The 56028-nt window shown below is 71.6% G+C and carries 54 protein-coding genes (2 of these 54 running past the window's edge); 26 read left to right on the forward strand and 28 right to left on the reverse strand.

Annotated features, from left to right (window positions below; genetic code table 11):
• Positions 1 to 823: the final stretch of a patatin-like phospholipase family protein gene (locus EV684_RS00530; protein ID WP_242478434.1), read on the forward strand. The gene continues 1370 nt to the left of window position 1, outside the view; only the last 823 of its 2193 coding nucleotides appear in the window; the start codon falls outside the window, past its left edge; the stop codon is at positions 821 to 823.
• Here the strand turns inward: EV684_RS00530 and ydiK are convergent.
• Genes ydiK through EV684_RS00555 form a run of 5 tightly spaced genes read right to left on the reverse strand, consistent with a single transcriptional unit; the run spans position 820 to position 4990 of the window.
• A complete protein-coding gene (gene ydiK / locus EV684_RS00535) occupies positions 820 to 1899 on the reverse strand; it encodes an AI-2E family transporter YdiK (RefSeq protein ID WP_132644256.1) in 1080 nt (359 codons plus the stop codon). The two genes, EV684_RS00530 and ydiK, sit on opposite strands and share 4 nt — an antisense overlap.
• Positions 1896 to 2483: a DUF3299 domain-containing protein gene (locus tag EV684_RS00540; RefSeq protein ID WP_132644257.1), complete on the reverse strand. Its 588-nt coding sequence runs from the start codon at positions 2481 to 2483 to the stop codon at positions 1896 to 1898. Before EV684_RS00540 ends, ydiK begins: the two co-directional genes overlap by 4 nt.
• Before the next feature lie 16 nt (positions 2484 to 2499).
• Entirely contained in the window at positions 2500 to 3771 is a 1272-nt protein-coding gene (locus EV684_RS00545; RefSeq protein WP_132644258.1) for an ABC transporter permease, read from the reverse strand.
• A complete protein-coding gene (locus EV684_RS00550) occupies positions 3768 to 4445 on the reverse strand; it encodes an ABC transporter ATP-binding protein (protein WP_132644259.1) in 678 nt (225 codons plus the stop codon). Before EV684_RS00550 ends, EV684_RS00545 begins: the two co-directional genes overlap by 4 nt.
• Positions 4442 to 4990, reverse strand: coding sequence for a ZrgA family zinc uptake protein (locus EV684_RS00555; RefSeq protein WP_132644260.1), 549 nt, complete (start codon positions 4988 to 4990; stop codon positions 4442 to 4444). The genes EV684_RS00550 and EV684_RS00555 overlap by 4 nt, the downstream gene beginning before the upstream one ends.
• A gap of 85 nt (positions 4991 to 5075) precedes the next feature.
• Between EV684_RS00555 and EV684_RS00560 the strand changes: the two genes are divergently transcribed.
• Together EV684_RS00560 and EV684_RS00565 are read left to right on the forward strand one after the other, a co-directional pair.
• Positions 5076 to 6002 carry a 5'-nucleotidase gene (locus tag EV684_RS00560; protein WP_132644261.1) on the forward strand — a complete coding sequence of 309 codons (927 nt, stop codon included), beginning with the start codon at positions 5076 to 5078 and terminating at the stop codon, positions 6000 to 6002.
• A gap of 29 nt (positions 6003 to 6031) precedes the next feature.
• Positions 6032 to 6880: an alpha/beta fold hydrolase gene (locus EV684_RS00565; RefSeq protein WP_132644262.1), complete on the forward strand. Its 849-nt coding sequence runs from the start codon at positions 6032 to 6034 to the stop codon at positions 6878 to 6880.
• Between the two features lie 67 nt (positions 6881 to 6947).
• Here the strand turns inward: EV684_RS00565 and EV684_RS00570 are convergent, their stop codons facing one another.
• Both EV684_RS00570 and EV684_RS00575 read right to left on the reverse strand, forming a co-directional pair.
• On the reverse strand, positions 6948 to 9704 hold the full coding sequence (locus EV684_RS00570) for a M16 family metallopeptidase (protein WP_242478433.1): 2757 nt from the start codon (positions 9702 to 9704) through the stop codon (positions 6948 to 6950).
• Positions 9705 to 9776: 72 nt separating this feature from the next.
• On the reverse strand, positions 9777 to 10508 hold the full coding sequence (locus tag EV684_RS00575; protein WP_132644263.1) for a Crp/Fnr family transcriptional regulator: 732 nt from the start codon (positions 10506 to 10508) through the stop codon (positions 9777 to 9779).
• A 110-nt stretch (positions 10509 to 10618) separates the two neighbouring features.
• Between EV684_RS00575 and EV684_RS00580 the strand changes: the two genes are divergently transcribed.
• The 8 genes from EV684_RS00580 to EV684_RS00615 all read left to right on the forward strand — a co-directional run bounded on the left by EV684_RS00580 (position 10619) and on the right by EV684_RS00615 (position 19627).
• A complete protein-coding gene (locus EV684_RS00580; protein ID WP_132644264.1) occupies positions 10619 to 12565 on the forward strand; it encodes an AMP-dependent synthetase/ligase in 1947 nt (648 codons plus the stop codon).
• 25 nt (positions 12566 to 12590) lie between these two features.
• Complete coding sequence (locus tag EV684_RS00585) at positions 12591 to 13409, forward strand: ABC transporter ATP-binding protein (RefSeq protein WP_132644746.1); 819 nt, start codon at positions 12591 to 12593, stop codon at positions 13407 to 13409.
• 160 nt (positions 13410 to 13569) lie between these two features.
• Positions 13570 to 14499: a branched-chain amino acid ABC transporter permease gene (locus EV684_RS00590; protein WP_132644265.1), complete on the forward strand. Its 930-nt coding sequence runs from the start codon at positions 13570 to 13572 to the stop codon at positions 14497 to 14499.
• A 13-nt stretch (positions 14500 to 14512) separates the two neighbouring features.
• Complete coding sequence (locus tag EV684_RS00595; protein WP_132644266.1) at positions 14513 to 15577, forward strand: branched-chain amino acid ABC transporter permease; 1065 nt, start codon at positions 14513 to 14515, stop codon at positions 15575 to 15577.
• Positions 15578 to 15617: 40 nt separating this feature from the next.
• Complete coding sequence (locus EV684_RS00600; protein WP_132644267.1) at positions 15618 to 16928, forward strand: ABC transporter substrate-binding protein; 1311 nt, start codon at positions 15618 to 15620, stop codon at positions 16926 to 16928.
• A gap of 133 nt (positions 16929 to 17061) precedes the next feature.
• Entirely contained in the window at positions 17062 to 17868 is an 807-nt protein-coding gene (locus tag EV684_RS00605) for an ABC transporter ATP-binding protein (RefSeq protein WP_132644268.1), read from the forward strand.
• A 172-nt stretch (positions 17869 to 18040) separates the two neighbouring features.
• Entirely contained in the window at positions 18041 to 18346 is a 306-nt protein-coding gene (locus EV684_RS00610; RefSeq protein WP_132644269.1) for a hypothetical protein, read from the forward strand.
• A gap of 12 nt (positions 18347 to 18358) precedes the next feature.
• The gene (locus EV684_RS00615) at positions 18359 to 19627 is read left to right on the forward strand and encodes a phenylacetate--CoA ligase family protein (RefSeq protein ID WP_132644270.1); all 1269 of its coding nucleotides are present in this window, start codon (positions 18359 to 18361) and stop codon (positions 19625 to 19627) included.
• A 10-nt stretch (positions 19628 to 19637) separates the two neighbouring features.
• Here the strand turns inward: EV684_RS00615 and EV684_RS00620 are convergent, their stop codons facing one another.
• Positions 19638 to 20600 carry a Bug family tripartite tricarboxylate transporter substrate binding protein gene (locus EV684_RS00620; protein WP_243651000.1) on the reverse strand — a complete coding sequence of 321 codons (963 nt, stop codon included), beginning with the start codon at positions 20598 to 20600 and terminating at the stop codon, positions 19638 to 19640.
• Positions 20601 to 20846: 246 nt separating this feature from the next.
• Between EV684_RS00620 and EV684_RS00625 the strand changes: the two genes are divergently transcribed.
• Positions 20847 to 21818: a tripartite tricarboxylate transporter substrate-binding protein gene (locus tag EV684_RS00625; RefSeq protein WP_132644271.1), complete on the forward strand. Its 972-nt coding sequence runs from the start codon at positions 20847 to 20849 to the stop codon at positions 21816 to 21818.
• Positions 21819 to 22113: 295 nt separating this feature from the next.
• Here the strand turns inward: EV684_RS00625 and dtd are convergent, their stop codons facing one another.
• The 3 genes from dtd to tyrS are packed head-to-tail and all read right to left on the reverse strand — an operon-like array spanning position 22114 to position 24714.
• A complete protein-coding gene (gene dtd / locus EV684_RS00630) occupies positions 22114 to 22554 on the reverse strand; it encodes a D-aminoacyl-tRNA deacylase (RefSeq protein ID WP_132644272.1) in 441 nt (146 codons plus the stop codon).
• Complete coding sequence (locus EV684_RS00635; protein ID WP_132644273.1) at positions 22551 to 23447, reverse strand: cation diffusion facilitator family transporter; 897 nt, start codon at positions 23445 to 23447, stop codon at positions 22551 to 22553. Before EV684_RS00635 ends, dtd begins: the two co-directional genes overlap by 4 nt.
• A gap of 28 nt (positions 23448 to 23475) precedes the next feature.
• On the reverse strand, positions 23476 to 24714 hold the full coding sequence (gene tyrS, locus EV684_RS00640; RefSeq protein ID WP_132644274.1) for a tyrosine--tRNA ligase: 1239 nt from the start codon (positions 24712 to 24714) through the stop codon (positions 23476 to 23478).
• Positions 24715 to 24861: 147 nt separating this feature from the next.
• On the opposite strand from tyrS, the gene EV684_RS00645 reads away from it, so the two are divergent.
• Entirely contained in the window at positions 24862 to 26232 is a 1371-nt protein-coding gene (locus EV684_RS00645; RefSeq protein WP_132644275.1) for a M23 family metallopeptidase, read from the forward strand.
• A gap of 19 nt (positions 26233 to 26251) precedes the next feature.
• Complete coding sequence (locus EV684_RS00650; protein WP_200222297.1) at positions 26252 to 27355, forward strand: anhydro-N-acetylmuramic acid kinase; 1104 nt, start codon at positions 26252 to 26254, stop codon at positions 27353 to 27355.
• 69 nt (positions 27356 to 27424) lie between these two features.
• On the opposite strand, the gene erpA is transcribed toward EV684_RS00650, so the two are convergent.
• From erpA to rplM, 3 genes are all read right to left on the reverse strand, one after another.
• Positions 27425 to 27799 (reverse strand): iron-sulfur cluster insertion protein ErpA, encoded by a 375-nt coding sequence (erpA, locus tag EV684_RS00655; RefSeq protein ID WP_132644276.1) that lies wholly within the window; start codon positions 27797 to 27799, stop codon positions 27425 to 27427.
• A gap of 214 nt (positions 27800 to 28013) precedes the next feature.
• A complete protein-coding gene (rpsI, locus tag EV684_RS00660) occupies positions 28014 to 28406 on the reverse strand; it encodes a 30S ribosomal protein S9 (RefSeq protein WP_132644277.1) in 393 nt (130 codons plus the stop codon).
• A gap of 8 nt (positions 28407 to 28414) precedes the next feature.
• On the reverse strand, positions 28415 to 28843 hold the full coding sequence (gene rplM / locus EV684_RS00665; protein ID WP_132644278.1) for a 50S ribosomal protein L13: 429 nt from the start codon (positions 28841 to 28843) through the stop codon (positions 28415 to 28417).
• 296 nt (positions 28844 to 29139) lie between these two features.
• On the opposite strand from rplM, the gene EV684_RS00670 reads away from it, so the two are divergent.
• The 3 genes from EV684_RS00670 to EV684_RS00680 are packed head-to-tail and all read left to right on the forward strand — an operon-like array spanning position 29140 to position 31630.
• Complete coding sequence (locus EV684_RS00670; protein WP_132644279.1) at positions 29140 to 29877, forward strand: GNAT family N-acetyltransferase; 738 nt, start codon at positions 29140 to 29142, stop codon at positions 29875 to 29877.
• A gap of 40 nt (positions 29878 to 29917) precedes the next feature.
• A complete protein-coding gene (locus EV684_RS00675; protein WP_132644280.1) occupies positions 29918 to 30628 on the forward strand; it encodes a DUF2726 domain-containing protein in 711 nt (236 codons plus the stop codon).
• A gap of 6 nt (positions 30629 to 30634) precedes the next feature.
• Positions 30635 to 31630 carry a serine/threonine protein kinase gene (locus EV684_RS00680; RefSeq protein ID WP_132644281.1) on the forward strand — a complete coding sequence of 332 codons (996 nt, stop codon included), beginning with the start codon at positions 30635 to 30637 and terminating at the stop codon, positions 31628 to 31630.
• A 42-nt stretch (positions 31631 to 31672) separates the two neighbouring features.
• Here the strand turns inward: EV684_RS00680 and htpG are convergent, their stop codons facing one another.
• The 6 genes from htpG to EV684_RS00710 form a co-directional block, all read right to left on the reverse strand.
• Positions 31673 to 33541 carry a molecular chaperone HtpG gene (gene htpG, locus EV684_RS00685; protein WP_132644282.1) on the reverse strand — a complete coding sequence of 623 codons (1869 nt, stop codon included), beginning with the start codon at positions 33539 to 33541 and terminating at the stop codon, positions 31673 to 31675.
• A gap of 130 nt (positions 33542 to 33671) precedes the next feature.
• Positions 33672 to 34376 carry an alpha/beta fold hydrolase gene (locus EV684_RS00690; protein ID WP_132644283.1) on the reverse strand — a complete coding sequence of 235 codons (705 nt, stop codon included), beginning with the start codon at positions 34374 to 34376 and terminating at the stop codon, positions 33672 to 33674.
• 83 nt (positions 34377 to 34459) lie between these two features.
• Complete coding sequence (locus EV684_RS00695) at positions 34460 to 35437, reverse strand: hypothetical protein (RefSeq protein WP_132644284.1); 978 nt, start codon at positions 35435 to 35437, stop codon at positions 34460 to 34462.
• A 76-nt stretch (positions 35438 to 35513) separates the two neighbouring features.
• Complete coding sequence (locus EV684_RS00700; protein ID WP_132644285.1) at positions 35514 to 35720, reverse strand: (2Fe-2S)-binding protein; 207 nt, start codon at positions 35718 to 35720, stop codon at positions 35514 to 35516.
• A gap of 103 nt (positions 35721 to 35823) precedes the next feature.
• Positions 35824 to 36300, reverse strand: coding sequence for a bacterioferritin (gene bfr, locus EV684_RS00705; RefSeq protein ID WP_132644286.1), 477 nt, complete (start codon positions 36298 to 36300; stop codon positions 35824 to 35826).
• 57 nt (positions 36301 to 36357) lie between these two features.
• On the reverse strand, positions 36358 to 36957 hold the full coding sequence (locus tag EV684_RS00710) for a LysE/ArgO family amino acid transporter (RefSeq protein ID WP_132644287.1): 600 nt from the start codon (positions 36955 to 36957) through the stop codon (positions 36358 to 36360).
• Positions 36958 to 37029: 72 nt separating this feature from the next.
• Between EV684_RS00710 and EV684_RS00715 the strand changes: the two genes are divergently transcribed.
• Positions 37030 to 37923: a LysR family transcriptional regulator ArgP gene (locus tag EV684_RS00715; RefSeq protein WP_132644288.1), complete on the forward strand. Its 894-nt coding sequence runs from the start codon at positions 37030 to 37032 to the stop codon at positions 37921 to 37923.
• Between the two features lie 123 nt (positions 37924 to 38046).
• A complete protein-coding gene (locus EV684_RS00720) occupies positions 38047 to 40671 on the forward strand; it encodes a bifunctional acetate--CoA ligase family protein/GNAT family N-acetyltransferase (protein WP_132644289.1) in 2625 nt (874 codons plus the stop codon).
• Positions 40672 to 40706: 35 nt separating this feature from the next.
• On the opposite strand, the gene EV684_RS00725 is transcribed toward EV684_RS00720, so the two are convergent.
• The 7 genes from EV684_RS00725 to fahA all read right to left on the reverse strand — a co-directional run bounded on the left by EV684_RS00725 (position 40707) and on the right by fahA (position 47840).
• Positions 40707 to 41612: an alpha/beta fold hydrolase gene (locus EV684_RS00725; RefSeq protein ID WP_132644290.1), complete on the reverse strand. Its 906-nt coding sequence runs from the start codon at positions 41610 to 41612 to the stop codon at positions 40707 to 40709.
• On the reverse strand, positions 41609 to 42826 hold the full coding sequence (locus tag EV684_RS00730) for a 6-phosphofructokinase (RefSeq protein WP_132644291.1): 1218 nt from the start codon (positions 42824 to 42826) through the stop codon (positions 41609 to 41611). Before EV684_RS00730 ends, EV684_RS00725 begins: the two co-directional genes overlap by 4 nt.
• Before the next feature lie 97 nt (positions 42827 to 42923).
• Positions 42924 to 43448 carry a hemerythrin domain-containing protein gene (locus tag EV684_RS00735; RefSeq protein ID WP_132644292.1) on the reverse strand — a complete coding sequence of 175 codons (525 nt, stop codon included), beginning with the start codon at positions 43446 to 43448 and terminating at the stop codon, positions 42924 to 42926.
• Positions 43449 to 43462: 14 nt separating this feature from the next.
• Entirely contained in the window at positions 43463 to 43870 is a 408-nt protein-coding gene (locus EV684_RS00740; protein ID WP_132644293.1) for a SirB2 family protein, read from the reverse strand.
• Between the two features lie 44 nt (positions 43871 to 43914).
• Complete coding sequence (locus EV684_RS00745) at positions 43915 to 45144, reverse strand: NAD(P)H-dependent flavin oxidoreductase (protein WP_165908382.1); 1230 nt, start codon at positions 45142 to 45144, stop codon at positions 43915 to 43917.
• A gap of 165 nt (positions 45145 to 45309) precedes the next feature.
• Complete coding sequence (locus EV684_RS00750) at positions 45310 to 46464, reverse strand: hypothetical protein (protein ID WP_132644295.1); 1155 nt, start codon at positions 46462 to 46464, stop codon at positions 45310 to 45312.
• An 80-nt stretch (positions 46465 to 46544) separates the two neighbouring features.
• Positions 46545 to 47840, reverse strand: a complete 1296-nt coding sequence (fahA, locus tag EV684_RS00755; RefSeq protein WP_132644296.1) for a fumarylacetoacetase — start codon at positions 47838 to 47840, stop codon at positions 46545 to 46547.
• Between the two features lie 208 nt (positions 47841 to 48048).
• Here fahA and EV684_RS24510 point away from each other — a divergent pair, with 208 nt between their 5' ends.
• The 5 genes from EV684_RS24510 to EV684_RS00775 all read left to right on the forward strand — a co-directional run bounded on the left by EV684_RS24510 (position 48049) and on the right by EV684_RS00775 (position 53729).
• Positions 48049 to 48183: a hypothetical protein gene (locus EV684_RS24510; RefSeq protein WP_259375497.1), complete on the forward strand. Its 135-nt coding sequence runs from the start codon at positions 48049 to 48051 to the stop codon at positions 48181 to 48183.
• A gap of 31 nt (positions 48184 to 48214) precedes the next feature.
• Positions 48215 to 48889, forward strand: a complete 675-nt coding sequence (locus EV684_RS00760) for a response regulator transcription factor (protein WP_132644297.1) — start codon at positions 48215 to 48217, stop codon at positions 48887 to 48889.
• Complete coding sequence (locus EV684_RS00765; protein ID WP_132644298.1) at positions 48886 to 50187, forward strand: ATP-binding protein; 1302 nt, start codon at positions 48886 to 48888, stop codon at positions 50185 to 50187. The genes EV684_RS00760 and EV684_RS00765 overlap by 4 nt, the downstream gene beginning before the upstream one ends.
• 105 nt (positions 50188 to 50292) lie before the next feature.
• Entirely contained in the window at positions 50293 to 51798 is a 1506-nt protein-coding gene (locus EV684_RS00770; protein WP_200222301.1) for a Do family serine endopeptidase, read from the forward strand.
• A gap of 137 nt (positions 51799 to 51935) precedes the next feature.
• Positions 51936 to 53729, forward strand: a complete 1794-nt coding sequence (locus EV684_RS00775; RefSeq protein WP_132644300.1) for a sensor histidine kinase — start codon at positions 51936 to 51938, stop codon at positions 53727 to 53729.
• Here EV684_RS00775 and EV684_RS00780 read toward each other — a convergent pair.
• Positions 53719 to 53994, reverse strand: a complete 276-nt coding sequence (locus tag EV684_RS00780) for a hypothetical protein (protein ID WP_207184345.1) — start codon at positions 53992 to 53994, stop codon at positions 53719 to 53721. The genes EV684_RS00775 and EV684_RS00780 overlap by 11 nt on opposite strands.
• A 191-nt stretch (positions 53995 to 54185) precedes the next feature.
• Here EV684_RS00780 and EV684_RS00785 point away from each other — a divergent pair, with 191 nt between their 5' ends.
• Both EV684_RS00785 and EV684_RS00790 read left to right on the forward strand, forming a co-directional pair.
• Positions 54186 to 55628 (forward strand): wax ester/triacylglycerol synthase family O-acyltransferase, encoded by a 1443-nt coding sequence (locus EV684_RS00785; protein WP_207184344.1) that lies wholly within the window; start codon positions 54186 to 54188, stop codon positions 55626 to 55628.
• A gap of 12 nt (positions 55629 to 55640) precedes the next feature.
• Positions 55641 to 56028 carry the 5' end (the start) of a wax ester/triacylglycerol synthase family O-acyltransferase gene (locus EV684_RS00790; protein ID WP_132644301.1) on the forward strand. The gene runs 1136 nt beyond the window's last position, so only the first 388 of its 1524 coding nucleotides appear in the window; it begins with the start codon at positions 55641 to 55643; the stop codon falls past the right edge of the window.

Raw genomic sequence — 56028 nt, forward strand, 5'->3', positions numbered from 1 at the left:
CGAGATCGGCAACGTCAGCGCCGCGGCGCTGTCGCTGTACCAGCCGCTGGAATCGACGCAGTTCTGGTTCGCCCAGTTCGACGCCGGCTACCGCCGCGAGCGCGCCGACGTCTTCGAGGACGACCAGCGCATCGCCGAGTACCAGGTCTCGCGCGACAGCGTCGAGCTGCAGCTGGGTGCCAACCTCGGGCTCTTCGGCCAGGCCCGCATCGGCTGGCGCCAAGGCGAGCTGCGCCCGCGCGTGGACACCGGCGACGCCTCGCTGCCCAGCTTCCGCCAGCCGCTGGACGGCTGGACCGCGGCGCTGGACCTGGACCAGCTTGACCGGCTGCACTTCCCGACCGCCGGCTGGGCCGCACGCGTGGCCTGGTTCTCGTCGAGCAAGCGCGACTACAACCGCCTGGAAGCCGACGCCCGCATGGCCTGGAGCTACGGCGACTGGGTGCTGGGCTCGCGTGCGACCTGGACCGGCTCGACCCGCGGCGCGCTGCCGGTCTGGGACGCGGCGACGCTGGGCGGCTTCCTGAACATGTCGGCCTACGCCTCGGGCCAGCTGCGCGGCGACGACATGCGCTACGCCCAGCTGCGCGCCGAGCGCATCGTCGGCCGCCTGCCGCTGGGGCTGCGCGGGGACATGCGCTTCGGCATCGCCTGGGAGCGTGCGCGCCTGGGCCTGCTCTACACCGAGACCCAGCGCAGCGGCTGGCTGGACTCGGCCACCGCCTACCTCGGCGGCGAGACGCCGATCGGCGCGGTCTACATCGGGGCCGGCCGCAGCCGCGACGGCGCGTCCAACGCCTACCTGTTCATCGGCACGCCTTAAGGTGCCGCGGGCGGCAGGCCGTCGGCCGGCGGGCCGCCTTCCTCGATCCAGCTCTCCAGCAGCGTGAAGGCCACGGCCAGCACCACCGGACCGACGAAGATGCCGACCAGGCCGAAGGCCAGCAGCCCGCCGATGACGCCGGCGAAGATCAGCAGCAGCGGCAGGTCGGCGCCCAGGCGGATCAGCACCGGGCGCAGGAAGTTGTCCAGCGTGCCGACGATCACCGACCAGACGAGCAGGAACACGCCCCAGCCGATCTCGCCGCCGTAGAGCACCCAGCCGGCGGCCGGCAGCAGCACCGGCAGCGCGCCGATCTGGGCGATGCAGAGCATGAACATCAGCGCCGTCAGCAGCCCGGCCAGCGGCACGCCGGCCAGCGCCAGGCCGACACCGCCGAGCACCGCCTGCACCACCGCCGTGACGCCGACGCCCAGCGCGACGCCGCGGATCGCGTCGGCGGCCAGCGTCACCGCGCCGACACCGCGCTCGCCGGCCAGCCGGCCGGCGAAGGCGCGCACCTGGGTGCCGAAGACCTCGCCTTGGGCGTACATCACCGCAGCGATGACCACCGTCAGCGCGAACTGCAGCGCGACGCTGCCGAAGTCGCCGATCTCGCCGACGAACCAGCGCGTGAAGCCGCCGGCATAAGGCTGCATGCGCGCGATCAGGCCTTCGATGCCGGCGGCCACCGCCTGCTCCCAGGCCAGGGCCAGCTTGCCGCCGACGACCGGCAGCGCCAGCAGCCAGGCGGGCGCCTCGCGCGAGGGCCGCCAGGTGGCCAGGTCGCGTGCGGTCTGCACGATGCGGTCGGCGTTCTCGACCAGGGTCGCGATCGACAGCGCCAGCGGCACCGCGAACAGCAGCACCAGCAGCAGCGTCATCACCGCCACCGCCGCGCCGCGCCGGCCACCCAGCGCGGCCTGCACGCGCAGCATCACCGGCCAGGTGGCGACGACGACCATCGTCGCCCAGATCGCCGGGCCGACGAAGGGCTTGAGGATCCACAGCGAGCCGCAGATCAGCGCGGCCAGGAACAGCACCGCGAAGCTGGTGCGGGTGACGTCGGCGGTCTTCAACGTGCCTTCTCCGTGTAGCGCTCGACGGCAGCGCCGTCGATGCGGTAGCTGCTGGCGCCCATGTACGTGTCGCCGCGCACGGTGGCCAGCGTGCCGCTGACCCAGACCGTGTCCATCGACTTGAACGCCACCGGGCGCGCCGCCAGCACGTGAACGATCTGGTTGGCCGGCGGCGGCGGGCTGTGGATGCAGGCGCCGAAGTACGGCACCAGCAGGAACTCCTTCAGGCCCTGCTTCGTCTCCTCCAGCGGCACGACGAAGCCCGGCAGGCGCACCGCCTGGCCGACGATCGCCGGGTTGGCCGGCGCGGCGTCCCAGACCTCGCGCATGCGCTCGAGCAGCTTGTTGGCGCGCGGGTCACCGTCGGCCAGGCCGGCGAGGTTCAGGTCCTTGAACTCCTTCATTGGGTCCCAGTCCCGGGGCACCAGCTCGTCCCAGCGGATGGTGCGCGGCGCGCCGGGCGTGGCCTTGGCCGGCGCGGCACCGGCCAGCGCCGGCTGCGAGGCCGGCACGCCGGCCGCCGGCTGGGCGCCGGCCGTGCCGATCAGGGCCGCGGCCGCCGCGGCGGCCAGGAGTCTGTGCATGTCGTGTCCTTCGAGGTCAGCGCGGGCTCAGCCCGTCGGCCAGCGACAGCCGGTAGGCGCGCCAGCCCGGCACCAGGCCGGCGAGCATACCGGCGACCAGCACCGCACCCAGCCAGGCCCATTGCGTCAGGGTGGGCGCGCCATGCGACAGCGCCACGCCCAGCTGCTGCTGCGCCCAGGGCCCCGCAAGCAGGATGCAGGCCGCCGCCGCCAGCACGCCGGCGGCGGCGCCGGCCAGCGTCACCAGCGCGGCTTCGGCGGCCAGCAGCGCGAGCACGTGGCGTGGCCCGGCGCCGACGGCGCGCAGCACCGCCAGCTCGCGCCGGCGTTCGGCCAGCCCGGCCAGCACCACCGCCACCAGCCCGGCCAGGCTGACGACGGCGACCAGCGCCGACACCGCCAGCAGCGAACGTTCGCCAACGCCGACGACCTCCCAGAGTTCGTCGAGCGCCACGCCCGGCAGCACCGCCAGCAGCGGCTCGGCCTCGTAGCCGGCGACCCAGCGCTGCACGCGAAACACCGCGACGCGGTTCTTCAGCCCGACGAAGGCCGCCGTCGCGCGTTGGGGCGTGAGGTCGAACTTGCGCGCCTGCTCGGCGGCGATCGTCACGCCCGGCATCGGCGCGCCCCCGGCCCAGTCGAGGTGGAGGGCCTCGATGGCGGGCAGGCCGACGTGCACGCTGCGGTCCACCGGCGTGCCGGTGGACGCCAGGATGCCGACGACGGTGAAGGGTTTGTCGGCGTGTTCGGCGCCGAGCTCGCCGCCGGCGCCGTGCGCCAGCACGATGCGCTGGCCGACGCGGTAGCCCAGGCGCTCGGCGACCTCGGCGCCGAGCACCGCTTCGTAGAGCCCGTCGAGCGTGCCGCTGAAGGCGCGGCCTTCGGCCAGCACCAGCGCGCGGCCGTCGCCGTGGCGGAAGTGCTCGAAGTAGCCGGTGCTGGTGCCGACCACCGGGAAGCCGCGGTGCGAGTCGCCGAGCGCGATCGGCACGACCCAGGCCACCGCCGGGTGGCGCGCGAGCGCGTCGACGCTGGCCATCGAGATGTCGTTCGTCGCGCCGCCGAGGCGGAACACGGCGTAGAGCATCAGCTGCACCGGCCCGGTGCGCGCGCCGACGACGAGGTCGGTGCCGCTGACGGCCTGCGAGAAGCTGGCACGCACGTCCTCGCGCAGCCGCTCCAGCGTGAGCAGCAGCGCCGTCGACAGCGCGATCGACAAGGCGACGAGCACCAGCGTGCCACGCCGTGCCCAGGCGCTGCGTGCGGCCAGGCCGACGAGCGGCGTCATCGTGCGCCTCCGTTCAGCTCGGCCAGCGCGACGCGGCGGTCGAAACGCCCGGCCAGGCGTTCGTCGTGGCTGACGAAGACCAGCGTGCTGCCGGCCTCGTGCACCGCGGCCAGCAGCAGGTCGAGGAAGGCGTCGCGCAAGGGCGCGTCCAGCGCCGAGGTCGGCTCGTCGCAGATGACGAGCTCCGGGCGGCCGATCAGCGCACGCGCCGCGGCCACACGCTGCTGCTGGCCGACCGAGAGTTCGGCCGCCGGCCGCGCCCAGGCCTCGTGCGGCAGGCCGACACGGTCGAGCAGCGCCTCGGCGTCGCCAGCAGCCGTGCGGCCGCGGCGCCGCGCCGAGAAGCGGCCCGGCAGACGCACGTTGTCCAGCACGCTCAGGTAGGGCAGCAGGTTGAACTGCTGGAAGACGTAGCCGACGTGGTCGGCGCGGAAAGCGTCGCGGCGGCCGGCGGCGAGCGCCGCCCAGTCCTGGCCCAGCACCTCGACGCGGCCCTCGCCTGCCAGCAGCACGCCGGCCAGCAGGCCGAGCAGCGTGCTCTTGCCGCCGCCGCTGGGGCCGTGCAGGAAGACCGCCTCGCCGGCTTCGACGTCCCAGGCCTCGATCGCCAGCGTCGGCACGGTGGCACGCGGCCAGCGGTAACGCAGGCCGCGGATCGAGATCGCCGCGTTCACCGCACCAGCTTCAGCTGCGTCGCCGGCCGGCTCAGCATCGCCTTCCACTGGCCCTTGGGCGTCGCGACCTGCACGTGCACGATGCGCAGCCGCGGGAAGCTCTCCAGCAGCCCGGTGTCGACGAAGCCGGCGCGTTCGGCGGCGGCGCACTCCAGCGTGTAGCTGGCGTCGGCGTCGGCGTGGCCTTCCTCGCCGTGGGCGTGGTCGTGGTCGTTGCCGTGCTGATGGCCGGGCTCCAGCGGGCCGCCCTCGATGTCGACCTGGGCCGGGCCGCAGCCGGCGGCCGGGTCGGGGCGCCACAGCTTCGCGGCGTCGGCCAGCCTGGCGAGCGCGGTGCGCGCCGCGGCGCGTTCGGCGTCGTTGCGCGGCGCACGCTCGAAACCGACCAGCGTGTCCAGCGGCATCTCCAGCATCAGCGTCACGCGGCCGGGCTCGACGGCGACGTCGAGCCGGGCGACGCCGTGTTCATGCGGCGGGGCCGCCATCGCGGCCGAAGCGACCAGGGTCGACACGAGGATCGCGCCACGTTGCAGCAGGAGCTTCATCTCGGGAACGGCAGGCGCCGCAGTCAGGCAGACGCGGCCGATTGTGCCGTCGCCGCGTGACAGCCTCCCCGTATCATCGACCGCGATGGACGAAACCGCCGCCCTCGCGCCGGCCGCGCCCGACGCCCGCCTCGTCGTCGCGATCTCCTCGCGCGCGCTGTTCGACTTCGAGGAAGAGAACCAGGTCTTCGAGGCCGGCGGCGACGACCGCGACTACATGCAGCTGCAGCTCGAGCGCCTGGACGTGCCGGCGCGCCCCGGCGTCGCGTTCTCGCTGGTGCGCAAGCTGCTCGCCTTCAACGCCGGCGCGCCGCGCGTCGACGTCGTCGTGCTCTCGCGCAACGACCCGGTCTCGGGCATGCGCGTCTTCCGCTCGGCCCAGCACTACGGCCTGCCGATCGAACGCGGCATGTTCTCGCGCGGCCGGCCGCCCTGGCGCTACCTCGGGCCGCTGAAGGCCAACCTGTTCCTGTCGACCAACGAGGACGACGTGCGCGCGGCGCTGGACGCCGGCGTCGCCGCGGCGCGTGTGGCCACGCACAGCCGGCACGCCGCCGAGACCCACCCCGACGAGCTGCGCATCGCCTTCGACGGCGACGCCGTGCTGTTCTCCGACGAGGCCGAACGCGTCTACCAGCAGGAAGGCGGCCTGGCCGCGTTCCATGCCCATGAAGTGGCGCGCAGCACGACGCCGCTGCCGCCGGGGCCGTTCAAGCCGCTGCTCGAAGCGCTGCACCGGCTGCAGCGTGCCGCGGCCAGCGGCATGCACGTGCGCACCGCGCTGGTCACCGCGCGCAGCGCGCCGGCGCACGAGCGTGCGATCCGCACGCTGATGGCCTGGCAGCTGGAGGTCGACGAGGCGATGTTCCTCGGCGGCCTGCCCAAGGGCGAGTTCCTGCGCCAGTTCGAACCCGACTTCTTCTTCGACGACCAGACCCGGCACGTCGAACACGCGGCCGGCCACGTGCCCGCGGGCCACGTCGCCGCCGGCATCACGAACGCGGCGCGCTGACGCCGCCCTGCCCCTTCTTCCCCACCGAGATGCGAATCGAGATCCAGCCCGGCGTGCGCCTGTTCGTCGACGTCGAAGGCCCGGGCTTCGTGCCCGACGGCCCCACGCTGCGCGAGAAGCCGACGCTGCTGCTGCTGCACGGCGGCCCCGGCTTCGACCACGCGAGCTTCAAGCCGCTGTTCTCGCGCCTGGCGGACCTGGTGCAGATCGTCTACGTCGACCACCGCGGCCACGGCCGCAGCGACCCGCGCCCGGCCGAGGAATGGACGCTGGACACCTTCGCCGACGACGTCGTGCGGCTGTGCGACGCGCTCGGCGTCGAACGCCCGATCGTGCTCGGCCAGTCCTTCGGCGGCTTCGTCGCCCAGCGCTACATCGCGCGCCACCCGGGCCATGCGGCCAAGGTCATCCTGTCGAGCACCGCGCCGCGGTTCGAGCTGGCGCGCAAGCTGGCGATGTTCGAGCGCCTGGGCGGCGCCGCGGCGCGCGACGCCGCCGAAGCCTTCTGGACGCGCCCCGACGCCGCCACCTGGGCGGCCTACGAGGTGCACTGCCGCCACCTCTACAACACGACGCGCCCGGCCGACCCGGACGCCGGCCAACGCGGCCTCTTCCGCCCGGAGATCCTGTTCGGCTGGAACGAGGCCGAACACGCGGCGATGGACCTGCGCGCCGGCCTCGCCGCCGCGCGCTGCCCGGTGCTGGTGCTCGCCGGCTCGCACGACCCGGTGTGCCCGGTCGCCGACGCCGAGGACATCGCCGCCGCGCTGCCGCCGGCGCTGGTCGAGTACACGGTCATCGACGGCGCCGGCCACGGCACCTGGCGCGACCGGCCCGACGAGGCGCTGGCGCGGCTGCGCGCCTTCATCGCGGGCTGAAACGAAAAACGGCCCGTCGTCGACGGGCCGTTCGCGATGAGCAGCCGGGCACGCGGCCCGGCGGTACTCAGTTGCCTTCCTTGAAGTCACCGCCCCAGGCGATGCTCCAGCGCGAGGGATCGAGGTACTTGCGCATTGCGGCGTTCACCTGCTCGAGCGTCAACGCCGAGATCTTGTCGTCGACCTGCTGCGAGAACGCGAACGTGCGGCCCAGGTAGAGGTTGGACGTCAGCTGGCCGGCGACCACCGGGTCCTGCGCGCGCTGCAGGCGCAGCGTGTTCAGCAGGCCCTTGCGGCCGGCTTCAAACTCGGCCTGGCTGAAGCCTTCGCGGCGCGCCTTGTCGAGCTCGGCCATCACCGCGGCCTCGACCTTGGCGCGGTTCTGCGGCGCGAAGATCGCGCTCACCGCCCAGTTCGAGTTCTGCTCGATGCGGTTCCAGTCGATCGAGGAACGCACGTCGTAGCTCAGGCCTTCGGTCTCGCGCACACGCGTCCACAGCCGCGACGAGGTGCTGCCGCCGAACAGGTAGTTGGCCACCAGCAGCGCCGGGTAGTCGGCGTCGCGGTCGGACAGCGGCAGCGCCAGCGCGGTGCGCAGGTTGGCGTTCTGCTTGTCCGGCGTCTGCAGCTTGAAGGCCGCCGGCGCGACCTCGTAACGCGGGTTGGGCAGGCGCTCGTAGGCCTGCGCCCCGCCGGCCGGCGCACGCCAGTCGGCGAAGGCGACGACCAGCGCACGCTGCACGGCCTCGGCGTCGAAGTCGCCGACGGCGCTGAACTCGCCGGCCGCGGCGCTGTAGAAGCGGCGGTGGAAGGCGGCCAGCTGGGCGGCGTCGACCGCGGCGATGTCCTCGGCGATCTCGTCGAAGGTCAGCGCGTAGCGCAGGTCGCCGCGCGGGTACGGGTTGCCGTGGCGCATCAGCGCGTTGGCGACCAGCGCCTCGGGCTCGTGCTTCTGGTTCTCGATCGCCGTCGCCCACTGGCGCTTGATCTCGTCGAGTGCGTCGGCCGGGAAGGCCGGTTCGCGCAGCAGCCGGCCGATCAGCGCGAGGGTGGCCGGCAGGTGCTCGCGCACCGTGACGACGAAGACGTCGAGGTCCTGGCCGTTGGCGTTGAAACCGACCTGGGCGCGCAGCGCGTCGAAACGGTCGGCGATCTGCTGGCGCGTCAGACCGGCGCCGCCCTTGTCGAGCATCTCGGCGACGACGCTGGCCACCGTCTCCTGGCCCTCGAGCGCCTGGCCGGTGCCGAAGTGCAGCCGCAGCCGCGCCTGCACCGCGTTGCCGCGCGTGCTCTTGGGCAGCAGCGCGACCTTCAGCCCGCTCTGCAGCGCCGAGACCTGGGTGCGGCGGTCGAGGTTGGCCGGCGTCGCCTCGAAGGCCTCGGCCTGGGCGAGCTGCTGGCGGCCGCGGTAGTCCTTGACCAGCGCGGCGACGTCGACACGCGCCGGTGCCGGCGCACGCTGCGGGGCCTCGGTCGGCAGGTAGGTGCCGACGGTGCGGTTGTCACGCAGCAGCACCTGGCGCGCGACGCGGTTCAGGTCCTCGACGGTCAGCTTCTCGATCTGGTCGCGTTCGACGAAGAACAGGCGCCAGTCGCCGCGTGCGATCGCGTCCGACAGCTCGACACCGACGGCCTGCGGATCGCTGAAACCCTTCTCCCAGCCGTTGAGCCACTTCACGCGGGCGCGGTCCAGCTCCTCGGCGGTGACCGGCTCGGTGGCGACGGCGTCGATCGCGGCGAGCATCGCGCTGCGCGCGGCCTCGACGTCCTGGCCCGGGGCCAGCTCGATGCCGGCGAACAGCACGCCGGGCTCGGCCAGGCCGAAGGCGACGCCGAAGCTCGACGCGGCGAGCTTGCCCTCGACCAGACGCTTGTGCAGCCGGCCGGCAGGCGCGTCGGCGAGGATGTTGGCCAGCAGCGAGGCGGCGGCGAAGTCGGCGCTGGCGCCGGGCGCGACGTGGTAGCCGGCGAAGACCAGCGGCGCGCCGCCGCTGCGGCGCAGCGTCACGGTGCGTTCGCCGTCCTGCGCCGGGTCCAGCGTGTAGGTCGGTTCGATGACACGCTTGGGACGCGGGATCTTGCCGAAGCTCTGCACGACCCAGCCCAGCGTCCTGGCGACGTCGAAGCGGCCGCTGACGATCAGCGTCGCGTTGTCGGGCTGGTAGTAGCGGCGGTAGAAGGCCTGCAGGCGCGGGATGTCGACGTTCTCGACGTCGGCACGCGCGCCGATCGTGTCCTTGCCGTAGGCGTGCCAGTCGTACATGACGGCCATCGTCTTCTGCAGCAGGACGCCGCCGGGGCTGTTCTCGCCCATCTCCATCTCGTTGCGCACGACGGTCATCTCGCTGTCCAGGTCGCGGCGCGCGATCAGGCTGTTGACCATCGCATCGGCCTGCCAGGACAGGTACCAGCGCAGGTTGTCGTCGTTGGCGGCGAAGCTGGCGAAGTAGTTGGTGCGGTCGAACCAGGTCGTGCCGTTGGCGCGCAGGCCGCGGCGGCTGAACTCGGCCATCACGTTGCGCGTCGTCGGCGTGCCCTTGAACAGCAGGTGCTCCAGCAGGTGCGCCATGCCGGTCTCGCCGTAGCTCTCGTGGCGCGAGCCGACGCGGTAGGTGACGTTGACCGTCGTCGTCGGCTTGGACTCGTCGGGCACCAGCAGGATCTGCAGGCCGTTGGCGAGCCGGTACTCGGCGATGCCCTCGACGGTGGTGACGGCGGCGACGCCGGCGGGAAGCGCGGCCTTGGGAGGCGGCGCGGCGTGCACGAAGGATGCCGACAGCACGAAGGCCGCGGCACTGAACCAGGCTCTGATCATCTTCAGCATTGACAGGCTAGGACGAAGCCGGCGAGTGTAGGCCCGCACCCCGCTCGACATCACCGGCCTCAGGGCCGCGGCTCAGCCGCCGGCACGAAAGCCGCGCAGCCCGTCGAGCGCCAGCACGCGCACGCCGCCGTACTCGACGCGGATCAGCCCGCGTGCCTGCAGCGCACGCAGCGCCTCGTTCACGCGCTGGCGCGACAGGCCGACGAGGTAGCCCAGCTCCTGCTGCGTGATGTGCAGCACCTCGCCGACGCCCGGGTACAGCGTCGGGTGGAACAGCGAGGCCAGGCTGCGCGCCACACGCTCGTCGGGGTCGGTCAGGCGGTCGATCTCGCGTGCGCCGATGAACTGCCCGAGGCGTTCGTTCAACTGCAGCATCACGAAGCGGTTGAAGCCGATGCTGCGGTCCAGCAGCCAGTGGAAGGTGTCGGCGCCGATGCCGGCGACGTGGCTGCGCCGCAGCGCCTCGATGTTGTAGCGGTAGGGCTCGCGCTTGATCACCGTGCCTTCGCCGAACCAGCCGCCCGGCGGCACGCCGGTGAAGGTGATCGGCATGCCCAGCGCCGAGTCGTTGCTCATCTTCAGCAGGCCGTCGATGAGCCCGAACCAGTAGCTCACCGGCCGGCCGATGCGGCAGACGTACTCGCCGGCCTCGACCTGCACCACACGCAGGTCGGCGAGCACACGCTCGCGTTCGACGGCGTCGAGCCGGCCCAGCCAGGGGATGCCGGCGAGTTCATCGGCGGTGGCGGCGCGCGAACGCGACGCGAGCGCGGCAGAACCCGACGAGGACGTGGCGGACGTCATGGCACGTGCGGGAAAGACCCGGTGGGACGTTCCCGAAGATTGTCGTCAGAACGACAACCCGACGTCAAAGCACTTCGCACAATGGTTTCAACCCGTGCCAGGAGCCCGCCGTGCCGACGACTTTTCCGCGTCTGTTGCTGGAGCATGCGAAGCGCCGCCCGCAGGCCCCCGCCTTGCGCGAGAAGGTCTACGGCATCTGGCAGACCTTGTCCTGGAGCGAACTGCTGGCGCTGGTGCGGGCGCTGGCCGGCGGCTTCGCGGCGGCGGGCATCGCCCGCGGCGAGCACGTCGTCGTCGTCGGCGAGAACCGGCCGCGGCTGTATGCCTCGATGCTGGCGCTGCAGTCCATCGGCGCGGTGCCGGTGCCGCTGTACCAGGACGCGGCCTCGCCCGAATACGCCTTCCCGATCACCAACGCCGACGTGCGCTGCGCTGTCGTCGAGGACCAGGAGCAGGTCGACAAGCTGCTCGAGCTGCGCGAGACCTGCCCGCGGCTGGAGCGCCTCTGGTATGACGACCCGCGTGGCCTGCGCAAGTACGCCGAACGCGGCCTCGCGTCGCTGGACACGCTGATCGAGGCCGGCCGCGCGCACGACGCCGCGAACCCCGGCGTCTTCGACGCCGCCGTCGAGGCCGGCTCGCCCGAGGACGTCGCGGCGATGTTCTTCACCTCGGGCACGACCGGCAACCCGAAGGGCGTGGTGCACACCCACCGTTCGCTGCTCGACCGCGCCGCGGCCGGCCGCGACTTCGACCGCCTCAGCGAGCGCGAGGAGGTGCTGGCCTACCTGCCGCCGGCCTGGATCGGCCAGAACATCTTCAGCTACGCGCAGTGGCTGGCCTGCGGCTACGTCGTCAACTGCCCCGAGTCGCAGGCGACGGTGACCATCGACCTGAAGGAGATCGGCCCGACCTACTACTTCGCGCCGCCGCGCATCTTCGAGGCGCTCTTGACCAGCGTGACGATCCGCATGGAGGACGCCTCGGCGATCAAGCGCTGGATGTACCGGCGCGCGATGGCGGTGGCGCGCCGTGTCGGCCCGCAGCGGATGGACGGCAAGGCGATCGGCCTGGGTGACCGCATCGCCTACGCGCTGGGCCAGTTCTTCGTCTACGGCCCGCTGCGCAACACGCTGGGCTTCTCGCGCGTGCGCGTCGCCTACACCGCCGGCGAGGCGATCGGCCCGGACCTGTTCAGCTTCTACCGCTCGATCGGCATCAACCTGAAGCAGCTCTACGGCTCGACCGAGACCGCGGTCTTCGTCTGCCTGCAGCCCGACCACGAGGTGCGCGCCGACACGGTGGGCGTGCCGATCGCCGGCGTCGAGATCCGCGTCGCCGACAGCGGCGAGATCCTCGTGAAGAGCCCGGGGCTGCTGAAGGAGTACTACAAGAACCCGGCCGCCACCGCCGAGGTGCTGACCGCCGACGGCTGGTACCACACCGGCGACGCCGGCTTCCTGGACGGGCACGGCCACCTGAAGATCATCGACCGCGCCAAGGACGTCGGGCGCCTGGCCGGCGGCGCCAACGACGGCGCGATGTTCGCGCCCAAGTACGTCGAGAACAAGCTGAAGTTCTTCCCCTTCGTCAAGGAGGCGGTGGCCTTCGGCGACGGCCGCGAGAAGGTCTGCGCCTTCGTCAACATCGACTTCGAGGCGGTGGGCAACTGGGCCGAGCGCCGCAACCTGCCCTATGCCGGCTACACCGACCTGGCGGCCAAGCCGCCCGTGCTGGAGCTGGTGCGCGAGTGCGTCGAGCAGGTCAACGCCGACCTCGCCAGCGACGAGCGGCTGGCCGGCAGCCAGATCCACCGCTTCCTCGTGCTGCACAAGGAGCTCGACGCCGACGACGGCGAGCTCACGCGCACGCGCAAGGTGCGGCGCGGCTTCATCGCCGAGAAGTACGCGGCGCTGGTCGACGCGCTCTACGAGGGCCGCAGCGAGCAGTTCATCGAGACCGCGGTGAAGTTCGAGGACGGGCGCAGCGGCAGCGTCTCGGCGACGCTGGCGATCCTCGACACCAAGGTCTTCCCCGCGCAGCGAAAGGCAGCTTGAGGTGGCAGCAGTGCTCGATCGACCCCTGAACGCGGACGCCGCCGAGGCGCCGCCCGCGGCCACCGGCCGCCGCGGCGGCGAGGTGATCCTCGACGTGCGCAACATCTCGCTGCGGTTCGGCGGCGTGAAGGCGCTGACCGACATCAGCTTCGACGTGCGCGAGCACGAGGTGCGCTCGATCATCGGCCCCAACGGCGCGGGCAAGAGCTCGATGCTGAACTGCATCAACGGCGTCTACTCGCCGCAGGAGGGTTCGATCAGCTTTCGCGGCAAGACCTTCGCGCACATGAACAGCCGCCAGGTCGCCGAGATGGGCATCGCGCGCACCTTCCAGAACCTGGCGCTGTTCAAGGGCATGAGCGTGCTCGACAACATCATGTCGGGCCGCAACCTGAAGATGAAGACCAACCTCTTCCAGCAGGCCATCCGCTGGGGCGCGGCCGAACGCGAGGAGAGCGAGCACCGCGAGGCGGTCGAGAAGATCATCGACTTCCTCGAGATCCAGGCCTGGCGCAAGACGCCGGTCGGGCGCCTGCCCTACGGCCTGCAGAAACGTGTCGACCTCGGCCGCGCGCTGGCGATGGAGCCGCAGGTGCTGCTGCTCGACGAGCCGATGGCCGGCATGAACGTCGAGGAGAAGCAGGACATGAGCCGCTTCATCCTCGACGTCAACGACGAGTACGGCACGACCATCGTGCTGATCGAGCACGACATGGGCGTGGTGATGGACATCAGCGACCGCGTCGTCGTGCTCGACTACGGCAAGAAGATCGGCGACGGCACGCCCGAGGAGGTGCGCAGCAATCCCGACGTCATCGCCGCGTATCTGGGCACGTCTCACTGAGCTTCTTCCGAGTGATGACCCGCGACGCGCACCGCCGGCCTGCCCCCCTCTCCCGCCCGCGGGAGAGGGCTGGGGTGAGGGCTCGTGGCACGCGTCTCCCCTCACCCCCCGCCCTCTCCCGCTTCGCGGGAGAGGGAGCCTACGGCGGCGCACCCTGACCATGGCCTTCTTCCTCGAAACCCTGATCGGCGGCCTGATGACCGGCATGCTGTACGCGCTGGTCGCGCTCGGCTTCGTGCTGATCTTCAAGGCCAGCGGCGTCTTCAACTTCGCCCAGGGCGCGATGGTGCTGTTCGCGGCGCTGGCGATGGCGCGCTTCTCGGCCTGGTTTCCGGCCTGGTTCGGCTTCGAGAGCCAGCTGCTGGCCAACCTGCTGGCGATCATCGCCGCGATGGGCGTGATGATCGTCGTCGCCTGGGCCATCGAGCGCCTGGTGCTGGGCAAGCTGGTCAACCAGGAAGGCGTGACGCTGCTGATGGCGACGCTGGGCATCGCCTACTTCCTCGAAGGCCTGGGCCAGACGATCTTCGGCAACGACATCTATCCCATCGACGTCGGCCTGCCCAAGGACCCGGTGTTCATGCTGCAGGACACTTTCGAAGGCGGCATCCTGGTCAACAAGGAAGACCTGTACGCGGCGCTGATCGCCGCCGCGCTGGTCGCCGCGCTGAGCCTGTTCTTCCAGAAGACCGCCACCGGCCGCGCGCTGCGCGCCGTGGCCGACGACCACCAGGCGGCGCAGTCGATCGGCATCCCGCTGAACCGCATCTGGGTCATCGTCTGGAGCGTCGCCGGCTTCGTCGCGCTGGTCGCCGGGATCATCTGGGGCAGCAAGCTGGGCGTGCAGTTCTCGCTGTCGCTGGTGGCGCTGAAGGCGCTGCCGGTGGTCATCCTCGGCGGGCTGACCTCGGTGCCCGGCGCCATCGTCGGCGGTCTCGTGATCGGCGTCGGCGAGAAGCTCTCCGAGGTCTACATCGGGCCGATGCTCGGCGGCGGCATCGAGATCTGGTTCGCCTACGTGCTGGCGCTGGTCTTCCTCTTCGTGCGGCCGCAAGGGCTGTTCGGGGAAAAGATCATCGACCGCGTCTGAACGGAGCCGCAGCATGCTCTACCGCGAAAACGGCCAGTTCAAGACGTCCTACCGCGCCGACCTGCAGGTCTTCCCGATCCGCCAGGACCGCGTCGCGATCGCGCTGCTGCTGGCGCTGGCGATCGTCGTCGTGCCGCTGGTGGCACCCGAGTACCTGTTCCGCGCGATCCTGATCCCGTTCCTGATCCTGTCACTGGCCGCGCTGGGCCTGAACATCCTCGTCGGCTACTGCGGCCAGATCTCGCTGGGCACCGGGGCCTTCATGGCAGTCGGCGCCTACGCGGCCTACAACTTCCAGGTGCGTCTGGACGGCATGCCGGTCGTCGCGTCGATCCTGCTCGGCGGGCTGTGCTCGACCGCGGTCGGCGTGCTGTTCGGCCTGCCTTCGCTGCGCATCAAGGGCCTGTACCTGGCGGTGGCGACGCTGGCGGCGCAGTTCTTCGTCGACTGGGCGGCGCTGCGGCTGAAGTTCGTGACCAACGGCTCGTCATCGGGTTCGGTCAGCGTCGCCGAGCTGCAGTTCCTCGGCATCACGATCGAGTCGCCGGTGCAGAAGTACCTGTTCTGCCTGGCCTTCGTGCTGGTGTTCGCGACGCTGGCCAAGAACCTGGTGCGCGGCCACATCGGCCGCGAGTGGATGGCGATCCGCGACATGGACGTCGCCGCGGCGGTGATCGGCATCCGCCCGGTCTACGCCAAGCTCAGCGCCTTCGCGGTCAGCTCGTTCATCGTCGGCGTCGCCGGCGCACTCTGGGGCTTCGTGCACCTGGGCTCGTGGGAGCCGGCGGCCTTCGGCGTCAACCGCTCGTTCGACCTGCTGTTCATGATCATCATCGGCGGCCTGGGCTCGATCATGGGCAGCTTCTTCGGCGCCGCGTTCATCGTCGTGCTGCCGATCGTGCTCGACAGCCTGCCCTACTGGTTCGGCATCCCCATCGACACGGCGCTGGCCGCGCACCTGACCTACATGATCTTCGGCGCGCTGATCGTCTTCTTCCTGATCGTCGAGCCGCACGGGATCGCGCGGCTTTGGTCCACGGCCAAGGAAAAGCTGCGCCTCTGGCCATTTCCTCACTAGCCCCCGCAGCCCTCACGACAACAGCACATACGGAGACACGATGAAGCTTGCCTCGTACACCCTGGCCGCCGCGGCGCTGGTCGCCGCCACGGGCGCCTTCGCCCAGGCCAAGGAGCAGTTCTTCCCGCTGCTGGTCTACCGCACCGGCCCGTATGCGCCCAACGGCACGCCGTGGGCCAACGGCAAGCAGGACTACCTGAAGATGATCAACGCACGCGACGGCGGCGTGAACGGCGTCAAGCTGAGCTTCGAGGAATGCGAGACCGGCTACGCCACCGACAAGGGCGTCGAGTGCTACGAACGGCTCAAGGGCAAGGGCGCTTCGCTGTTCGACCCGCAGGCCACCGGCATCACGTTCGCGCTGACCGACAAGGCGCCGGCCGACAAGGTGCCGCTGCTGACGCTGGGCTACGGCCTGTCGTCCTCGGCCGACGGCGGCGTCTTCAAGTGGAACTTCCCGCTGATGGGCAGCTACTGGACCGCCGCCGACATCCTGATCCAGCACCTGGGCAAGAAGGAAGGCGGGCTGGACAAGTTGAAGGGCAAGAAGATCGCGCTCGTCTACCACGACAGCCCCTTCGGCAAGGAGCCGATCCCGCTGCTCGACGAGCGCCAGAAGATGCACGGCTTCGATCTCGTGAAGATCCCGGTGACGGCGCCGGGCGTGGAGCAGAAGTCGGCCTGGCTGCAGGTGCGCCAGCAGCGCCCCGACTACGTGCTGCTGTGGGGCTGGGGGGTGATGAACTCCACCGCGCTGAAGGAGGCCCAGGCCACCGGCTTCCCGCGCGAGAAGATGTACGGCGTCTGGTGGGCCGGCGCCGAACCCGACGTCAAGGACGTCGGCATGGGCGCCAAGGGCTACAACGCGCTGGCGCTGAACACCTCGGGCACGACGCCGCAGGTCATCCAGGACATCCTCAAGCACGTGCACGACAAGGGCCAGGGCACCGGGCCGAAGGACGAGGTGGGCTCGGTGCTGTACACGCGCGGCGTGATCATCCAGGCGCTGGGCGTGGAGGCCGTGCGCCGCGCGCAGGAGCGTTTCGGCAAGGGCAAGGTGATGACCGGCGAGCAGGTGCGCTGGGGCCTGGAGAACCTGGCGCTGGACGACAAGAAGCTCGCGCAGCTCGGCCTGACCGGCGTGATCCGCCCGATCAGCACCTCGTGCATGGACCACCAGGGCTCGACCTGGGCGCGTGTGCAGACCTGGGACGGCGCCAAGTGGGGCTTCAGTTCCGACTGGTACCAGGCCGACGAGCAGATCCTCAAGCCGATGATCAAGAGCGCGGCGGACCGTTACGCGGGCGAGAAGAAGCTGACGCGGCGCTCGCCTGCCGATTGTCAGAGTTGACCCCCCCCCGTAGCGGCTTCGCCGCTCCCCCCCAGGGGGGCACCGCGAGCGGCCCGGCAGAGCCGGTTCCGCCGCGGTTGCTTGAGGGGCGGGGCGCGCTGCGCGCGGCCCCTATCTTTCTGCGGAGGACGGCATGGGTGATGTGCTGCTGAACGTCAACGGCATCGAGGTCATCTACAACCACGTGATCCTGGTGCTGAAGGGGGTGTCGCTGCGTGTGCCGGAGGGTGGCGTGGTGGCGCTGCTGGGGGGCAACGGGGCGGGCAAGACGACCACGCTGCGCGCGGTGAGCAACCTGCTGGCCGGCGAGCGCGGCGAGGTGACCAAGGGCGCGATCGAGCTGCGCGGCGAGCGCATCGAGCGGCTGTCGACTTCGCAGATGGTCGAACGCGGGGTCGTCCAGGTGATGGAAGGCCGGCACTGCTTCGCCCACCTGACGATCGAGGAGAACCTGATGACCGGCGCCTACACGCGCCGCGACGGGCGCGCCGCGGTCGCCCAGACGCTGGACAAGGTCTACACCTACTTCCCCCGCCTGAAGACGCGGCGCACCAGCCAGGCGGCCTACACCTCGGGCGGCGAACAGCAGATGTGCGCGATCGGCCGCGCGCTGATGGCGAACCCGAAGATGGTGCTGCTAGACGAACCGTCGATGGGCCTGGCGCCGCAGATCGTCGAGGAGGTGTTCGAGATCGTGAAGGACCTGAACACGCGCGAAGGCGTGACCTTCCTGCTCGCCGAACAGAACACCAGCATCGCGCTGAAGTACGCCGACTACGGCTACATCCTCGAGAACGGCCGCGTGGTGATGGACGGCAGCGCCGAGGCGCTGCGCGAGAACGAGGACGTCAAGGAGTTCTACCTCGGCATGGGCGGCGGCGACCGCAAGAGCTTCCGCGATGCCAAGAGCTACAAGCGGCGCAAGCGCTGGTTGAGTTGATGGTGCCCCCAAGCTCGCGTTCGCTCGCTACCCCCCAAGGGGGCCGCTCGCCGGCGGACCGGCGGAGCCGGATCCGCGGCGAGGGCTTGATGGCGAATGCCGTGCTGGCCTCGCGAGCCCGCTGACCGCGACGATGAAGAATGGCGGTTCTTCGACTGCATCGGGATCCGCCATGAACGACGACGATTTCCTGGGGTTCGCCCCGCCGGCCTTCAACCCGGCCGAGGCGCTGCAGCGGCTGCGGCGCGACTTGCGCGAGCTGGGGCTCGCCGAGCGTGCCGGGGTGTTCGAGCGCCGCGGCTGCGCGATCGTTCGGGTGGAGATGGACGACACGGCGCTGAAGGCGCAGGCGGTGAAGCGGCCGTCGCGCCAGAGCCCGGATTGGCAGACGAAGACACTGCGCTCAAGCGCGGACGTGCGCGACTTCGTTGCCGACTTGAAGAAGCGGCTCGCCGGCTGGAGCGACCGCGATGACTAGGAGCCCACGACGATGAACGATCCCGCCCTGGACCCGCTGGAAACACGCGACCCCGCCACCCGCGAGGCGGCGCTGCTGGCGGCGCTGCCGGCCCAGGTGGCCGCGGCGCTGTGCACGCCGGCGTTCGCTGAGCGCCTGCAAGGCGTCGAGCCGGCGGCCGTGACGAGCCGCGCCGCGCTGGCCGCGCTGCCGGTGACACGCAAGCACGAGCTGCTCGAACGCCAGGCCGCCGAACGTGCCGCCGGCGGCGACCCCTTCGGCGGTTTCGCGGCCATCGGCTGGCGCGGCATCGGCGCGGTGCGCATCGCGCGCCGCGTCTTCCAGTCGCCCGGGCCGATCTACGAACCCGAGGGCTCGGCCGCCGACTACTGGCGCTTCGGGCGTGCGCTGCGCGCCGCCGGCTTCAAGGCCGGCGACCTGGTGCACAACAGCTTCAGCTACCACCTGACGCCGGCCGGCTCGATGATGGAAGGCGGCGCGCTGGCGCTGGGCTGCGCGGTCTTCCCCGGCGGCGTTGGCAACACCGAGCTGCAGCTGCAGGCGCTGGCCGAGCTGCGTGCCGACGCCTACGCCGGCACGCCCAGCTTCCTGCGCATCCTGCTGGAGAAGGCCGACATCGCCGGCCTGCGCCTGCCGGCGCTGCGCAAGGCGGCGCTCAGCGGCGAGGCCTTTCCGCCGGCGCTGCGCGACGCCTTCCGCGCGCGCGGCATCGAGGCCTTCCAGAGTTACGCCACCGCCGACCTCGGCCTCGTCGCCTACGAGACCGAGGCCCGCGAAGGCCTGGTGCTCGACGAGTCGGTCGTCGTCGAGATCGTGCGCCCCGGCACCGGCGAGCCGCTGCCCGACGGCGAGGTCGGCGAGGTCGTCGTCACGGTGCTGAACCCCGACTACCCGCTGATCCGTTTCGGCACCGGCGACCTGTCGGCGATCCTGCCGGGCGCCTGCCCGAGCGGCCGCACGAACGCGCGCATCCGCGGCTGGCTGGGCCGCGCCGACCAGACGGCCAAGGTGCGCGGCATGTTCGTGCACCCGGCGCAGGTCGCCGAGGTGCTGCGCCGGCACCCGGAACTGGGCCGTGCGCGCCTGATCGTCGAAGGCGAGATGGCCGACGACCGCATGACGCTGATGGTCGAGTGCACGCGCCGGCCCGAAGGCCTGGCCGCGTCGATCGTGCAGACGGTGCGCGACGTGACCAAGCTGCGCGCCGAGGTCGAGCTCTGCGACCCGGGCCAGCTGCCCAACGACGGCAAGGTCATCGACGACCTGCGCCGCGTCGGCTGAACGCGGCCGCTCAGGCCACCAGGTTGGCCTGGCGCGCCAGGCGCTCCCAGCGTTTCAGGTCCACGCGGATCGCGCCGGCCCATTCGATCGGCGACATCGTCACCGGCGTGGCACCCATCTGCAGCAGCTGGGCCTTGAACTCGCCGCCGTCGAGCAGGCGGTTGATCGTCTCGTTGAGCCGCTCGACGGTCGCGCGCGGGGTGCCCGCGGGCGCCACCGCGCCGTACCACACCGGGGCATCGAAACTCGACAGCCCGGCCTCGGCCAGCGTCGGCACGTCGGGCAGTGCGAACGACCGTTTGGCTGTCGACACGGCCAGCGCCCGGACCTTGCCCGACTGGATCTGCGCCAGCGCCGACGGGATGGTCTCGAAGGCCAGGTCGATCTCGCCGCTGCCCAGCCCGGCCATCATCGCGTTGCCGCCCGCGAAGCTGACACCGTCGAGCTTGATGCCGGTGCGGATGCGGAAGAGTTCGGCCGTCGCCTGCTGCGTCGAACCCGCACCGACCGAACCGTAGCGCAGCCGCGTCTGCCCGGCGGCGGCCACCACGTCCTTGACGCCGGAGAACTTGGAACGCGCGGGCACGACGAGCACCGAAGGCACCGCCGCCATCGCCGCGACCGGCTCGAACGCGGTGGCGAACTCGTAGGGCAGGCCACGCTGCACATGCTGGGCGACGAGGTGGTGCGAGGACGCCAGCATCAGCGTCGAACCGTCGGGTTCGGCCTTGGCCACCAGCGCCGCGGCCGTCGTGCCGCCGCCGCCCGGGCGGTTCTCGACGACCAGCGGCTGGCGCAGCGCAGGCGCCAGCCGCTCGGCCAGCGCACGGCCCATCGCATCGCTCGAGCCACCGGACGGGAAGCCGATGACGAAGCGCAGCGTCCGCGCCGACTGCGCGAAGACCGGGGGCAACACGAACGAGGCCGTCGCGGCCAGCAGGGTGCGGCGCGGGATCGAAGGGTTCATCGTCATGGTGAGGTGTCGGGTGCGGGCAAACCTGCAGGATTCTGCGGTTGCACCGGCCGGCGCGGACGCCTCGCGATCAAGCCGAGCGGGGATCCGTCACGCTCGCCGCGGTCACGTCGGCTGACAGCCGTCAATTCCGCCTCGCGCGGCCGCCGTGCATACGTATTTCCCGACGTGGCGGGCGGGGCCGGCGCCCTAGGATTCGCGGGTTCACGGTCACAGCCCACCACCACCACAGGAGACAGGCCCCTCATGAAGAAGACGCTGTTCGCCCTGGCCGCCGCGACGTTCGCCGCCGCCGCCTCGGCCGCCTACCCCGAGAAGCCGATCACCGTCGTCGTGCCTTTCGCCGCCGGTGGCCCGACCGACAAGGTCGCACGCGACCTGGCCGAAGCGCTGCGCAAGCAGCTCAACAACACGACGATCGTCATCGAGAACGTCGGCGGCGCCGGCGGCACGCTGGGCGCGGCCAAGGTCGCCAAGGCGTCGCCGGACGGCTACACGCTGCTGGTGCACCACATCGGCATGGCGACCTCGCCGGCGCTGTACCGCAACCTGCCGTACAAGACGCTGGACGACTTCGAGTACGTCGGCCTGATCAACGAGGTGCCGATGACGCTGATCGGCCGCCCCGATCTGCCGGCCGGCAACTTCGCCGAACTGCGCAAGTGGCTGGAGGCCAACAAGGGCCGTGTCAATCTCGCCAACGCCGGCCTGGGCGCCGCGTCGCACCTGTGCGGCGTGCTGTTCCAGCAGAGCCTGGCCATCGACATGACGACCGTGCCGTACAAGGGCACCGCGCCGGCGATGACCGACCTGCTCGGCGGCCAGGTCGACCTGATGTGCGACCAGACGACCAACACCACCGGCCAGATCGAAAGCGGCAAGGTCAAGGCCTACGCCGTGACGACGACCAAGCGCCTGACGGCGCCGGCGCTGGCCAAGCTGCCGACACTGGACGAGTCCGGCGTCAAGGGCTTCAACGTGACGATCTGGCACGGCGTCTACGCGCCGCGCGGCACGCCCAAGCCGGTGCTCGACACGCTCAACGCCGCGCTGCGCAAGGCGCTGAAGGACGCCGACTTCATCAAGCGCGAGGAAGCGCTGGGCGCCGTCGTCGTCACCGACAACCGCGTCGGCCCGGCCGAACACAAGAAGTTCGTCGAGGCCGAGATCAACAAGTGGGGCCCGATCCTCAAAGCCGCCGGGCAGTACGCTGACTGAGGACGTGTGACCGTGCCTGCGCACGGTCACACGCTGCAGTCAGGGTCCGAGCTCTGCGAGGACGCGGCCTGCAAGGCTGACTGAGCCCGGACGTGCGACGCCGGAAGGCGTTGCACGCCAGGCGAAGGCCCGAGCGCGATTTCACGCGCGAGGGCTGAGGACATGGGACCGCGCCTGCGCACGGGCGCGCGCCTCAGGAAGGGCGCGAGCTCCGCGAGCGCGCGGCCTGCAAGGCTGACTGATTGAGGCGGCTGTCCGCCACCGCAACGCCGCGCCCCGCGCGGCGTTTTCGTTCCTACGCCACGCGCATCGGGATCGTCACCGGCCCGTCGTTGACCAGGTGCACCTGCATGTGGGCGCCGAACTCGCCGGCCGCGACGACCGGATGGCGCTCGCGCGCCAGACGCAGCAGCTCTTCGTATAGCGCACGACCCAGTTCGGCCGGCGCGGCGCCGGTGAAGCTCGGCCGGTTGCCGCCAGCGGTGTCGGCCGCCAGCGTGAACTGCGAGACGATCAGCAGCCCGCCGCCGACGTCCTGAACGCTGCGGTTCATGCGCCCGGCGTCGTCGCTGAAGATGCGCAGCTTCAACAGCTTGTCGAGCAGCCGGGCGGCCTGTGCCGGCGTGTCCGACGGCTCGGCGCAGACCAGCACCAGCAGGCCCTGCGCGATCTCGCCGACGACACGGCCGGCCACCTCCACGCGGGCGCCGGCGGCGCGCTGAATCAACGCGATCATCGCTCGGGATCCTCCTCGCCCGGCAACGCGATCGCCTCGGCGTCGACGGGCAGCAACTGGATGCTCGCGCGCAGCCCAGGGACGGCGGCCATCAGTGCGGCCTCGACCTCGGTGCGCACCTGGGCGGCGTGGGCCAGCGTCCAGGCGCCGGGCACGTGCAGGTGCAGGTCGACGAAGCGGCGCTGGCCGGCACGGCGCGTGACGACGTGGTCGAAACGGATCGGCTGGCCGGCAAAACCGGCCAGCGCCCGGTCGACCTTGGCGATGACCTCGGGCTCCAGCGCCTGGTCCATCAGGCCGCTGGCCGAACGCCAGACCAGCGAGGCGCCTTCGCGCAGGATGTTCAGCGCAACCACGATGGCCAGCGCCGGGTCCAGCCACAGCCAGTGCGTGAAGTGCACCAGCGCCAGGCCGATGATCACGCCGGCCGAAGTCCAGACGTCGGTGAAGAGGTGGCGGGCATCGCCTTCCAGCGCCATCGAGCCGACCGCACGCGCCTTGCGCAGCATCGTCCAGGCGAGCACGCCGTTGAGCACCGAGCTGACCGCCGACAGCAGCAGGCCCAGGCCCAGCTGCTCCAGCGGCTGCGGGTGCAGGAAACGCTGGACCGCGGCCCAGATGATGGCCAGCGCGGCGACGAAGATCAGCACGCCCTCGAAGCCGCTGGAGAAGTACTCGGCCTTGTGGTGGCCGTAGGGATGCTCCTCGTCGGGCGGGCGCGAGGCGACGGTGACCATCGCCAGCGCGAAGGTGGCGCCGGCCAGGTTGACCAGCGACTCCATCGCGTCGGACAGCAGGCTGACGCTGCCGCTGACCCACCAGGCGCCGGTCTTCAGCGCGATCGTCGCGATGGCGACCGCGATCGAGATCTTCAGGTAGCTGCTGACCTGCATCGCGGGGCGGACGCGACCGGCCGGGCGCTCAGGCGCCCAGCGTCACGCGCGCGAACTTGCGCTTGCCGACCTGCACGACGTAGGTGCCGGCCGCGAGCTTGAGCCCCTTGTCCGAGACGACGCCGCCGTCGACCCGCACGCCGTTCTGCTCGACGAGACGCATCGCCTCGCTGCTCGAGGGCACCAGGCCGGCCTGCTTGAGCAGCGCGGCGATGCCCAGCGGCGCGCCGGCCAGCGTGCACTCGGGGATCTCGTCGGGCACGCCGCCGGCGGCGCGGCGCTGGAAGTCCTCGTGCGCGGCCTCGGCCGCGGCGGCGCTGTGAAAGCGCGTCGTGATCTCCTTGGCGAGCATCACCTTCGCGTCCTTCGGGTTGCGCCCGCCCTCGACCTCGCGCTTGAGCGCGGCGATCTCGTCCTCGCTGCGGAAGGACAGAAGCGTGTACCAGCGCCACATCAGCGTGTCGCTGATCGACAGGATCTTGGCGAACATGTCGTTCGCCGGCTCGGTGATGCCGACGTAGTTGCCCTTGCTCTTGGACATCTTCTCGACGCCGTCCAGGCCCTCGAGCAGCGGCATCGTCAGGACGCACTGCGGCTCCTGGCCGTACTCGGCCTGCAGCGCGCGGCCGACGAGCAGGTTGAACTTCTGGTCGGTGCCGCCGAGTTCGAGGTCGCTCTTGAGCGCCACCGAGTCGTAGCCCTGCATCAGCGGGTAGAGGAACTCGTGCACGCTGATCGGCGTGTTCGATTCGAAGCGCTTCTTGAAGTCGTCGCGCTCCATCATGCGCGCGACGGTGTAGCGCGCCGCCAGCTGGATCATGCCGCGCGCGCCGAGCGCGTCGCACCATTCGCTGTTGTAGCGGATCTCGGTGCGCGCCGGGTCGAGCACCAGGCTGGCCTGCTTGTAGTAGGTCTGGGCGTTGAATTCGATCTGCTCGCGCGTCAGCGGCGGGCGCGTCGAGTTGCGGCCGGAGGGGTCGCCGATCGTCGAGGTGAAGTCGCCGATCAGGAAGATCACCGTATGCCCCAGATCCTGGAGCTGGCGCATCTTGTTGAGCACGACGGTGTGGCCGATGTGGATGTCGGGCGCCGTCGGGTCCAGGCCCAGCTTGATGCGCAGCGGCGTGCCGGTGGCTTCGGCGCGGGCCAGCTTCTTCAGCCAGTCGGTCTCGGGGATCAGTTCGTCACAGCCGCGCAGGGAAATGCGCATCGCCTCCCTGACGCGATCTGTGATCGGCATCAACGGAGCAGCAGAGGAGTCGGACATGGCAGTTATTTGATACGGGCGGGCCCCTCGACCGTGGGGGGCTTGGCTATACTCGCGCGGCCCGTTGTAGGACTGGGCGAAGGATTCTAGAGGACGACACGAGGCCGCCCCCGTACCGACGGCCTACAACGAGACCGGATCGACACGTTGGGACCGAGCATCTCCCCGGAGCGCCTGATCAGCCAGGCGCAGGCGTTCGCAGGACGCCACCGCCGCAGCATCATCGCGTCCGTCGTCGTTGCGCTCGGAGGCTTCGGCATCACCGCATTCGGTATCGCGCCGCTCGCCCCCGACGCCTCGCTGCTGCCCCAGCGCCTGATCACCGAGGACGTCACGCCCGAGGACGTGCAGGCGCAGGCCGACGCGCTGGCCGACCTGGCGCTGCAGCTCGACCGCACCGAGATCACGCGCGGCACCGACACGCCGCAAAGCCTGCTGGCCCGCCTGGGCGTGACCGATGACGCTGCCGCACGCTTCCTGCGCAACGACACGCTCGCGCGCAAGGTCGTGGGCGGACGGGGCGGCAAGATGGTGCAGGCACGCACGTCGGACAGCGGCGAACTCGCCCGGCTCGTCGTGCGCTACCCGGCCGAGAACCCCGAGCAGTCGCGCACGCACTTCACGCGCCTGACCATCGAGCGCAGCGGCAGCGGCTTCACGAGCCGCCTGGAGACCGCGGCGCTGGCCGTGCAGACGCGCCTGGGCAGCGGCACGATCCAGAGCTCGCTGTTCGCCGCCACCGACGCCGCGATGCTGCCCGACGCGGTGGCGATCCAGATCGCCGACATCTTCTCCGCCGAGATCGATTTCCACCGCGAACTGCGCAAGGGCGACACCTTCAGCGTCGTCTACGAGGCCCTGACCGCCGACGGCGAGGTCGTGCCCTGGAACGAAGGCGTGGGCCGCGTGCTCGCCACCGAGTTCGTCAACCGTGGGCAGAGCTACCAGGCCGTCTGGTTCAACCCGGGCAGCAAGGGCGGCTATTACGACCTGGCAGGCCGCAGCCTGCGGCGCAGCTTCCTCGCCAGCCCGATGGAGTTCTCGCGCGTGACCTCGGGTTTCGCGATGCGCCTGCATCCGATCCAGAAGACCTGGCGCGCGCACAAGGGCGTGGACTACGGCGCGCCCACCGGCACGCCGGTGCGCACGGTGGCCGACGGCGTCGTCGACATCGCCGGCCGCCAGAACGGCTACGGCAACGTCATCCAGATCCAGCACGGCAACGGCCGCGCGACGCTGTATGCGCACCTGAGCCGCATCGACGTCAAGAAGGGCCAGCGTGTCGAGCAGGGCCAGCGCATCGGCGCCGTCGGCGCCACCGGCTGGGCCACCGGCCCGCACCTGCACTTCGAGTTCAAGCTCAACGGCATGCAGCAGGACCCGCTGCGCGTGGCACGCAGCGCCGAGCAGGTGACGCTGGACGCCGCCGCACGCACGCGGCTGGCGCAGCTCGCCCAGGGGCTGCGCTCGCAGCTGCAGCTGGCCGAGGCGCGCGCCGCCCGACCGAGCTTCGAGTAGACCGGCCGGAGCGCCCACGGTGGCGATCGAGCTGGGGCTGATGTCGGGCACCTCGCTCGACGGCATCGACGCCGTCGCGGTCGAGTTCGACGCTGCGCGCCCGCGTGTGCTGGCCCACGTGCACCGACCCTTCGAGCCCGCACTGCGGGCCGAACTGCTGGCGCTGAACACGGCCGGCGGCGTCGACGAACTGCACCGTGGCGCACTGGCCGCCAACGGGGTCGCACGCAGCTATGCGAACACGGTCAGCGCGCTGCTGGACGCCGCCGGACTCGCGCCGCAGGCGGTGCGCACGCTCGGCGCGCACGGCCAGACGGTCCGCCACCGGCCGCGCGAGTTCGACGCCACGGGCTACACCCTCCAGTTGCTCAACGGCGCGCTGCTCGCCGAACTGACCGGCATCGACGTCGTCTGCGATTTCCGCAGCCGCGACCTCGCAGCCGGCGGCGAAGGTGCCCCGCTGGTGCCGGCCTTCCACGCCGAAGTCTTCGGCGCGCCCGGCGAAGACGTGGCGGTGCTGAACCTCGGCGGCATCGCCAACCTGACGCTGCTGCCAGCCGGCGGCGGCGTCGCCGGTTTCGACTGCGGCCCCGGCAATGCGCTGCTCGACCACTGGGTGCGCCGCCACCTGGGCCGCGCCTACGACGCCGACGGCGCCTGGGCCGCCGGCGGGCGGGTCGACCCGGCGCTGCTGGCAGCGCTGCTGGCCGAACCGTTCTTTGCGCGCACGCCACCCAAGAGCACCGGGCGGGACCTGTTCAACGAGGCCTGGCTGGCGGCGATGCCGATCGCCGGCGTCGGACCGCAAGATGTGATGGCGACGCTGGCCGAGCTGACGACGCGCAGCGCCGCCGACGCGCTGAACCGGCATGCACCGGCGACGACCCGCCTCGTGGTGTGCGGCGGCGGCGCCTTCAACGGCCACCTGATGTCGCGGCTGGCGGCACTGCAGCCGCGTGCGCAGGTGCTGGCCAGCACGGCGCTCGGCGTCCCGCCCGACCAGGTCGAGGCGATCGCCTTTGCCTGGCTGGCGCGCGCGCACCGCGAACGCCGTGCCGGCAACCGCGTCGCCGTCACCGGCGCTCGCGGCGAGCGGGTGCTGGGCGCTTTTCACCCCGCCTGAAACGACGACGGCACGCGGGCGCGAGGCCGGCGTGCCGTGACGGACGGCGGCCGAAGCCGCCAGCGGGGATCAGACCGAGAACGAGGACCCGCAGCCGCAGGTCGTGGTGGCGTTCGGATTGCGGATCACGAACTGCGCGCCCTGGAGGTCGTCCTTGTAGTCGATCTCGGCACCCACCAGGTACTGCAGGCTCATCGCGTCGATCAGCAGCGTGACGCCGTTCTTCGTCATCTGCGTGTCGTCCTCGTTGATCTCTTCGTCGAAGGTGAAACCGTACTGGAAGCCCGAGCAGCCGCCCCCCTGCACGAACACGCGCAGCTTCAGGTCCGGGTTGCCTTCCTCGTCGACGAGTTCCTTCACCTTGGAGGCAGCGCTGTCGGTGAAGACCAGCGGCGCGGGCATTTCCTCGGTGGCGGGGGTGGCCAGATCGGCAATCGCGTTCATGAGTTCTCCAGTTCGGGCGTGACGGCACGCCGCCGGCGAACCGCCGGCTTCGATATTGTGGCGCCGCAGGATCGCAGCCCGGAACGCCGGGAAACGACGACCGCGAAGGTGACGCGGTCTTTGGCTGCCACACGCGGACGGCAAAACGCCGCGCCGGCCGATGAGGCCGCGCGGCGTCGTACAACAGGGCAGCCGGACGAACCGGCCCGCCCGATCAGCGCTTGCTGAACTGCTTGCGACGGCGGGCGCCGTGCAGGCCGACCTTCTTGCGCTCGACTTCGCGCGCATCACGCGTCACGAAGCCGGCACGGCTCAGGTCGGGCTTGAGCGCGACGTCGTAGTCGATCAGCGCACGGGTGATGCCATGGCGCACCGCGCCGGCCTGGCCGGATTCACCGCCGCCGTGCACGTTCACCTTGATGTCGAAGGCCGCGTCATTGGCCGTCAGCAGCAGCGGCTGCTTGACGATCATGATCGACGTCTGACGACCGAAGTAGGCTTCGATCGGCTTGCCGTTGATGACGATCTGGCCGGTGCCCTTCTTGATGAAGACGCGAGCCACCGAGCTCTTGCGGCGGCCGGTGCCGTAGTTCCATTGTCCGATCATCGCAGTCCTCAGATCGCCAGCGGCTTGGGTTGCTGGGCGGTGTGCGGGTGCGTATCACCGGCGTACACCTTCAGCTTCTTGATCATCGCGTAGCCCAGCGGGCCCTTCGGCAGCATGCCCTTGACGGCCTTCTCCAGCGCGCGGCCGGGGTGCTTGGCCTGCATGTCCTTGAAGGCGGTGGCATAGATGCCGCCCGGGTAGCCCGAGTGACGGTAGTAGATCTTGTCGGTGGCCTTGGTGCCGGTGACGCGGATCTTGTCGGCGTTGACGATGATGATGAAATCACCAGTGTCGACGTGAGGCGTGTAGATGGCCTTGTGCTTGCCGCGCAAACGGAGTGCCACTTCGCTGGCAACACGTCCGAGCACCTTGTCGGTGGCGTCAATCACATACCACTCGTGCTTCACCTCGGCCGGCTTGGCGCTGAAGGTCTTCATGAGGGGGTCTTCACAATGGGCGCACCGCGAACGCGGCACGCGTTGGATCGGCTTGAACTTCCCGCCATCCCCTCGGCACCGCTTGTCAGGGGCGGCCTCTCGGGGCTGGCCGCGGCACCACGAAGGCGCCCGACCTGGACGTACTTTTCCCAGCCGAAATCGGGAAAGCCCGCGAGTATACACCGTTCAGCGATGCCAACTATCGCCGTTTAGAACAGCAAACTGGGGAGATCGGACGAGGGTTAACCCTAGGGCTTCGGATAGGATGCGTCCAACAGAAGTTGTTGGGGATCCCGATGCAGACCGAGTCCGAAGTTCCTGGGCACGAGCAAGGCGCGGCCGCGGCGGCGGCAGCGCAGCAGTGGGCGCCCATCCGCAAGCTGGCCGAACGCCATCGTCCACGCGTTCTCCAGCACCTGCTGGCCCTCGAAGGGCACGACCGTTACCTGCGTTTCGGGTACGCGGCCGGCAACCACCAGATCGAGCAGTACGTCGCGCGACTGGACTTCGAGCGCGACGAGATCTTCGGCATCTTCAACCGCCGCCTCGAACTCGTCGCGGTCGCCCACCTCGCCCACCTGGGCGAGAGCGACCGGCCCGGAGCCGAGGCGGAGTTCGGCGTCTCGGTGTCGGCACGTGCCCGCGGCCGCGGCTGGGGCTCGCGCCTGTTCGGGCTGTGCATGGTGCACGCGCGCAACCGGGGCGTGTACACGCTGCTGATCCACGCGCTGGCCGAGAACAGCGCCATGCTGCGCATCGCGCGCAACGCCGGCGCGGAAGTCGGCTTCGACGGCCCGGACGCGCTTGCCCGCGTCTACCTGCCCCCGCAGGACCTGGCCTCGCAGGTGGAGGCGGTGGTCGAGCAGCAGGTCGCGGACTTCGACTACGGGCTCAAGCGCCACGCGCGCCGCTTCGACCGCTGGCTCAACCTGTGGGGCGGCGTCGGCACCCTGCCCGAGCTGGGTGATGCGGCCGTGTCGCAGGTCTCGCGTCGGCCCGGCGCCCGGGAGCGCGGGACGACGCCCCCGGTTTAAGATCGTCGGCGCATCGGCCGCGGTCCGGCGGTGCCCCGTCATGCCGCCCGCCCTGCCCTGGATCCTCAGCTCGATCGCCTGCGCCTTGCTCGGCGCAGCGGCGGCGCTGTGGTTCGCTCGGCGCCGCACCCGCGCCGCACCCGCACCGTCGCCCGAAGGACTGTTCGCCGCCCGGCCGGTCTTCGACGCCGTCGAACGGCGCGTGCACCGGGTGCTGCGTGACGCGCTGCCCGGCTCGCTGGTGCTTGCCCGCGTGCCGCTGCGGCGCATCTGCCGCCCGCTGGACGCCGAGCGCGCGCGCATCTTCGTGCCGCGCATGGCCACCCTGGACGTCGCCTTCCTGATCTGCAGCCCCAGCGGACGCGTGCTGGCCGCGATCGACCTCGAGCGCAGCGAAGACCCGGCCGTGAGCGAACAGCGCCGCTTCAAGGCCGAGATCCTCGCCGGCTGCCGCGTGCGCTATCTGCGCTGCGACCCGCAGGCGATGCCCGACGCCGACGAACTGGCCCGCCTTGTCGAGGCGTCGACGCCCCGCGATCGCGCCGCGGCGGAACCGGCGCCGGCCCTGCCGCGGCGGCGCGATCGCCACGTCTGGATCGACAACGCGCCGGCGCCGCTGGCCGAGAACTCCTGGGTCGGCGAGGTGCCTGCCGAGCCCGCAGCCGCGCTGCAGCCGGCACCGCCCTGGGTCACGCCGACCCGCCGGGCGGGTGACCATCGCCGCGACGGCACGCCGCCGCGCCGCCACTGAGACCCGATGACACCCCGCCCGGGCTACGCCGACCTCACGCCGCAGCAGGTCCTCGACGCACTCGACGCCGTCGGCCTGCGCGGGGACGGCCGCATCCTGCAACTCAATTCCTACGAGAACCGCGTCTACCAGCTGTTCCTGGAGGACGGCAGCGCCGTGGTCGCGAAGTTCTACCGGCCGGGGCGCTGGAGCGACGCCCAGATCCTCGAGGAGCACGCGTTCGCGCTCGAACTCGCCGCGGCCGAAGTGCCGGTGGTGCCGCCCCTGCTGCTGGCCGGCGCCGAGGCCGGGGTCACGCTGGCCGGTACGCCGCCGACGCTGGCGCTGCGCGGGGCGCACCGCTGGTCGGTGTCGGCACGCTGCGCCGGACGCGAGCCCGAACTGGACGACCCCGAGACGCTGCGCCGCATCGGCCGCTTCATCGGCCGGCTGCACGCGGTCGGCCGCAGGCGGCCCTTCGAACATCGCCACCGGCTCGACGCCCGCACCGACGGCCGGCGCGCGCTGGCGCTGCTGCTCGAAGGCGGCTTCGTGCCGGCCGACCAGCGCCCCGCGTGGCAGGCCAGCTGCGAACAGGCGCTCGCCGCCGTCGAGGCGGCCTTCGACGCGGCGCAGCCGCTGGCCACGCTGCGCCTGCACGGCGACTGCCACCCGGGCAACGTGCTCTGGCGTGACGGCGCACCGAACGTCGTCGACCTCGACGACGCCATGCAGGGCCCGGCGGTGCAGGACCTGTGGATGCTGGTCTCGGGCGACCGCTCGACGATCGCACGCCAGCTCGACCTGCTGCTCGCCGGCTACGAGGAGTTCAGCGAGTTCGACGACCGCGAGCGCGCGCTGATCGAGCCGCTGCGTACGCTGCGCATGGTGCGCCACGCCGCCTGGCTGGCCGAGCGCTGGATTGACCCGAGCTTCCCGATCAACTTCCCGCATTTCGGCAGCTCGGCCTACTGGTCGCAGCAGACGACGCAGCTGCGCGAGCAGCTCGAAGCGATGGGCTGATGCTGCGGCGCCGACCGGCGCCGCAGCGTCAGCGTCGGCCGCTCAGCCGACGAGCATGCGGTTGACGCGCCGCACGTAGGCCGCCGGGTCTTCCAGCTGGCCGCCTTCGGCCAGCAGCGCCTGGTCAAAGAGGATCTGCGCCAGGTCGTCGAAACGATCGTCACCGTCGAGCCGCTTGACCAGCGGGTGCTCGGCGTTGATCTCCAGGATCGGCAGCGACTTCGGCGCCGTCTGGCCGGCCTGCTTCAGCAGCCGGGCCAGGTGCGCGCTCATGTCGCCCTCGTCGGCGACGATGCACGCCGGCGAGTCGACGAGGCGGGTCGTCGTGCGCACGTCCTTCGCGCGCTCCTTGAGGCTCTCCTTCAGGCGCTCGAGCACCGGCTTGAGGGCCTCGGCGGTCTGCTCGGCGGCCTTCTTCTCCTCCTCGTCCTGCAGCTGCCCCAGGTCGACGCCGCCCTTGGCGACGCTTTGCAGCGGCTTGCCGTCGAACTCGTAGAGGTGCGAGAGCATCCACTCGTCGACGCGGTCGGTCAGCAGCAGGACCTCGATGCCCTTCTTGCGGAAGATCTCCAGCTGCGGGCTGCTCTTGGCGGCGGCCAGCGTGTCGGCGGTGATGTAGTAGATCGCCTCCTGGCCTTCCTTCATGCGCGCCACGTAGTCGGCGAAGCCGACGCCCGACTCGGCCTCGGTCGAAGCGAAGCGCAGCAGCTTGGCGATGCGCTCCTGGTTGACGTTGTCCTCGCCGATGCCTTCCTTCAGCACGGCGCCGAACTGCGTCCAGAACTCGGCGTACTTGTCCTTCTGGTTCTCGGCCACGTCCTCCAGCATCGACAGCACGCGCTTGGTGCTGCCTTCGCGGATCGCCTTCACGTCGCGGCTCTCCTGCAGCAGCTCGCGGCTGACGTTCAGCGGCAGGTCGGCCGAGTCGATCACGCCCTTGACGAAGCGCAGGTACACCGGCATCAGCGCCTCGGCGTCGTCCATGATGAAGACGCGCTTGACGTAGAGCTTCACGCCGCCGCGCTTGTCGCGGTTCCACAGGTCGAACGGCGCCTTGGCCGGCACGTACAGCAGCTGCGTGTACTCGGTGCGGCCCTCGACGCGGTTGTGCGTGTAGGCCAGCGGCGCCTCGCTGTCGTAGGAGATCTGCTTGTAGAACTCCTGGTACTGGGCGTCGGTGATCTCGCTCTTCGGGCGGGTCCACAGCGCGGCGGCCTTGTTCACGGCCTCCCACTCGCCGGTGGTGACCTGCTCCTTCTTCTCGTCGTCCCAGCGCTGCTGGGGCATCAGCACCGGCAGCGAGATGTGGTCGCTGTACTTGCTGATGATGCTGCGCAGCTTCCAGGCCGCGAGGAACTCGTCCTCGCCGTCGCGCAGGTGCAGGATGACGTCGGTGCCGCGTTCGGGACGGGTGATGGTCTCGACCTCGAACTCGCCGGTGCCTTCGCTGGCCCAGCGCACGCCCTGCTCGGCCGGCAGCCCGGCGCGGCGGGTCTCGACGGTGATGCGGTCGGCGACGATGAAGCCCGAGTAGAAGCCGACGCCGAACTGGCCGATCAGGTTGGCGTCCTTCTTCTGCTCGCCTTCGAGCGCGGCCATGAACTCGCGCGTGCCGCTCTTGGCGATCGTGCCCAGGTGCTGCACGGCCTCGTCGGCGCTCATGCCGATGCCGTTGTCGCGGATCGTGATCGTCTTCTTCTCGGCATCGAAGCTGACGCGGATCTCCAGGTCGGGGTCGTCCTCGTACAGCTCGGCCTTGTCCAGCGCCTCGAAGCGCAGCTTGTCGCAGGCGTCCGACGCGTTGGACACGAGCTCGCGCAGGAAGATCTCCTTGTTCGAGTACAGCGAATGCGTCACGAGGTGCAGGATCTGCTTGACCTCGGCCTGGAACGACAGGGTTTGCTTGTCCATGGTGTTGGCGGCGAAAAAGTGGCTCCGCCCGGCGATGCCGGGCACGGCGATGCACAGTGGGGGCGCCGCGGCGCCCTTCAAGAGGGGCCGGATTGTCGCCTGTGCCGCCCGCGGGGTGCCGTGCGGCGGATCAGGCCGCCAGCCAGGCGCCCAGCGCGGCGTTGACGGCTGCCGGCGACTCCAGCGGCGCCATGTGGCCGCAGCGGCCGATGACGACGTGCGATGCACCGGGGATCAACCGGCGCATCTCGGCGTGCGTCTCCGGCGGCGTCAGGCGGTCGTCGCTGCCGGTCAGCAGCAGCGTCGTGCAGCGCAGCTGCGGCAGCAGCGGCGAGTGGTCGGGGCGCGTCAGCAAGGCCTCGATCTGGGCCTCGAAGACGGCCGGCGTGCGCCGCGCGAACATCCCGACGACGGTGTCGACGACCGGGCCGGGACGGCGACTCTCGTGCACCGTGCCCTGCACCCAGTCCAGCGCCATCGCACGCATGCCCTCGCGCCGCGCCAGGTCCAGGAAACGCTGGCGCGCGGCACGCTCGGCGGCGCCGGCTTCGCCTTCGGGAAGCGGCAGGCAGCCGGTGTTGAGCAGCGCCAGGCGCTGCACGCGCTCGGGCGCGCGGCGGCAGATCTCGAGCGCGACGCGTCCGCCCATCGAGTGCCCGGCAAGCGCCAGCGGCCCGGGCGGCGCGCCCGCGAGTGCCGCCTCGGCCATCGCGCCGATCGATCGTGCTTCGCCGTACTCGGCGACCGTGCAGGCGGCCGGCAGCGCCGCGCACTGGGGCTGCCACAGGTCCGCATCGCACAGCAGGCCGGGCAGCAACAGCAGGGACGTCTTCATCCGGGGCTCCTCCGTCGACGTGCTGGCGCCATTCTGGCGCGGCCGCCGGCGCTGCGCCTTGCGCTGCCGGTGGCCGCCGCGCTTCAGCCGACGCGGCCGAGCAACGCGTCGCGCGTGAGCGTCCAGCTGCGGTCGATGCTGCCGTCGCGGCCCAGGTCCAGCGTGATCGTCACGCTGCCGTCGGCCCAGGTGGCCGTCAGCTCGTGCTCGGTGCTCGTCGCGACGAGGCGGCCGGCGGCCACGTAGCCGTCCGCGCCGACCGTCAGCGCGCCGTCGGTGTCGATCTGGAGCTGGGCGTCGGGGCGACGCGGGTTGTCGGCCTCCAGCGTCAGTTCGCCGTCGTGGGTGCGCGAGACGAAGGCGGCACCTGCGTCGTAGGTCTTGACCACCGTCCAGTCCAGGTCACGCAGACGATAGTTGGACTCGCGCTCGCCGATCATGGTCACCATCGCCAGGGACTCCGTGCTGAGCGTACGCCGGCGTTCGCTGCCGCCGCCGTCCAGCGTCTCGGTCTCGCGCTGCAGGCGCAGCCCGCCACCGACGGTGAAGCGGCCGGCGGGCTTGGTGATCTCGAGGCCGCTGACGAGCAGCGTCAGATCGCTGGAGTCCTCGTCGCGTTCATTGACGGTCAGCTTCAGGCTGCCGTCCAGCGTCGTGCCGTCGGCCGTCGCGCAGGCCTGGTACTCGACCTCGACGACCTCGCCGGCATCGAGGCGGCCGTTGCCTTCGTCTTCGGCATCCAGCGAGGTCACGGTCCAGTCCACGGTGCCGCCGCCGGCGCAGGCCGTGCCGCCGTCGACCGACCGGGCTTGCACGCCGCCTGCCGCGGCCTGCGCGGCCAGGCCGGCTTCGACCGTCTCGACCGCGAGGTCCAAACCGTCGGCCGTGACCACCGGCATCGCCGCCGAATCGGCCGCATAACCTTCGGCGACCTCGTTGGAGATGCCGGCGGGGCTGTCGTCGTCATCGTCGCCACCGCTGCCGCCGCAGGCGGCCAGAAAACAGACGGCCGCCAAGGTGGCGGCCGTCATCGTGAAACGGGACTTGTTCTTCGCTTGCATCGTCGCTCCTGCAGAGACGGCACCGTTGGCCGTGACGCAGGTGGATGGCAAGCGGCGCTCCCGCCGCGTGCGACGCTCAGGGGGTCTGCACGGTGTCCGACGAGGAGGTGCCGGCGTGGCAGGCCAGCGCGGAATCGAACACTTCGCGTGCGCAGTCGTGGCAGCAGCCGCAGGAAGACGCGACACGCAGATCGTCCTGCAAGACGTCGAAGCAGCGCGTGCCCGCCTGCACCGCGGCGGCGATGTCGCGATCCGAGACGCGGTGGCAGAGGCAGACGATCATGGGCGCGACTCCTGTCGGAATGCGCCGGATCGTAAGCTAAATGCGAATCCCTCTCAATACCTGGATGGACACAGGGTGTAGCGCCGGCGCCGCCTGAGCGCGCTCAGGACGCTTCGCCCATCTGCGACTGCAGGTAGTTCGGCTCGCCGACCTTGGCAACCAGCTCCAGCTGGGTCTCCAGATGGTCCACGTGCTCCTCGGTGTCCTCGAGGATGTCTTCGAGCAGTTCGCGGCTGACGTAGTCGCGCACCGACTCGCAGTACGCGATCGCGTCCTTCAGCTGCGCCTGCGACTCCAGCTCGAGCTTCAGGTCGCACTGGAGGATCTCGACGACCGTCTCGCCGATCAAGAGCTTGCCCAGGTCCTGCAGGTTGGGCAGGCCTTCGAGCACGAGGATGCGGTCGACGATCTTGTCGGCGTGTTTCATCTCCTCGATCGATTCCTGGTACTCGTGTTTCGCCATGCGCACGAAGCCCCAGTTCTTCAGCATGCGGTAGTGCAGGAAGTACTGGTTGATCGCGGTGAGCTCGCTCTTGAGCTGGCGGTTCAGGTGTTCGAGTACGACGGTGTCGCCCTTCATGGCCGCTCCTCCATCCGGTTGGGTCGGCGCATTGTGCGGCGGCGGCGGATTTCGTGCTCAGACCAGCAGCGCCGCGGCCAGCGACAGCATCGTCGCGCCGATCACCAGGTCCAGCACCTGCCAGGCACGCGGCCGCGCGAACACCGGCGCCAGCCAGCGCGCGCCGTAGCCCAGCCCCGAGAACCACAGCGCGCTGGCCGACGCCGCGCCAAGCACGAAGGCCGGGCGTGCCGCCACCGTCTGCTGCGCCCCCACGGAGCCGACGAGCAGCACGGTGTCCAGGTAGACGTGGGGATTGAGCAGCGTGAAGGCCGCCACCTGCGCCAGCGCCCGGCGCCGCGTGAGGCCCGCGGCGCCCGCGGCCGCGAGCGCCCCGGGACGCCGTGCACGCCACAGCGCACGAAGCCCGTAGGCCGCGAGAAAGGCCGCGCCGCCCCAGGTCAGCAGCAAGGTCAGCGCGGGCGCGGCGCCGATGACCCCGCCCAGGCCGGCGACACCCGCGGCGATCAGCAGGGCGTCCATCGCGGCGCAGAAGAGCACAACGGGCCCGACGTGCTCGCGCCGCAGGCCCTGGCGCAGCACGAAGGCGTTCTGCGCGCCGATCGCGACGATCAGCGCCAGGCTGAGGGAGAAACCGGTGATCCAGGCGGAAGTCATGGCGCCAGCATGCCGCGCCCGATCGAAAGCAGTGCTAAAACCTGCTGCACCGTCATTAGCGCTGCTTCATCGATGCTCGACTACGCCCTGCTCGAAGCCCTGGCCGCCGTCGTGCGCGAAGGCAGCTTCGAACGTGCCGCGCGCACGCTGCACGTCACCGCTTCGGCGGTGTCGCAGCGCGTGCGCCTGCTCGAGGAGCGCCTGGGCCAGGTGCTGGTGGTGCGCGGCCAGCCCTGCAGCGCCACCGCCGCCGGCCGGCTGCTGTGCCGCCACGCCGAGCAGGTGGCGCTGCTCGAAGGCGCGCTGCGCGCCGAGCTGCCGGCGCTGCACCGCGACGCCGGCTGGGCGACGCTGCCGGTGGCCGTCAACGCCGACAGCCTGGCGACCTGGTTCGTCGGCGCCGCGGCGGCCTTCGCGCAGGCCGAGCCGCGCGTTCTGCTGGACCTGGGCGTCGACGACCAGGACCACACCGCCGAACGCCTGCACGCCGGCGAGGTGCTGGCCGCCGTCAGCGCCGCCGACCATGCCGCGCCCGGCTGCCGGCGCGTGCCGCTGGGCCGGCTGCGCTACGTCGCCACGGCCAGCCCGGCCTATGTCGCGCGCCATTTCGCCGACGGCGTCGACGCCGCCGCGCTGGCGCGTGCGCCGGCATTGGTCTTCGACCGCAAGGACCGGCTGCAGCAGCGCTGGGCGCAGCGCGCCGCCGATCAGCCCGTCGAGATGCCGCGGCACTGGCTGCCGTCGAGCCAGGGCTTCGTCGACGCCACGCTGGCCGGCCTGGGCTGGGGCCTGAACCCGGAGCCGCTGGTGCGCACGCTGCTGGCCGCCGGCCGGCTGGTCGAACTGGTGCCCGACAGCGCGCTGGACGTGCCGCTGGCCTGGCAGCACACGCGCATCGCGCTGCCGGCGCTGCAGCGGCTCACCGACTGCGTCGTCGAGGCCGCACGCGGCACGCTGCAGCCCTGACGGCGGCACCACGTTACGCTTGCGCAAGATCAACCGGCCCACCGCGACCGTGCAGGGCGCACGACCGCACGATCGGGCGCTGGCCTATCCTCGGCGGTTGACCCAGACGACGAAAGCTCCATCGTGGACCGCCATATCCTCAGCTCGCTCTTCGCGCCGAAATCGATCGTCGTCTTCGCCGGCGACCCCGACAGCGACGAGGCGCCGACGCCGCTGGCGCGCACGCTGCGCCGGGCGCTGATCGACGGCGGTTACGCCGGCCCGGTCACCTGGCTGGACATCTCGATGACCGGCACGCTGGCCGACCTGGCGGCCTCGCGCGCCGACCTGGCGCTGATCGCGCTGCCGCCCGAGCAGATCCCGGCGGCGATGGAGATCGTCGGCCGCATCCGCTGCCGCGCCGCGCTGATCGTCTCCAGCGGCCTGCCGCTGGAGACCTGCAGCGAGCTGCACCAGGTCGCCCGGCGTTACGGCGTGCACCTGCTGGGCCCCAACAGCATGGGCTTCCAGCGCCCGTCACTCAAGCTCAACGCCAGCGCGCTCGGGCCGCTGGCCGCGCCGGGCCCGCTGGGCCTGATCTCGCAGTCCGGGGCGCTGACGGCGTCGATCCTCGACTGGGCACGCCACAACGGCATCGGCTTCTCCAACGTCATCTCGCTGGGCCCGAACACCGCCGTCGACCTGCCGCAGGCGCTGGACTTCCTGGCCAACGACGGCCAGACCCAGAGCATCCTGGTCTACATGGAGGGCATCCGCCACGCGCGCCGCTTCATGAGCGCGCTGCGTGCCGCGGCCTATGCCAAGCCGGTGGTGGTGATGAAGGCGGGGCGCAAGCCGGCCGGTTCGCACGCCGCGCTGACGCACTCGGCGGCCATCGTCGGCGCCGACGACGTCTTCGACGCCGCCCTGCGCCGCGCCGGCGTCGTGCGCGTGCGCACCTTCGTGCAGCTGTTCTCGGCCGCCAAGTGCCTGGCCTCGCGCTTCCGCCCGGTGGGCAAGCGGCTGGCGATCATCACCAACGGCGGCGGCCCGGGCGTGCTGGCCGCCGACTGGGCCGACGAGATCGGGCTGGACGTCGCCGGCGTCGCCGACCTCGGCGAGGACGCCGACGGCGCGCGCTACCGCGAGGCGCTGCAGCAGTCGCTGGCCGACCGCGGCGCCGACGGCATCCTGCTGATCTACTCGCCCAAGGCCGGCGAGGATCCGCTGTCCATCGCGCAGGCGATCGGCGAGGCCTATTCGCCGTCGGGCAAGCCGGTGCTGTCGTGCTGGATGGGCGACACCGTCGTGCGCCCGGCGCGCGAGTACCTGGCCTCGCGGCTGATCCCGACCTTCCGCACGCCGGAGGCCGCGGTCGACGCCTTCCACAGCATCGCCAGCTTCTACCGCAACCAGCAGCTGCTGCAGCAGACGCCGGCCTCGCTGTCGCACCTGGCCGACCCCGACACCGAAGGCGCGCGCCTGCTGATCGAAGGCGTGCTGACCGAACGCCGCCGCGTGCTCACCGAAATGGAGAGCAAGGCGCTGCTGGCGGCCTTCCACGTCCCGGTGACACGCACGATGCTCGCGCGCACGCCCAACGAGGCGATGCTGATCGCCAGCCAGCTGGGCTACCCGGTGGCGCTGAAGATCGACTCGCCGGACATCTCGCACAAGAGCGACGTCAAGGGCGTGGCGCTGGACGTGCACAGTGCCGCCCAGGTGCGCGACCGCTTCAACGACATGATGGACGCGGTGCGCCGCGCGATGCCCAGCGCGCGCATCAACGGCATCACGGTGCAGCCGATGGCCGGGCGCAGCTCGCGCGGCAAGGTGCGCGAGGTCTACGTCGGCCTGACCACCGACGACCCGTTCGGCCCGGTGATCACCTTCGGCGCCGGCGGCACGATGATCGAGCTGATCGCCGACCGCGCGATGGAGCTGCCGCCGCTGAACCAGTTCCTCGCGCACCGGCTGATCGAACGTGCGCGTGTCGCCGAGTCGCTGGGCGAATGGCGCGGTGCGCTGCCGGCGGACATCCAGGCGCTCGAGCAGGTGCTGCTGCGCGTCTCGGAGATGGTCTGCGAGCTGCCGCAGCTGCGCGAGATGGACATCAACCCGATCATCGTCGACGAGAACGGCGCCGTCGCGGTCGACGCGCGCATCGTCATCGACCACTCGGCGGCGGCGCCGCACAGCTACAACCACCTGGCGATCCTGCCCTACCCGTCGAGCCAGGAGCGCGAGTGGCCGATGAAGGGCGGCGGGCTCTACACGATCCGCCCGATCCGCCCCGACGACGCCGACATGCTGCAGTCCTTCGTGCGCGGGCTGTCCGAGGAGAGCCGCTACTTCCGCTTCGCCAGCACGATGCCCGAGCTGCCGGCGCGCATGCTGGCGCGCTATACGCTGATCGACTACGACCGCGAGATGGCGCTGGTGGCCGTGCTGCGCGAACGCCACGTCGCCGAGGACGGCAGCTTCCACGAGAGCGAACGCATCATCGGCGTCTCGCGCTACATCACCAACCCCGACCAGACGAGCTGCGAGTTCTCGCTCGCGGTGGCTGACGAGTTCAAGGGCCAGGGGCTGGGTTCGCGGCTGATGCTGTCGATCGTCGACTTCGCGCGCGCCAAGGGGCTGGCCGAGATCGAGGGGCTGATCCTGGCGAACAACGCCAACATGCTGCGCCTGATGAAGAGCCTCGGGTTCACGATCTCGCCGTTCCCCGAGGATCCGGACTTCAAGCTCGCGGCCAAGACGCTGTAGGGCCTGCGGCCGGCGGCACGGGGCCGCCGCCGGGCTCAGCGCGTCAGGAAGCGGTCGCAGACGGCGAAGAACTCCTGCGGCCGTTCGAAGTACGGCAGCGCGCCGGTCTGGAAGACGTTGAAGCGCCAGTTGGGCTTCCTCTCGACGGCGTTCTTCGCGCGGTAGTCGGTGAAGTCGCCGCGCACGCCGTGGCTCATCCACACCGGCTGGCGCAACTTCTCGTAGACGTCGAGGATGTCGGCGCTGAACAGCCCGCCCGACAGGAAGGCCAGCGGCGCGTGCCGGGCTCCGGGCGCGCGCGCGGTCTCGACCGCGTAGGCCCAGGCCTGCTCGTCGATCTGGCGCCCACCCCAGGTCTTCTCGAGGAAGTAGCGCACGACCTTGGGCCGCGTCAGGTTGTCGAACAGGAACGGCGCCCACAGCGGCACCGACAGCACCGCGTGCAGGCCAGGGATCGCACGCGTGGCGCCGGGCGCGCCGCGCAGCGGCCTGGCCCCGCGAAAGCCCGTCGGGCTGACCAGCGCCAGGCGCCCCCAGTTGCGCGGGCGCTCGCAGGCCGCACGCGCCAGGAACTCGCAGCCCAGCGACAGCGCCATCGCGTCCAGCGGCCCGGGGCCGCAGCGCTGGCGGATCTGCGCCGCGGCCTCGTGCAGCGCATCGGTCATCAGCCGCGGCGTGTAGTCGCGGTCGGCGCGCTCGGACAGGCCGAAGCCCGGCAGGTCGAGCGCGAACACCGTGCGCCAGGTGGCGTAGTGCTCGTAGACCGGGCGCATCTCGGCCGCCGAAGCGGCGGCGTTGACGCTGTGCACCAGCAGCAGCGGGGCGCCCTCGCCCTTCGTGTAGCAGACCAGGCCGCCGGGGAAGGACAGGCGTTCGCCCGGCAGCGCCGGGCCGAGGGACTGGCTCTGCCGGGCCAGCACGGGGTCGAGTGCCGCGTTCATGAGGTCCTCAGCACCTTGGGAACGGGAGCCGGCCGCAGCCGGTAGGCGTCGGGCATGCGCGAGCCGAGCAGCGGCCGCAGGTACATGCGGAAGGCGTCGGTGACGTCGGTGCCTTCGGCGGTGATGAACTCGTCGTCCATCGTGCGCGTCTTGCCGGCCACCGCCGCCAGCGGCAGCAGTTCGTAGTCGACCGAGTAGAAGCCGGTGCGCTTGATCGCCACCGAGCCGTCGCTCCTGCCCCACATCGCGAACTGCACCGCCTTCTCGCCGACCTCGCGCGCCTCGCGCTGGTCGACGTCGCTGACGCAGCCGATGAAGCTCCTCTGCAGGTAGCCGAAGGTGTCGCCGCGCACACGCTTGATCTTCAGCCTGGATTTGATCTCCTCGCACAGCAGGTCGGCGAGCGCACCGTTGCCCGAGAGCTGCACGTTGCCGTGCGCGTCGTGTTCGATGGCCTTGGCCAGCTGCACGACGATCGGCGTGCCCGAGGCGTCGTGGATGCCCTCGCTGACGGCGATGACGCAGCGGCCGTGGCGCTCGTACATCGTCTTCACGTCGGCGAGGAAACGCTCGATGTCGAACACGCGCTCGGGCACGTAGATCAGGTGCGGGCCGTCGTCGGGGAACTTCTTGCCCAGCGCGCTGGCGGCGGTCAGGAACCCCGCGTGGCGGCCCATCACGACGCCGACGTAGACCCCCGGCAGCGCCGCGTTGTCGAGGTTGGCGCCGGCAAAGGCCTGGGCGACGAAACGCGCCGCGCTCGGGAAGCCCGGCGTGTGGTCGCTGCCCACCAGGTCGTTGTCGATCGTCTTCGGGATGTGGATGGCGCGCAGCGGGTAGCCGGCCTTGATCGCCTCCTCGCTGACGATGCGCACGGTGTCCGACGAGTCGTTGCCGCCGATGTAGAAGAAGTGTTCGATCTCGTGCGCCTGCAGGACCTTGAAGATCTCCTGGCAGTACTTGAGATCGGGCTTGTCGCGCGTGGAGCCCAGCGCCGACGACGGCGTGTTGGCGACGTGCTCGAGGTTGTGGCTGGTTTCCTGGGTCAGGTCGACGAAGTCCTCGTCGACGATGCCGCGCACGCCGTGGCGCGCGCCGTAGACCAGCCGCACGTCGCGGAAGCGCCGCGCCTCGAGCACGACGCCGACGAGCGACTGGTTGATGACTGCGGTCGGCCCCCCACCCTGGGCCACGAGAATCTTGCCTGACGACATGCCGTCGACCTCCTGCGGGCATTGTGCGCCCGCACCTCGTACGGCACACCCGGCCCAGGTCAGGAAACGGGTTGTGACGCCACGACGCGTTGGGGGGTCAGCGCAGGCCGCGGCGGTGGGCCATTTCCTCGGCCATGCGCACCAGGCAGCGGTCGTCGATCGCCGCCGCGGCGGCCGGGTAGGCGCGCTCGTCCTCGTCGGCGACGTGGCGCCGGTACAGCGCGACGAAAGCCTCCCACTGCGGCGCCACGGCGGCGTCCCAGCGGTCGTCGGCCAGCGCCGCGAGCGTCGGCTTCAGCGCGTGCCAGGCAGCGGCCAGCTCGGCATGTTCGGCCTGCAGGCGGTCGGCCAGCGCGGCCTCGCCCTGCTCACGCAGCGCCGGGAAGACGTGACGCTCCTCGTCCTCGTGGTGGTTGGGCGCGGCGAGGTCGAAGTAGCGCATCACGTCGCGCGCGGCCTGGCGCGCCTGATCGTCGACCTCGCCGCCACGCTGCTCGAGGTGGGCGCACAGTCGCTCCAGCAGCGACAGCATGCGCTCGACGCGGTCGTGGCAGGCCTCGAGCATCTCGAACGGGGCGTCGAAACCGACGCTGGGGCCCTCGTGCAGCGGGATCGTGGCCATGGCGGCTCCCCGGTTCAGCTCCACCAGGCGGCGAAGACACCCAGCGGATGGTGCGCCCGCGCCAGCGACACCATGAAGAGGAACACCGCCAGCGCGGCGACATAGGCGGCGGCGCGTGCGCCGGGCGTGCGGCCGCGCTTGAGGGCGACGGAACCGAGCACGACGTAGACGACGAGCAGCGCCAGCTTGGTCCCGAGCCAGCCGTCGCGCAACGGCTGCAGCGCAAGAATCGCCCACAAGGTGGCGCCGGCGGTCAGCAGCAGCGTGTCGATGACGTAGCTGGCCACGCGCAACGGCTTGACCATCGCCCAGCGCTGGCCGGCGAGAACGGCCGCGCCGCGCACGGCGAACAGCATGCCGCTGGCCGCGACGAACGCGACGTGCGCCAGCTTGATCTCGGCGTAGGCGGCGGCCAGGGACATCAGGCCCTCGTCCCGGCAAGGCGTGCGCCTGCCGGCAACGAAGCTCAGGCGGCGGCGTGGGCGCCGACGTTCACCGGCGTCAGCAGCTTCTCCAGCAGCTCGCGCACCTGCACGATGCGCGTGCCGAACGGCATCTGGCCGACGCCGCGGAAGAACAGGCCCTTCATGACGTCGCCGCGCACCGCGGCGGCGAGCTGGGTGTCGATGCAGAACTGGCCCCAGCCCTTGAAGCCGTCGCGCAGCCCGCACTGGGTCAGGCAGTCGAAGGTGACGACGCAGCGTGGCTTCTTGTGCGCGATGTCCTGCAGCTTGGGCTCGGCGTTCAGGTAGTTCTTCAGCCAGTGCGTCTTGACCGCACGCGCCGGCAGGCCGGCGACGCTGGTGAACTCGACCAGGTCTTCGTCACGCGCTTCGGCCAGCACCTTCTTGAACGCCGGGTGGGCGTCGCACTCCTCGGTGGCGACGAACGGCGTGCCCAGCTGCACCGCGGCGGCGCCCAGGTTCTGCAGGCGCGCGATGTCCTCGTGCGTGCGGATGCCGCCGGCGGCGATCACCGGCACGTCTTCCATGCCGGCGCTGCGCAGGAACTCGCGCGTCGCCGGGATCACGTTCTCGAACTCGAAACGCGGGTCGTTCAGGTCCTCGACCCGCGCCGCGCCCAGGTGGCCGGCGGCCAGCCGCGGGTGCTCGATGACGATGGCGTCGGGGCGGCGCTGCTTGCGCTCCCACTTCTTGACGATCAGCTGCACGCCGCGGGCGTCCGACAGGATCGGGATCAGCGCGGTCTTCGGGTGTTCCTTGGCCAGGTCCGGCAGGTCCAGCGGCAGGCCGGCGCCGACGACGACCGCATCGATGCCCGAGCGCAGCGCCCGCACCACCGAAGGCGCGTATTCGCCGACGGCGCGCATGACGTTGATCGCCAGCAGGCCGCGGCCCTGGGAGATCTCGCGCGCGGCGCGGATCTCGCGGTCGATGGCCTCGAGGTTGGCGTCGTTGATCGCCTTCTTGTCGGCCTCGCCGTTGAGGCCCTTGTGGCAGTGCTGGGTGCGCTCCATCAGGTCGGGGTGGTGGCGGCGCAGGTCGACCGAGGAGATCGTGCCGACGGCCCCGAGCGAGGCGACGCTGCCGGCCAGACGGTGTGCCGAGATGCCGACCCCCATGCCGCCCTGCACGATCGGCAGCAGTTCGCGGCCGGCCAGCTTCAGCGGGCGCAGCACGCTGCGCTCCAGCTTGTCGCGCAGGATTTCGACGGTCTGGTCGACCGAGGGGGGCATCAACATCTTGGGTTCTCGCGGTCAGGCACGCGGGACGGACGTGTCCAGCGTGCGGCATTGCATCGCGCCCGACAGCGGGCGGCCTTGACTTCCGTCAGCTTGGCACCCCGTAGCGTAACGGATTCCGCTCACCCGGCCGGGCACGCGGTCAGGCGGGCGAGCCGATCAGAACTCGATCATCTCGACACGCTGGCCGCGCTGGACGAGCTGGTCGCGCAGGCGCTCGGCCTCGTCGCGCCTGAGCAAAGGCCAGCACACCGCGCGCCAGTCGTCGCCCGCGGGCAGGACCTCGACGCGCGGGCAGCGCGGCGCGCCCCCGAGCGCACCGAGCGCGGCCTCGAGGTCGCGGCCGAGCAGGCGCGACTCCGCCGGCGTGCGCGACGCTCGCGTGACGAGGGCGTAGACGATCTCGTGGCGGTCGGCACGGCGCGCGGCCGACGAGGCACGCGCGGCCTCGCCGGCCTGGCGCGCGGCGCGGCGCTCGTCGTCGCCGAGCAGAAAGGCCGGCGGCTCGCGCAGGCGGTGGCCTTCGGCGTCGACCGGGCGCGGCGTGATGATCGGCGCGGGCGGCGCGACCAACAGCCTGGGCTGCGGCGCCGATGCGGCCGATGCGGCCGCCGAGGCCGCGACGACCGGGGCCGACGCCTGCGCCGACGGCGTCGCCGCGGAGGCCGATGCCGGTGCGGCAGAAGCCCCCGAGGCGGCCGCCGATGCCGCCGATGCCGCCGATGCCGCCGATGCCGCCGATGCCGGCGCCGAGGCGGCCGCGGCCGACGGCGCAGAAGCCACGGCCGGCGCCACGGCCTCGTCGGCGCCGCGGCCACGCTGCACCACCCAGGCGAAGACGCCGGCCAGCGCGACGACGGCGGCCAGGCCGGCAGCGGCCACCCCCACACGGGCGTTGCTGCGGCGTCGCCGCCCCAGCACCGCACCGCCCGGCCGGCTGTCCAGCAGCACCGGCACCGGCCCGGCCGGCGTCTGCAGCGTCGCCTGGCCGAGCCAGAGCACGACGGCCACGCCGCCCACGGGCACGCGCACACGGTCGATCACCACCTGGTGCAGCGGCAGGCCGTCGGTCTCGGGACGCGACTCCTGGCCGTGGCGGCGGGCCCAGGCGGCCAGGCGGGACGCCGAGACGCCGTCGAGCAGCTTCTCGCTGAACACCGGGCGCCAGCGCGAACGGCGCTCGCCGCCGGCGAACGGCAGGTCCACCCAGCCGAACTCGCCCACCTGCTGCGGCGTCACGCGCAGCGCCAGGGGGTCGCGGTGATGCCAGGCCACCACGCGGGCGGCCCATTCGTCGCGGCGTTCGGGCTCCATCGTCGGGCATTCTGAGCGCGCCCGGCGCGGCGCAAGCGCCGAAGAAGGGGGCGCAGCCGGGTGCTGTTCGGGCCGCCGCCTCAGCCGCGCACCGTGCCCGTCAGCGTGCCGAAGCCGATGCGCACCGCGCCGCGGCGCTGGCAGGCGGCACGCAGCACGACGGTATCGCCGTCCTGCAGGAAGACACGCTGCCCGCCGCCCGGCAGCGCCAGCGGCTGGCGCCCGCCCTGCGTCAGCTCCAGCAGCGACGCACCCTGCCCCGGCTGCGGCCCGGAGATCGCGCCGGTGCCCAGCAGGTCGCCCGGGTGCAGCGGGCAGCCGTTGCTGGCGTGGTGCGCCACCAGCTGCGCCGGCGTCCAGTACGCGTCCAGCAGGTTGGACGCGGCCAGCGGCACCGGCTGCGCCATTCCGGGCGTCGCCAGCCAGGACTCAAGCACGATGTCGACGGCACCGCCTTCGCGGTTGGCGGCACCGTCCAGGTAGGGCAGCGGCGGCGGGTCCTCCGGCGGCCGGACCTGCGGGCGGCGGAACGGCGCCAGCGCCTCCATCGTCACGACCCACGGCGAGATCGAGGTCGCGAAGTTCTTGCCGAGAAAAGGCCCGAGCGGCGCACCTTCCCAGGCCAGCAGATCGCGCGCGGACCAGTCGTTGAGCAGCACCAGGCCGAAGATCGCGTCCTCGGCCTGAGGCATCGCCAGCGGCCGGCCCGGCACGTTGCCGCGGCCGACGACGATGCCCACCTCCAGCTCGAAGTCCAGCCGCCGTGTCGGCGCGAACTCCGGCGCCTCGGCCGGGCCCTTGATCTGGCCGCGCGGGCGGCGGATGTCGCCGCCCAGCCCCACCGAGGAGGCGCGGCCATGGCAGGCCAGCGGCACCCACTTGTAGTTGGGCAGCAGCGGATGGTCGGGGCGCAGCAGCCGGCCGACGGCCGTCGCGTGGTGGATGCCGGCGTGGAACTCGGTGAACTCGGCCACCTGGAAGGGCATCGCCATCTCGGCCTGGGCCTGCGGCACGAGGCAGAGTTCGAGGAACGGCCCCTGGTCGCCATCGGCGGCGAGCGCCTCGGACAGCGCGTGGCGCAGCCGGCGCCAGGCCGGCCGGCCCAGCGCCATGAAGCGGTTGAGGTCACCGGCGGCCAGCGGCTCGAGCAGCGGGTAGACCTCGTCGGGCCAGGGGCACTGTTGCAGCGCGAGCTTGAGGTCCAGGATGTGCTCACCGATGGCGACACCGGCACGCAGCGGCTCGTCGCTGCCGCGGCGGCGAAAACGCCCCAGCGGCAGGTTCTGGATCGGGAAGTCGGTGCCCGGGCGATTGGCCGAATCGACCCAGCTCAGCAGCAGCGGATCGTGCGTCGAATCGGTGCGTGCCACGCTCATCGGAGGCGCCGTTGGGGTGATGGGGCGGCGGCACGGGCTTTGCTCTGGGGGGTACGGCACTGCTGCCCGGGAACGCCATGCAAGATCGTAGTTGTCAGGGCCGCGGCCACAAGCCCGCACGCACGGGCCGCGTTGAAACAGCCGGTGACCGGCCGGCGAGCCGGAGCCGGGCACCCCATCGAGTCATGCCACCGAAAGGAGGCCGCCGATGAGCAGGAATGGATCACGCCCGCACTGGGACGGCTGGCTGACCATCGCCACGATCGCCGTGGCGCTGGCCAGCGCCTGGGTCTGGGCCGACGCCGAGGCCGCACCGTCCACGCCACCCGCCGTCGTGCACTGAGCGTCGGCGGCGCCGCCGCTATGCTCGGCGCATGCGACTGCTGCTCGTCGAGGACGACCGGATGATCGGCGAGAGCCTGCGCGCCGCGCTCAGGCTCGAAGGCCATGCCGTGGACTGGGTGCGCGACGCCGCCGCCGCACGTGCCTCGCTGGCGAGCGAACGTTTCGACTGCGTGCTGCTGGACCTGGGCCTGCCGCCCGGCGGCCCGCCGGGTGCGCCGCCGGCCGACGGCCTGGACGTGCTGCGCGAACTGCGCAGCCGCGCCGACACCACGCCGGTCATCGTGCTGACCGCGCGCGACGCCAGCGGCGACCGCGTGCGCGGCCTGGACGCCGGCGCCGACGACTACCTCGTCAAACCTTTCGAGTTCGACGAGCTGACGGCACGCATCCGCGCCGTCACGCGCCGCCACGGCGGCCGCGCCGGCCCGCTGCTGACGCACGGCGGCGTCACGCTGGACCCGGCGACACGCCAGGTCACGCAGCACGGCCAGCCGGTGCTGCTGTCGGCCCGCGAGTTCGCGGTGCTGGAAGCGCTGATGCAGCGCCCCGGCGCGGTGCTGTCGCGCGCCCAGCTCGAGGACCGCCTCTACGGCTGGGGCGACGCGGTCGAGAGCAACGCCGTCTCGGTCTACATCCACCAGCTGCGGCGCAAGCTCGGCGCCGACTTCATCCGCAACATGCGCGGCGTCGGCTACTTCCTGTGAACTCGATCCGCGCGCGCGTGCTCGCGCTGCTGCTGGCGATGCTCGCCTTCGCCGCCGGGGTGATGGGCACGGTGGCTTATCACAACGTGCTCGCCGAGACCGAGGCGCTGTTCGACTACCAGCTGCGCCAGATGGCGCTGTCGCTGCGCGACCAGGGCGAGATCGCGGCCGACCAGGCCGGCGCGCTGGCCGACCGCGAACTCGACTTCGTGATCCAGATCTGGAGCGCCGACGGCCAGACGATCTACGCCTCGCGCCCGCACGACGAGCTGCCGGCGCGGGCGCTGCTCGGTTTTGCCGACGTCTCGGCCGGCCAGCAGACCTGGCGCACCTTCACCGTGCTGCGCGGCCAGCGCGTGATCCAGGTCGCCCAGCCGCGCCAGATCCGCCAGCGCCTGGCCGCCGGCGCGGCGCTGCGCAGCGTCGCGCCGCTGCTCGGCATCGCGCCGTTGATCGCGCTCCTGACCTGGGCCGCGGCGACGCGCGTGCTGCGGCCGCTGCGCAGCGTCGCGCGCGCGGTGCGCGAACGCGAGCCGCAGTCGCTGTCGCCGCTGCCGGCCACCGGCCTGCCCGACGAGCTGTCGCCGCTGGTCGCCGCGCTCAACGGCCTGCTCGGCCAGCTGGCGCAGGCGCTGGACACCCAGCGCGCCTTCGTCGCCGACGCCGCGCACGAGCTGCGCTCGCCGCTGCAGGCGCTGAAGCTGCAGATCCGCCTGCTCGAACGCGCCGGGGACGAGGCCACACGCGCCGAGGCCGTGCGTGCGCTGGCCGAAGGCGTGGAGCGCAGCGCCTGGCTGGTCGAGCAGCTGCTCGTGCTGGCGCGCAACGAACCCGGCGCGCCGCCGCTGCCGACGACGCGTGTGGACCTCGCCGAAGCCGCGCGCAGCGCGCTGGCCGCGACCGTGCCGCTGGCGCGGACGCGCGGCACCGAGCTGGCGCTGCAGGCCGACGAACCGGTGCCGCTGCAAGGCGACGCCGGCTCGCTGTCGGTGCTGGTGCGCAACCTGGTCGACAACGCGGTGCGCCACTCGCCGCCCGGCGCACGCGTCGAGGTGCGGGCCGCGCTGGACGGCGGCGCGCCGCTGCTCGTCGTCGACGACGCCGGCCCGGGCATCCCGGCGGCCGAACGCGAGCGCGTCTTCGACCGCTTCTACCGCCGCGACCCCGGCGCCGGCGACGGCAGCGGCCTGGGGCTGGCGATCGTGCGCACGATCGCCGCTCGCCACGGCGCCAGCGTCACGCTGGGCGAGTCGCCGCTGGGCGGGCTGCGCGCCAGCGTGCGTTTCCCGGCTGCTTAATCTTCGCTTCACGCAGCGCTAACGCTGCACTCATCGTCCGGTCCCATGCTGGCGTCCATCGGGCTTAGACCAGGGCCCGTTCTCCGCGAAAAGGACATGGACACGATGAAGATGAAGCCTTTGGCCGCCGCCCTGCTGGCCGGTGGCGTGCTCGGTGCGAGTGCGGCCAGCGCCTTCGACCTGCCGCCCTGGCTGCGGCTGGACCGCCCCGCACCCGCCACCGCGATGGCGGGTGCCGCGGCGGCCACCGCCGCCGCCACGACCGCGCCGGTGGCCCCGATCCCGGCCCAGGGCACGGTGCCCGACTACCGCGCGATCTTCAAGCAGGCCGGCCCGGCCGTCGTCGGCATCACCGTCGAGGGCACGCACAAGGCCACCGCCGAGGAACAGGGCATTCCCGAGGGGCTCGAGAACGACCCGTTCTTCCAGTTCTTCCGCGGCATGCCGGGTTTCGGCCAGCGCGGCCGCGGCGCCAACCCCTCGGTGCCGTTCCGCGGCCAGGGCTCGGGTTTCATCGTCGGCAGCGACGGCCTGATCCTGACCAACGCCCACGTCGTGCGCGAAGCCAAGGAAGTCACCGTCAAGCTCGGCGACCGGCGCGAGTTCTCGGCCAAGGTGCTGGGCAGCGACCCGGTGACCGACATCGCCGTGCTGCGCATCGACGCCAAGGGTCTGCCGACGGTGCGCCTGGGCGACCCGCGCCGGCTGGAGGTCGGCGACCCGGTGATGGCCATCGGCGCGCCCTACGGCTTCGAGCAGACGGCGACCACCGGCATCGTCAGCGCCAAGGGCCGCTCGCTGCCGGGCGACACGGTGGTGCCGTTCATCCAGACCGACGCCGCGGTGAACCCGGGCAACTCCGGCGGCCCGCTGCTCGACGCCGGCGGCGCCGTCGTCGGCATCAACGCGCAGATCTATTCGCAGAGCGGCGGCTTCCAGGGCCTGTCGTTCGCGATCCCGATCGACGTCGCGCTGAAGATCAAGGACCAGATCGTCGCCACCGGACGGGCCCAGCATGCCCGTCTGGGCGTGTCGGTCCAGGACCTGAACCAGGGCCTGGCCGAGTCCTTCGGGCTGGAGCGGCCCGACGGCGCGCTCGTCGCCGCGGTGCAGCCCGGCAGCGCGGCGGCCAAGGGCGGACTCAAGCCCGGCGACGTGATCACCGAGGTCAACGGCCAGGCGGTGGAACGCGGCGGCAGCCTGTCTTCGCTGATCGGCCTGTCGGCGCCGGGCGAGCGCGTGAAGCTCAAGGTCTGGCGCGACAAGGGCTGGCGCGAGCTGGAGCTCAAGCTCGGCAGCGCCGAGGCCGAGGCGGCGGCACGCGCCGACGATCCGGCGCGCCCCGAAGGCAGTCTCGGCCTGGCGCTGCGCCCGCTGACGCGCGACGAGCAGCGCCAGGTGCACGTCGACGGCGGCCTGCTGGTGCAGGACGTCGACGGCCCGGCCGCGCGTGCCGGCGTCGAACGCGGCGACGTGCTGCTGGCCGTCAACGGCCAGCCGGTGCAGTCGATCGAACAGGTGCAGGCGGTGCTGAAGAGCAAACCCCGTCACATCGCGCTGCTCGTGCAGCGCGACGGCGAGACGATCTTCGTGCCGATCCGCCTGGGCTGAGGCCGCGCCGCCACCGAGCAACGGCCGCCCCGCACCGCGGGGCGGCCGTTTGCACTTCCAGCGCCGCAGACGTGACGTAGTGACGGAGCGAATAGCGATAGAACTGCTAGATTTGCTTGTCTCGCATCAGGCCGACCATGTCCACGATCAGCTCCGCGCTGCAGCGCGTCGCCGCTTCGGCGGCTCCGGGTGCCGAACGCCGGCTGCGCAATCTCGCCATCGGCGCTGCCACCCTGCTCGTCGTGCTCGCCTGGGCCGCGGTGGTGCTGGTGCTGTGGACACGCTGGAACGAGGCCGTCGAGAGCGAACAACGCCAGAACACCAACCTCGCCCGCGCGCTCGAGGAGCAGACGCTGCGCGTGATCGCCGCGGTCGACCAGGCCACGGTGCGGGCGCGGGACGACCATGCACGCCGCGGCGACGCGGTACTCGACCTGCCGCGCTACGCCAACGAGACCGGCCTGGTGCCCGGCATCCTGGTGCAGCTGTCGCTCGTCAGCGCCGACGGGCGCTTCATCGGCAGCAACCTCGACCCCGACGGCCGCAAGACCGGGCACGTCGACCTGTCCGAACGCGAGCACGTGCGCGTGCACCTGGCGCCCACGACACTGCCGCCGGACGGCGGGCTCGGGAGCCCCGACGCGCTGTGGATCGGCAAGCCGGTGCTCGGCAAGGTCTCCGGACGCTGGACCATCCAGATCTCGCGCCGCATCACCGCCGCCGACGGCCGCGTCATCGGTGTCGTCGTCGCGTCGCTGGACCCGGGCTACTTCGAGTCGGTCTACAAGCGCGTGGCGATCGGTTCGCTGGGCACCGTGACGCTGGTCGGGCAGGACCTGAGCATCCGGGCACGCGTCATCGGCGGCGAGAGCGCCGACCAGATCGGCCAGTCGCTGAAGAGCACGGGCAGCTTCGCACGCCAGCAGCTGGACCGCGAAGGCAGCTTCGCGGGCACGAGCTCGCTGGACGGCCTGGAACAGTTCAGCGCCTACCGCCGCATCGGCGAGTACCCGCTGTACGTGCTGGTGTCGACGGCGCAGACGGAGGCGCTGGTGGGCTGGCGCACGACGCGCGACATCGCCATCGTGCTGACGCTGCTGCTGACCGGCGCCGTCGCCACCGGCGCCCTGGTCTTCGTCGCCGGGCTGCGGCGCCTGGAGGCCAACAATGCCGCGCTTCGCGCCAGCGAAGCCGAGGCCACCGCTGCCAACAACGCCAAGAGCGAGTTCCTGGCGGCGATCTCGCACGAGCTGCGCACGCCGCTGACCAGCATCCGCGGTTTCGCCGAACTGATGGAGCACCGGCTGGACAACCCGAAGTTCCGCGAACAGGCCGGCCTGATCCGCAAGGCCGCCGAGTACCTCAACCAGCTGCTCGGCGAGATCCTTGACCTGGCGAAGGTCGAGGCCGGCTCGATGACGCTGACGTCCGAACCGGTGGGCCTGCGCGCGCTGGTGCAGGGCACGGTGGACTTCTACGCCCTGACGGCCGCCGCCAAGGGCCTGACGCTGGCCGTGGAGTTCGACCCGGAGGCACCGCCGGTCGTCGTCGTCGACGGGCTGCGCGTCAAGCAGATCCTGAACAACCTGCTGTCCAACGCGATCAAGTTCACCCCGGCCGGGCGGGTCGACGTGATGGTCGAACGCGTCGGCGGACAGGTGCTGATGCACGTCGAGGACACCGGGCCGGGCATCGCGGCGGACCTGCACGAGACGATCTTCGAGCGTTTCCGCCAGGGCAGCGCGCGGGTGAGCTACGAACACGGCGGCACCGGCCTGGGGCTGGCGCTGTCGCGGGCCCTGGCCAGGCTGATGGGCGGCACGCTGAGCCTGGCCTCGGAGCCGGGGCACGGCGCCCGCTTCACGCTGGCACTGCCGATCGTGCTGCCGCCGCAGACGGCCGGCGCTGGCGCGGCGGCGCTCAGCGGTTGAACCACCTCGCGAGCAACACGACGCCGGCGCCACCGACACCGATCACGACCAGAACCGCGGCCCACAGGCCACCGGCACCGCGGCGCGGCGCGGCCGCGCGTGGCCGGCGCGACTCGAGCGACGGATCGGGATGGCGCGACGGCTCGTCCCACAACGAGGGGCGGGTGCTCGGGTCGCCGAACTCGCTCGGGCGGTCCGCGCCGTTGTCGAACACCGTCACGCCCTGGAAGCGGCGAACGCCCGATGGACGTACGTCTTGTGACATTCGAGCATTGTCCGAACGCCAGGCCGTGCAGCGTTTCCCGCGATCCGGGGGGCGGCCTCCCAACTTCCCCCGGAATCCGTGCCCGACTTGACGAAAGATTGATCTGAATGTGCGTCGGCCCGGGCGCCGGCCGCTTACGTTGGCGTGACGCCGGGCCATGGGCCGCATCGGCGCGAAAGCGAGAAAAGGGCATGCAAGCCTTGAGCGGGGTGGATGGCGCCTTCCTCCACCTGGAGACACCGCAGACGCCGATGCACGTCGGTTCGCTGCACCTGTTCGAACGGCCGCCCGGCGCACGCGGCGACTTCGCGACCGCGGTGCGGCGGCTGATGAAGCAGCGGCTGCACCTGGCGCCGGTGCTGACACGCCGGCTGGCGACGATGCCGCTGCAGTTCGCCAACCCGGTGTGGGTGGAGGACGGCAGCGCCGACCTGGACTGGCACGTGCAGCGCATCACGCTGCCGGCGCCGGGCACGCAGGCCGAGCTCGAGGACACGGTCGCGCGGCTGCACGGCGAGCGCCTGGACCGCACGCGGCCGCTGTGGCGCATCTGGGTGATCGAGGGCCTGGCCTGCGGCGAGATCGGCTACTACGTGCAGGTGCACCACGCGCTGCTCGACGGCAAGGCCGGCGTGCTGCTGGCGCAGACGTTGTTCGACCCCTCGCCCGAGCCGCCGCCGCGCCCGCGCGGCCGGGCGCGACGCGCCGAGGACCCGGGCACGCTGGCGCTGGCCGCCGCGGCGCTGGCGCGCGACGCGGGGCTGTACGTCAGGCTCGCGCGCCAGCTGCCGCAGGCGCTGCAGCTGATCGGCACGCTGTTCGGCAGCCCGCGCCGGCCGCGCGGCGCCGGCTCCGGCGGCCATCTGCGCGAGAACCTCGGCTTCGGCCCGAAAACGGCACTGAACGTGGCGATCGGCCCCGAACGCGGCTTCGCCGCCGCCTCGGTGCCGCTGGACACGCTGAAGGCGCTGGCCGCCGCGCACGAGGCCAAGCTCAACGACATCGTGCTCGCGCTGTGCAGCGGCATGCTCAGGCGCTGGCTGGCCGCGCACGGCGGCGTGCCGAAGAAGCCGCTGCTGGCGACGATGCCGATCTCGCTGCGCGCCAGCGGCGACACCGAGTTCACGACCAAGGCCACGCTGTCGCTGGTCAACCTGCACACCGACATCGCGAACCCGATCAAGCGCCTGCACGCGATCCGCGACGCCGCCGGCGCGGTGAAGTCGGCCACCCAGCGCGCCCGCGGCGTCATCCCGACCGACTTCCCGTCGCTGGGCGCACCGTGGCTGCTGCAGGGGCTGGCGGCGCTGTACGGCGCTTCGGGCATCGCCGGGGCGATGCCGCCGCTGGCCAACCTCGTCATCTCCAACGTGCCCGGCCCGCGCGAGCCGCTGTACCTGGCCGGCGCGCGCATGACGAACTACTGGCCGCTGTCCATCGTCGAACACGGCCTGGGGCTCAACGTCACGGTGATGAGCTACGCCGGGGCGATGGACTTCGGCTTCACGACCGCGCGCGCGGCCGTCGGCGACGCACGCGAGCTGTCGGCGGCGCTGCTGCAGGCGCTGGACGAACTCGTCGCCGCCGGCCGGCCGCGTCCGGGCCCGCGGCGTGCCCGAAAGACCGCCGCCTGAACAGGAGGGCCCATGCGCCAGCTGAGCGGCCACGAAGCGAGCTTCCTCTACGCCGACACGACGCACGCCAACGCGAACGTCACTTTCGTGCAGATCTACGACCAGAGCACCGCGCCGGGCGGCACGGTGCGTTTCAAGAGCATCCTGGCGCACGTCGCCGGGCGGCTGCAGCGCTCGCCGGTGTTCCGCCAGCGCATGCTGCGCGTACCGCTGGAGCTGGACTACCCGTACTGGGTCGAGGACGAGCACTTCGACCTCGAGTACCACGTGCGCCACATCGCGCTGCCCAAGCCGGGCGACTGGCGCCAGTTCTGCATCCAGGCCTCGCGCATCCATGCCCGCGCGCTCGACCTGAACCGGCCGCTGTGGGAGCTCTACGTCATCGAGGGCCTGGACAGCA

The sequence above is a fragment of the Rubrivivax gelatinosus genome, assembly GCF_004340905.1.
In the GTDB taxonomy this organism is placed as follows: Bacteria; Pseudomonadota; Gammaproteobacteria; order Burkholderiales; family Burkholderiaceae_C; genus Rubrivivax; species Rubrivivax gelatinosus.

Coding starts and splice junctions, on each gene's coding strand:
- EV684_RS00540 (WP_132644257.1), bottom strand. CDS start 2,483: ATGCACAGACTCCTGGCCGCCGCGGCGGCCGCGGCCCTGATCGGCACG.
- EV684_RS00545 (WP_132644258.1), bottom strand. CDS start 3,771: ATGACGCCGCTCGTCGGCCTGGCCGCACGCAGCGCCTGGGCACGGCGT.
- EV684_RS00555 (WP_132644260.1), bottom strand. CDS start 4,990: ATGAAGCTCCTGCTGCAACGTGGCGCGATCCTCGTGTCGACCCTGGTC.
- EV684_RS00560 (WP_132644261.1), top strand. CDS start 5,076: ATGGACGAAACCGCCGCCCTCGCGCCGGCCGCGCCCGACGCCCGCCTC.
- EV684_RS00565 (WP_132644262.1), top strand. CDS start 6,032: ATGCGAATCGAGATCCAGCCCGGCGTGCGCCTGTTCGTCGACGTCGAA.
- EV684_RS00570 (WP_242478433.1), bottom strand. CDS start 9,704: ATGCTGAAGATGATCAGAGCCTGGTTCAGTGCCGCGGCCTTCGTGCTG.
- EV684_RS00575 (WP_132644263.1), bottom strand. CDS start 10,508: ATGACGTCCGCCACGTCCTCGTCGGGTTCTGCCGCGCTCGCGTCGCGT.
- EV684_RS00590 (WP_132644265.1), top strand. CDS start 13,570: ATGGCCTTCTTCCTCGAAACCCTGATCGGCGGCCTGATGACCGGCATG.
- EV684_RS00595 (WP_132644266.1), top strand. CDS start 14,513: ATGCTCTACCGCGAAAACGGCCAGTTCAAGACGTCCTACCGCGCCGAC.
- EV684_RS00600 (WP_132644267.1), top strand. CDS start 15,618: ATGAAGCTTGCCTCGTACACCCTGGCCGCCGCGGCGCTGGTCGCCGCC.
- EV684_RS00605 (WP_132644268.1), top strand. CDS start 17,062: ATGGGTGATGTGCTGCTGAACGTCAACGGCATCGAGGTCATCTACAAC.
- EV684_RS00610 (WP_132644269.1), top strand. CDS start 18,041: ATGAACGACGACGATTTCCTGGGGTTCGCCCCGCCGGCCTTCAACCCG.
- EV684_RS00615 (WP_132644270.1), top strand. CDS start 18,359: ATGAACGATCCCGCCCTGGACCCGCTGGAAACACGCGACCCCGCCACC.
- EV684_RS00620 (WP_243651000.1), bottom strand. CDS start 20,600: ATGACGATGAACCCTTCGATCCCGCGCCGCACCCTGCTGGCCGCGACG.
- EV684_RS00625 (WP_132644271.1), top strand. CDS start 20,847: ATGAAGAAGACGCTGTTCGCCCTGGCCGCCGCGACGTTCGCCGCCGCC.
- dtd (WP_132644272.1), bottom strand. CDS start 22,554: ATGATCGCGTTGATTCAGCGCGCCGCCGGCGCCCGCGTGGAGGTGGCC.
- EV684_RS00635 (WP_132644273.1), bottom strand. CDS start 23,447: ATGCAGGTCAGCAGCTACCTGAAGATCTCGATCGCGGTCGCCATCGCG.
- tyrS (WP_132644274.1), bottom strand. CDS start 24,714: ATGTCCGACTCCTCTGCTGCTCCGTTGATGCCGATCACAGATCGCGTC.
- erpA (WP_132644276.1), bottom strand. CDS start 27,799: ATGAACGCGATTGCCGATCTGGCCACCCCCGCCACCGAGGAAATGCCC.
- rpsI (WP_132644277.1), bottom strand. CDS start 28,406: ATGATCGGACAATGGAACTACGGCACCGGCCGCCGCAAGAGCTCGGTG.
- rplM (WP_132644278.1), bottom strand. CDS start 28,843: ATGAAGACCTTCAGCGCCAAGCCGGCCGAGGTGAAGCACGAGTGGTAT.
- EV684_RS00670 (WP_132644279.1), top strand. CDS start 29,140: ATGCAGACCGAGTCCGAAGTTCCTGGGCACGAGCAAGGCGCGGCCGCG.
- EV684_RS00675 (WP_132644280.1), top strand. CDS start 29,918: ATGCCGCCCGCCCTGCCCTGGATCCTCAGCTCGATCGCCTGCGCCTTG.
- EV684_RS00680 (WP_132644281.1), top strand. CDS start 30,635: ATGACACCCCGCCCGGGCTACGCCGACCTCACGCCGCAGCAGGTCCTC.
- htpG (WP_132644282.1), bottom strand. CDS start 33,541: ATGGACAAGCAAACCCTGTCGTTCCAGGCCGAGGTCAAGCAGATCCTG.
- EV684_RS00690 (WP_132644283.1), bottom strand. CDS start 34,376: ATGAAGACGTCCCTGCTGTTGCTGCCCGGCCTGCTGTGCGATGCGGAC.
- EV684_RS00695 (WP_132644284.1), bottom strand. CDS start 35,437: ATGCAAGCGAAGAACAAGTCCCGTTTCACGATGACGGCCGCCACCTTG.
- EV684_RS00700 (WP_132644285.1), bottom strand. CDS start 35,720: ATGATCGTCTGCCTCTGCCACCGCGTCTCGGATCGCGACATCGCCGCC.
- bfr (WP_132644286.1), bottom strand. CDS start 36,300: ATGAAGGGCGACACCGTCGTACTCGAACACCTGAACCGCCAGCTCAAG.
- EV684_RS00710 (WP_132644287.1), bottom strand. CDS start 36,957: ATGACTTCCGCCTGGATCACCGGTTTCTCCCTCAGCCTGGCGCTGATC.
- EV684_RS00715 (WP_132644288.1), top strand. CDS start 37,030: ATGCTCGACTACGCCCTGCTCGAAGCCCTGGCCGCCGTCGTGCGCGAA.
- EV684_RS00725 (WP_132644290.1), bottom strand. CDS start 41,612: ATGAACGCGGCACTCGACCCCGTGCTGGCCCGGCAGAGCCAGTCCCTC.
- EV684_RS00730 (WP_132644291.1), bottom strand. CDS start 42,826: ATGTCGTCAGGCAAGATTCTCGTGGCCCAGGGTGGGGGGCCGACCGCA.
- EV684_RS00735 (WP_132644292.1), bottom strand. CDS start 43,448: ATGGCCACGATCCCGCTGCACGAGGGCCCCAGCGTCGGTTTCGACGCC.
- EV684_RS00740 (WP_132644293.1), bottom strand. CDS start 43,870: ATGTCCCTGGCCGCCGCCTACGCCGAGATCAAGCTGGCGCACGTCGCG.
- EV684_RS00745 (WP_165908382.1), bottom strand. CDS start 45,144: ATGCCCCCCTCGGTCGACCAGACCGTCGAAATCCTGCGCGACAAGCTG.
- EV684_RS00750 (WP_132644295.1), bottom strand. CDS start 46,464: ATGGAGCCCGAACGCCGCGACGAATGGGCCGCCCGCGTGGTGGCCTGG.
- fahA (WP_132644296.1), bottom strand. CDS start 47,840: ATGAGCGTGGCACGCACCGATTCGACGCACGATCCGCTGCTGCTGAGC.
- EV684_RS24510 (WP_259375497.1), top strand. CDS start 48,049: ATGAGCAGGAATGGATCACGCCCGCACTGGGACGGCTGGCTGACCATC.
- EV684_RS00760 (WP_132644297.1), top strand. CDS start 48,215: ATGCGACTGCTGCTCGTCGAGGACGACCGGATGATCGGCGAGAGCCTG.
- EV684_RS00770 (WP_200222301.1), top strand. CDS start 50,293: ATGAAGATGAAGCCTTTGGCCGCCGCCCTGCTGGCCGGTGGCGTGCTC.
- EV684_RS00775 (WP_132644300.1), top strand. CDS start 51,936: ATGTCCACGATCAGCTCCGCGCTGCAGCGCGTCGCCGCTTCGGCGGCT.
- EV684_RS00780 (WP_207184345.1), bottom strand. CDS start 53,994: ATGTCACAAGACGTACGTCCATCGGGCGTTCGCCGCTTCCAGGGCGTG.
- EV684_RS00785 (WP_207184344.1), top strand. CDS start 54,186: ATGCAAGCCTTGAGCGGGGTGGATGGCGCCTTCCTCCACCTGGAGACA.